Annotated in this window: 29 protein-coding genes; 8 read left to right on the forward strand and 21 right to left on the reverse strand. The window is 69.5% G+C overall.

The genetic code is table 11. The features are described 5' to 3' along the window. Positions 1 to 37: 37 nt before the first annotated feature. Entirely contained in the window at positions 38 to 1,306 is a 1,269-nt protein-coding gene (locus ACFWNN_RS08015) for a putative glycoside hydrolase (RefSeq protein WP_382439139.1), read from the reverse strand. 351 nt (positions 1,307 to 1,657) lie between these two features. Next, entirely contained in the window at positions 1,658 to 9,181 is a 7,524-nt protein-coding gene (locus ACFWNN_RS08020; protein WP_382439140.1) for an SdrD B-like domain-containing protein, read from the reverse strand. A gap of 616 nt (positions 9,182 to 9,797) precedes the next feature. Here ACFWNN_RS08020 and ACFWNN_RS08025 point away from each other — a divergent pair. Then, a complete protein-coding gene (locus ACFWNN_RS08025) occupies positions 9,798 to 10,592 on the forward strand; it encodes an SDR family NAD(P)-dependent oxidoreductase (RefSeq protein ID WP_382439141.1) in 795 nt (264 codons plus the stop codon). Positions 10,593 to 10,637: 45 nt separating this feature from the next. On the opposite strand, the gene ACFWNN_RS08030 is transcribed toward ACFWNN_RS08025, so the two are convergent. Then, entirely contained in the window at positions 10,638 to 11,414 is a 777-nt protein-coding gene (locus ACFWNN_RS08030) for a DUF6531 domain-containing protein (protein ID WP_382439142.1), read from the reverse strand. Positions 11,415 to 11,663: 249 nt separating this feature from the next. Beyond that, positions 11,664 to 12,473 carry an NADPH-dependent F420 reductase gene (locus tag ACFWNN_RS08035; RefSeq protein ID WP_382439143.1) on the reverse strand — a complete coding sequence of 270 codons (810 nt, stop codon included), beginning with the start codon at positions 12,471 to 12,473 and terminating at the stop codon, positions 11,664 to 11,666. Between the two features lie 487 nt (positions 12,474 to 12,960). On the opposite strand from ACFWNN_RS08035, the gene ACFWNN_RS08040 reads away from it, so the two are divergent. Next, positions 12,961 to 13,383 carry a DUF2000 domain-containing protein gene (locus ACFWNN_RS08040; protein ID WP_382439144.1) on the forward strand — a complete coding sequence of 141 codons (423 nt, stop codon included), beginning with the start codon at positions 12,961 to 12,963 and terminating at the stop codon, positions 13,381 to 13,383. Positions 13,384 to 13,443: 60 nt separating this feature from the next. On the opposite strand, the gene ACFWNN_RS08045 is transcribed toward ACFWNN_RS08040, so the two are convergent. Together ACFWNN_RS08045 and ACFWNN_RS08050 are read right to left on the reverse strand one after the other, a co-directional pair. Next, the gene (locus ACFWNN_RS08045; RefSeq protein ID WP_382439145.1) at positions 13,444 to 15,324 is read right to left on the reverse strand and encodes a glycoside hydrolase family 30 beta sandwich domain-containing protein; all 1,881 of its coding nucleotides are present in this window, start codon (positions 15,322 to 15,324) and stop codon (positions 13,444 to 13,446) included. 107 nt (positions 15,325 to 15,431) lie between these two features. Next, on the reverse strand, positions 15,432 to 16,604 hold the full coding sequence (locus ACFWNN_RS08050; RefSeq protein ID WP_382439146.1) for an amidohydrolase family protein: 1,173 nt from the start codon (positions 16,602 to 16,604) through the stop codon (positions 15,432 to 15,434). 120 nt (positions 16,605 to 16,724) lie between these two features. Here ACFWNN_RS08050 and ACFWNN_RS08055 point away from each other — a divergent pair, with 120 nt between their 5' ends. Then, complete coding sequence (locus tag ACFWNN_RS08055) at positions 16,725 to 17,249, forward strand: SET domain-containing protein-lysine N-methyltransferase (protein WP_382439147.1); 525 nt, start codon at positions 16,725 to 16,727, stop codon at positions 17,247 to 17,249. Here the strand turns inward: ACFWNN_RS08055 and ACFWNN_RS08060 are convergent. The 7 genes from ACFWNN_RS08060 to ACFWNN_RS08090 form a co-directional block, all read right to left on the reverse strand. Continuing rightward, positions 17,204 to 18,538: a tetratricopeptide repeat protein gene (locus ACFWNN_RS08060; RefSeq protein WP_382439148.1), complete on the reverse strand. Its 1,335-nt coding sequence runs from the start codon at positions 18,536 to 18,538 to the stop codon at positions 17,204 to 17,206. The two genes, ACFWNN_RS08055 and ACFWNN_RS08060, sit on opposite strands and share 46 nt — an antisense overlap. A 314-nt stretch (positions 18,539 to 18,852) precedes the next feature. Then, the gene (locus ACFWNN_RS08065) at positions 18,853 to 20,547 is read right to left on the reverse strand and encodes an amidohydrolase (protein ID WP_382439149.1); all 1,695 of its coding nucleotides are present in this window, start codon (positions 20,545 to 20,547) and stop codon (positions 18,853 to 18,855) included. Between the two features lie 37 nt (positions 20,548 to 20,584). Further along, a complete protein-coding gene (locus ACFWNN_RS08070; protein WP_382439150.1) occupies positions 20,585 to 22,057 on the reverse strand; it encodes a trypsin-like serine protease in 1,473 nt (490 codons plus the stop codon). A gap of 285 nt (positions 22,058 to 22,342) precedes the next feature. Continuing rightward, the gene (locus ACFWNN_RS08075; protein WP_382439151.1) at positions 22,343 to 22,789 is read right to left on the reverse strand and encodes a VOC family protein; all 447 of its coding nucleotides are present in this window, start codon (positions 22,787 to 22,789) and stop codon (positions 22,343 to 22,345) included. A gap of 77 nt (positions 22,790 to 22,866) precedes the next feature. Then, positions 22,867 to 23,307: an SRPBCC domain-containing protein gene (locus ACFWNN_RS08080; RefSeq protein WP_382439152.1), complete on the reverse strand. Its 441-nt coding sequence runs from the start codon at positions 23,305 to 23,307 to the stop codon at positions 22,867 to 22,869. Between the two features lie 5 nt (positions 23,308 to 23,312). Next, entirely contained in the window at positions 23,313 to 24,248 is a 936-nt protein-coding gene (locus ACFWNN_RS08085) for an NADP-dependent oxidoreductase (RefSeq protein WP_382439153.1), read from the reverse strand. Positions 24,249 to 24,410: 162 nt separating this feature from the next. Then, entirely contained in the window at positions 24,411 to 27,179 is a 2,769-nt protein-coding gene (locus ACFWNN_RS08090; RefSeq protein WP_382439154.1) for an AAA family ATPase, read from the reverse strand. 214 nt (positions 27,180 to 27,393) lie between these two features. Between ACFWNN_RS08090 and ACFWNN_RS08095 the strand changes: the two genes are divergently transcribed. Then, positions 27,394 to 28,197 (forward strand): helix-turn-helix domain-containing protein, encoded by an 804-nt coding sequence (locus ACFWNN_RS08095; RefSeq protein WP_382439155.1) that lies wholly within the window; start codon positions 27,394 to 27,396, stop codon positions 28,195 to 28,197. 56 nt (positions 28,198 to 28,253) lie between these two features. Here the strand turns inward: ACFWNN_RS08095 and ACFWNN_RS08100 are convergent, their stop codons facing one another. Beyond that, positions 28,254 to 29,213, reverse strand: coding sequence for an aldo/keto reductase (locus tag ACFWNN_RS08100; protein WP_382439156.1), 960 nt, complete (start codon positions 29,211 to 29,213; stop codon positions 28,254 to 28,256). A 40-nt stretch (positions 29,214 to 29,253) separates the two neighbouring features. Further along, entirely contained in the window at positions 29,254 to 30,756 is a 1,503-nt protein-coding gene (locus ACFWNN_RS08105; protein WP_382439157.1) for an aldehyde dehydrogenase, read from the reverse strand. 256 nt (positions 30,757 to 31,012) lie between these two features. Between ACFWNN_RS08105 and ACFWNN_RS08110 the strand changes: the two genes are divergently transcribed. Beyond that, positions 31,013 to 31,699, forward strand: coding sequence for a response regulator transcription factor (locus ACFWNN_RS08110; RefSeq protein WP_382439158.1), 687 nt, complete (start codon positions 31,013 to 31,015; stop codon positions 31,697 to 31,699). Here ACFWNN_RS08110 and ACFWNN_RS08115 read toward each other — a convergent pair. Then, positions 31,672 to 32,379, reverse strand: coding sequence for an SAM-dependent methyltransferase (locus tag ACFWNN_RS08115; RefSeq protein WP_382439159.1), 708 nt, complete (start codon positions 32,377 to 32,379; stop codon positions 31,672 to 31,674). The two genes, ACFWNN_RS08110 and ACFWNN_RS08115, sit on opposite strands and share 28 nt — an antisense overlap. 95 nt (positions 32,380 to 32,474) lie before the next feature. After that, positions 32,475 to 33,128, reverse strand: coding sequence for a LuxR C-terminal-related transcriptional regulator (locus ACFWNN_RS08120; protein WP_382439160.1), 654 nt, complete (start codon positions 33,126 to 33,128; stop codon positions 32,475 to 32,477). A gap of 266 nt (positions 33,129 to 33,394) precedes the next feature. On the opposite strand from ACFWNN_RS08120, the gene ACFWNN_RS08125 reads away from it, so the two are divergent. Beyond that, on the forward strand, positions 33,395 to 36,421 hold the full coding sequence (locus tag ACFWNN_RS08125) for a BTAD domain-containing putative transcriptional regulator (protein ID WP_382439161.1): 3,027 nt from the start codon (positions 33,395 to 33,397) through the stop codon (positions 36,419 to 36,421). A 40-nt stretch (positions 36,422 to 36,461) separates the two neighbouring features. Here ACFWNN_RS08125 and ACFWNN_RS08130 read toward each other — a convergent pair whose 3' ends face one another. From ACFWNN_RS08130 to ACFWNN_RS08140, 3 genes are all read right to left on the reverse strand, one after another. Continuing rightward, on the reverse strand, positions 36,462 to 36,695 hold the full coding sequence (locus ACFWNN_RS08130; RefSeq protein ID WP_382439162.1) for a hypothetical protein: 234 nt from the start codon (positions 36,693 to 36,695) through the stop codon (positions 36,462 to 36,464). A 1-nt stretch (position 36,696) separates the two neighbouring features. Beyond that, on the reverse strand, positions 36,697 to 37,203 hold the full coding sequence (locus tag ACFWNN_RS08135; RefSeq protein ID WP_382439163.1) for a DUF6924 domain-containing protein: 507 nt from the start codon (positions 37,201 to 37,203) through the stop codon (positions 36,697 to 36,699). Between the two features lie 176 nt (positions 37,204 to 37,379). After that, positions 37,380 to 37,691, reverse strand: a complete 312-nt coding sequence (locus ACFWNN_RS08140; protein ID WP_382439164.1) for a hypothetical protein — start codon at positions 37,689 to 37,691, stop codon at positions 37,380 to 37,382. A gap of 487 nt (positions 37,692 to 38,178) precedes the next feature. Here ACFWNN_RS08140 and ACFWNN_RS08145 point away from each other — a divergent pair, with 487 nt between their 5' ends. Then, entirely contained in the window at positions 38,179 to 39,102 is a 924-nt protein-coding gene (locus ACFWNN_RS08145; protein ID WP_382439165.1) for an XdhC family protein, read from the forward strand. Between the two features lie 2 nt (positions 39,103 to 39,104). Here ACFWNN_RS08145 and ACFWNN_RS08150 read toward each other — a convergent pair whose 3' ends face one another. Beyond that, entirely contained in the window at positions 39,105 to 39,659 is a 555-nt protein-coding gene (locus ACFWNN_RS08150; protein ID WP_382439166.1) for a TetR/AcrR family transcriptional regulator, read from the reverse strand. A gap of 101 nt (positions 39,660 to 39,760) precedes the next feature. Between ACFWNN_RS08150 and ACFWNN_RS08155 the strand changes: the two genes are divergently transcribed. Continuing rightward, on the forward strand, positions 39,761 to 40,774 hold the full coding sequence (locus ACFWNN_RS08155) for an aldo/keto reductase (RefSeq protein ID WP_382439167.1): 1,014 nt from the start codon (positions 39,761 to 39,763) through the stop codon (positions 40,772 to 40,774). Positions 40,775 to 40,876: the final 102 nt, after the last annotated feature.

Genomic DNA, 40,876 nt, shown 5'->3' on the forward strand with positions numbered 1-40,876 from the left:
GCGCCAGAGGTGCTCCGGGCCCACGCTTTCACTCGCGTCAGCAGTTCGCCCTCAGCACGGATCCCGTCGTGCCGGGCAGGCTCACCGACGTGACCTGCTTGCCGTCGTGGTCGAGGTAAGTGCGCAGCAGGTCGACCTTGACCTTGGGGCTGCCGGTCGGGTTGGCGTTGACCAGGACCACTCCGCAGGTGAAGTCGCGCCGGTACACCTTGTCGGCGACCGCGCGGTAGGCGCCGGCGGGGTGGCCGAGGTTCCAGTCGTACTCGCGGTGCCACGGCGTGGGGCCCGCGTAGGCGTCGGTCTTGGCGATCTCCGCGATCGCGGCGTGGCCGCTGGTGGTCATGAACAGGCTGGCCAGCGCGTACCGGAAGGCCTTCGTGTCACCGGGGCCGAAGTGCGGCTGCACCCAGGTCATCTTCCCGTTCGCCTCGTTGGTGGCGATCTCGCCGACCTGCCGCCGCCAGCCCTGCGGGTAGTCCTCCAGCAGCCGGTTGCCGGCGAACGTCAGCCACCACTCGTCGAACGCCCCGTCCAGGTGCGCGCCGTACGCCTCCCAGCCGCCGTCGTGCAGGCGCGCGTTGGTCAGGTTGCCCACCGAGAGCAGGCCCGCGGCGGCGAATCCGCTCCGGACCTCGGCGAGCATGCCTTTGTAGGCGTTCTGGAACGACGCGTTGTCCGGGTACTTGGCCGGGCACTTGCCGGGATGGTGCGCGTCGCAGGTGTAGAGGACGTTGTCGATGAACACGCCGTCGAATCCGGTCGACTTGGCGCCCTTCACGACCCCGGAGACCCAGGCTTTGCGGTAATCCTGATTTCCGATGTCCATCTGCCAATGCCCCTGGTAGCCCGCGTAGACCAGCTCCTTGCCGTCCGTCCCGCGCAGGAACCAGTCGGCGCGGTTGTTTCGCACGAAGCAATAGCCGAGTCCGGCCGGCAACTGATCGTCGTCCCTGTTCTGCTTGCACGCGTACGACCGCGTGGAGGACATGTCCTTGTAGACGTAGACCTTGATCGCCGGGTTCTGAGCCTTGAGCTTCCGCAGCAGATCGCCCTCCCAGGCGTTCAGCACGACGTGAGCGCGTCGTTTCGCCTCGATCGCGATCGTCTCGTCGGACACCGGAGTGCTGTTCAGGTGCAGCCAGAAGGACTGCACGCGCCCCACCGGCGCGGTGGCCCGCGGCGCGGCATCCGCTCCTCCGGACCCCGCCACGGGCACGACCACCGCGGCGACGAATGCGGCGACGGCCAGCAGGGAAGTCCTTCTCGTTCCAGTTGTTCGCCGCGGCCCGCCTGTTCGTTCAAGCATGACCCCTCCCAGGTTCGAAAAAGTTTGTTCGCACCGAGCGGGGACCTGCGTTTTTTCTTACCAGCGACCAGTTGTGCCTGCAATCAACTCTGCGCAAACCACCTTTTGCGGTGGGGCGGACGGCCCCAAACGACACCACGCGTGTCCGCCGTCTACCAGCCGGGCGACACCAGACTCACCAGCCGGAAGGATTAGGCAATCACGGAAAGTGGCCTACCTATTCCCATGGATCTGGAATCAATTTATTGAAGTGTCCACAAGCTTCGATTCCGCATGCACACGCAGTTATAAAAATACGAAGAAGGGCCGCTCCGCCGGCTGCGGAACGGCCCTTCTTCGTCACCTAGCGGTTCACTCCTCCCGGCGCCTCGTCACGAGCATCAGGAACGCACCCGCCAGCAGCAGTGCCAGACCACCGGCCAGCGGACCCCACAGCGACGCACCGGTCCACGCCAGCGGAGGGTTCGGCTTCTGCGGCTGCGGTGCCGGGTTCTGCGGCTGCGGGCCCGGCGGGGCGGGCTTCGGCGCCAGGCCGGCGTCGAGGGACAGGTCCACCCGCTGGTCGGCTCCCAGCTTCACCACGCGGGTGCAGCCGGTCGCCGGGTCGGCGTCGGAGTCGACCGCGTTGCCACCGGCGCCCTGCTTGGTGAGCGGGCGTCCCGCGACGAGGCCGGTCTTCGGGTCCGCGTTGAAGCAGACCTTGTACTCACCGTCCTCCAGACCGTCGAACAGGTACTTGCCGTTCTTGTCCGTCTTGGTCTGCGCGACCGGCTTGCCGTTGCCGTCCTGCAGGAACACCGGCAGGTCGGGCACGCCGGGTTCGCCGGCGTCCTGGATCCCGTTGCCGTTGTTGTCGAACCACACGAAGTCACCCAGGCGGTTCGTCGGCTTCACGATGCCGAGGTCCACGTCGAGGTTCGTCCGCTTGCCCACGCCGACGGTCGCTGGTCCGCTGCACCCGGTCGCGGGGTCCGCGTCCGAGTCCTTGGCGCGGTCGGAACCCTGTCCGGGCTTGCCCGGCAGGTAGCCGGCGAACTCACCCGGCAGCGCGTTGACGTCGAAGCACACCTTGTAGGTGCCGTCCGGGACGCCCTCGAAGAGGTACTTCCCGTCCTTGTCGGTCTTGACCGGCTGACCCACCGGGTTGCCCTTGTCGTCGACCAGCTTCACCGTCACTCCGGGCACACCGGGCTCGCCCGGGTCCTGGATCCCGTTGCGGTTGACGTCGTTCCACACGAGGTCACCGATCTTGTTCGGCGGGGCCACGAGGCCCGCGTCGACGGTGAGGTTCTCGCGCTTGCCGACGCCGACCTGCACCGGCGGAGCGCAGTCCACCGCGGGGTCGGAGTCCTTCGCCGGGTCGCCTGCCTGGGTCTTGGTGAGGGTGTAGTCCTTCACCGCGTCCGGCAGGTTCTTGACGTCGAAGCACACCGTGTACGTGCCGTCGGGCATGCCCTCGAACAGGTACTTGCCGTTCGCATCCGTGGTCGTGGTCTTGCCGTCGCTCAGCTTGACCGTCACGCCTGGGATGCCCGGCTCGCCCTCGTCCTGGAGTCCGTTCCCGTTCTTGTCGTTCCAGACGAGGTCACCGATCCGGTTGACCGGCGGTGCGATGCCCATGTCCACCGAGGTGTCCACGCGCTTGTCGATGTTCAGCGTCACCGGGTTCGCGCACCCGGTCGCGACGTCCGCGTCGGAGTCCTTCGCGTCGTCACCGCCCTTGTTCGGCGTCGCCACCTGGTAGTCCGCGTACTGCGCGGGCAGGTTCTCGACGTCGAAGCACACCGTGTAGGTGCCGTCGGGCAGGTTGCCGAACTCGTACTTGCCGTTCGAGTCCGTCGTCGTGGTCGCGCCGGTGTTCAGCGTGACCTTGACGCCCGGGACACCCGGCTCGCCCGCGTCCTGCACACCGTTGCGGTTCACGTCGACCCACACGAAGTCGCCGAGCTTGTTCGGCGGTGCCACGAGACCCGCGTCCACGTCGAGGTTCTCGCGCTTGCCGGGCCCGACCTCGACCGCCGGCGCGCAGCCCGTGGCCGGGTCCGCGTCGGAGTTCTTGGTGGGATCGGCACCATCGGTCTTCGTGAGCGTGTAGTCGCGCACGGCCGACGGCAGGGTCGAGAGATCGAAGCAGACGGTGTACTTGCCGTCGGGCACGCCCTCGAACAGGTACTTGCCGTTCTCGTCGGTCTTCGTCGTCTTGCCATCGGACAGCTTGACCGTCACGCCGGCCACCGCGGGTTCACCGGCGTCCTGCAGGCCGTTCTTGTTCGTGTCGACCCAGACGTAGTCACCGATGCGGTTGACCGGGGGCGCGATGCCCAGGTCGACCGTCAGGTCCTCCGGCTTGTCGACGTTCACGGTCACCGGTGCGGCACACCCGGTCGCCGGGTCGGCGTCCGAGTCCTTCGCGTCGTCACCCTTGTTGGGTGCGACGGCCTGGAAGTCCGCGTACTGACCCGGCAGCTTGTCCACGTCGAAGCAGACCGTGTACGAACCGTCGGGCAGGCCCGTGAACTCGTACTTGCCGTTCGCGTCGGTGGTCGTGGTCGCGCCCGTGTTCAGCTTGACCGTCACACCGGCGACGCCCGGTTCGCCCTCGTCCTGCAGGCCGTTCTTGTTGCTGTCGACCCACACGAAGTCGCCGACCTTGTTCGGCGGCCGCAGACCCGCGTCCACCGTCGGGTCCGTCCGCTTGCCCGGTCCCACCGAAACGGGAGCGGAGCAACCGTCAGCACCGATGTTGGAGTCCTTTGTGGAGTCTCCACCGGCGGTCTGACGCGTGGGCAGGTAACCCTTGTAGTCCGCCGGCAGGTCGGCCACGTCGAAGCAGACCGTGTACGTGCCGTCCGGCAGACCGGTGAACTCGTACTTGCCGTTCGCGTCGGTGGTCGTGGTCCTGCCGTCGTTCAGCTTGACCGTGACGCCCGGGATGCCGGGCTCGCCCTCGTCCTGGACACCGTTGCGGTTGGTGTCCGCCCAGACGAAGTCACCGAGCTTGTTCGGCGGAGAGACCAGACCGGCGTCGACCGTCAGGTTCTCCCGCTTGCCGGGCCCGACCTCGACCTCCGCCGCGCAGCCCGTGGCCGGGTCCGCGTCGGAATCCCTGGCGTCATCGCCGGAGTTCGCCGAGGTGAGCTTGAAGTCGCTCGGCAGGCTCGGGACGTCGAAGCAGACCGTGTACTTGCCGTCGGGCACGCCCTCGAACAGGTACTTGCCGTTCGCATCGGTCTTCGTCGTCTTGCCGTCGGACAGCTTGACGGTGACGCCCGGCACGCCAGGTTCGCCCTCGTCCTGCAGGCCGTTCTTGTTCAGGTCGTTCCAGACGAAGTCACCGATCCGGTTGACCGGAGGCGCGATGCCCAGGTCGATCGTCAGATCCTCCGGCTTGTCGACGCCCAACGTCGTCGGCGCCGCACACCCCGTCGCCGGGTCCGCGTCCGAGTCCTTCGCGTCGTCACCCTTGTTGGGTGCGACGGCCTGGAAATCGGCGTACTGACCGGGCAGCTTGTCCACGTCGAAGCAGACCGTGTACGTGCCGTCCGGCAGACCGGTGAACTCGTACTTGCCGTTGGCGTCCGTGGTCGTGGTCGCGCCGGTGTTCAGCTTGACCGTGACGTTCGGGACACCAGGCTCGTTCGCGTCCTGCAGGCCGTTCTTGTTGGTGTCGACCCACACGAAGTCGCCGAGCTTGTTCGGCGGCCGCAGACCCGCGTCGATCGTGAAGTCCGTCCGCTTGTTCGGCCCCAGCGAAGTAGGAGCCGAGCACCCGTCCGCACCGATGTTCGAGTCCTTTGTGGAGTCCGAACCCGCGGTCTGACGCGTGGGCAGGTAGCCCTTGTAGTCCGCGGGAAGGTTCGCCACGTCGAAGCAGACCGTGTACGTGCCGTCCGGCAGATCCGTGAACTCGTACTTGCCGTTGGCGTCCGTCGTGGTGGTGCGGTCGCCGACCTTCACCGTCACGCCCGGGATGCCGGGCTCGCCCACGTCCTGGACACCGTTGCGGTTGGTGTCCGCCCAGACGAAGTCACCCAGCTTGTTCGGCGGCGACACGAGACCCAGGTCGATCGTCAGGTTCTCGCGCTTGCCGGCGCCCACCTCGACCTCCGGCGCGCAGCCCGTGGCCGGGTTCGCGTCGGAGTCCTTGGCGTCGTCGCCCGCGTTCTCCTTGGTGGCCAGGAAGTCCGACGGCAGCGTCGCCAGGTCGAAGCAGACCGTGTACTTGCCGTCGGGCACGCCCTCGAACAGGTACTTGCCGTTCGCGTCGGTCTTCGTCGTCTTGCCGTCGCTCAGCTTGACCGTGACACCGGGAACGCCGGGCTCACCTTCGTCCTGCAGGCCGTTCTTGTTGAGGTCGTTCCAGACGAAGTCACCGATCCGGTTGACCGGGGGCGCGATGCCCAGGTCGATGGTCAGGTCCTCCGGCTTGTCGACGTTCAACGTCGTCGGCGCCGCGCAGCCCGTCGCCGGGTCCGCGTCGGAGTCCTTCGCGTCGTCGTTGCCCGCGTTCGCGCCCACGGCCTGGAAGTCGGCGTACTGACCCGGCAGGTTCGCCACGTCGAAGCACACCGTGTACGTGCCGTCCGGCAGCTTGTCGAACACGTACTTGCCGTTGGCGTCGGTCGTCGTGGTCACGCCGGTGTTCAGCTTGACCGTGACGTTCGGGACACCGGGCTCGTTCGCGTCCTGCAGGCCGTTCTTGTTGCTGTCGACCCACACGAAGTCGCCGAGCTTGTTCGGCGGCCGCAGACCCGCGTCGATCGTCAGGTCCTCGCGCTGGTTCGGCCCCAGGGTCGTCGGAGCCGAGCAACCGTCGGCACCGATGTTCGAGTCCTTGGTGACGTCACCGGCCGCGGCCTGGCGGGTCGGGAGCCAGCCCTGGTACTGCGCGGGCAGGTTCGCGACATCGAAGCAGACCGTGTAGGTGCCGTTGGGCAGGTCGGTGAACTCGTACTTGCCGTTCGCATCCGTCGTGGTGGTGCGGTCGCCGACCTTCACCGTCACACCCGCGATCGCGGGCTCACCGGAGTCCTGGACGCCGTTGCGGTTGGTGTCGGCCCAGACGTAGTCGCCGAGCTTGTTCGGCGGCTCCACGATGCCCATGTCCAGGTCGAGGTTCTCCCGCTTGCCCGCGCCGACCTCGACCGACAGCGTGCAGCCCGTGAGCGGGTCCGCGTCGGAGTCCTTCGCGTTGTCGCCGGCCAGCGCCTTGGTGGGGCGGTAGTCCGAGGGCAACGTGGAGAGGTCGAAGCAGACGGAGTACTTGCCGTCGGGCATGCCCTCGAACACGTACTTGCCGTTCGCGTCCGTCTTCGTGGTCGCGCCGGTGTTCAGCTTGACCGTGACGTTCGGGACGCCGGGTTCGTTCGCGTCCTGCAGGCCGTTCTTGTTGGTGTCGATCCAGACGAAGTCGCCGATCCGGTTGACCGGCGGCACGATGCCCAGATCGATCGTGAGGTCGACGGGCTTGTCGACGTTCAACGTCGTCGGCGCCGCGCAGCCCGTCGCCGGGTCCGCGTCCGAGTCCTTCGCGTCGTCACCGGCGTTGGCGGTGGTGGCCACGAAGTCCGCGTACTGACCGGGCAGCGTGCTCAGGTCGAAGCAGACCGTGTAGCTGCCGTCCGGCAGGCCGGTGAACTCGTACTTGCCGTTCGCGTCCGTCTTCGTGGTCTGGCCGTTGTTCAGCTTGACCGTCACGCCCGCCACCGCGGGTTCGCCGTCGTCCTGCAGGCCGTTCTTGTTGGTGTCGGCCCAGACGTAGTCGCCGAGGCTGTTCGGCGGCCGCAGACCCGCGTCGATCGTGAGGTCCTCGCGCTTGTTCGGTCCCAGGGTCGTGGGAGCCGAGCAGCCGTCCGCACCGATGTTGGAGTCCTTTGTGGAATCCCCACCGGCGGTCTGACGCGTGGGCAGGTAGCCCTTGTACTGCGCGGGCAGGTTCGCCACGTCGAAACACACCGTGTACGCGCCGTCGGGCAGCTTGTCGAACAGGTACTTGCCGTTCGCGTCGGTCGTCGTGGTCTGGCCGTTGTTCAGCTTGACCGTGACGCCCGCGACGGGCGGCTCACCGGCGTCCTGGACGCCGTTGCGGTTGAGGTCGATCCAGACGTAGTCGCCGAGCTTGTTGCTCGGCGGGACCACACCGGCGTCGAGCGTCAGGTCCTGGCGCTTGCCCGGCCCCACGGTCGTCGTCGCGGTGCAGCCGGACGTGCCGTCCGCGTCGGAGTCCTTCGCGTCGTCACCGCCCGCGTCCTTCGGGCTGAACGCGTACCCGGCGGGCAGCGTGAAGCAGACCGAGTACGTGCCGTCGTCGAGGCCTTCGAAGAGGTACTTGCCGTTCGCGTCGGTCGTGGTGGTCTTGCCGTCGCTCAGCTTGACCTGCACGCCCGCCAGACCGGGCTCGTTCGCGTCCTGGACGCCGTTGCCGTTGGTGTCGGACCAGACGAAGTCACCGATGGAGTTCGTCGGCTTCGGCACGAGGCCGGCGTCGATCGTGAGGTTGGCCCGCGCGCCGGGGCCGAGCGTGACCGGTCCGGTGACGCCGTTCGCCTGCGCGTCGGAGTCGGTGGCGGTGGCGCCCGTCAGCGGCGTGGTGAAGACCTTGCCCGCCGGCGCGGTGAACCGCACCCGGTACGTGCCGTCCACCAGGCCGGTGAACAAGTACTTGCCCTGCGCGTCGGTCGTGGTGACGTCCAGATCGCCGTCACCGTCGCCGTCGACCGGGTTGCCGTTGCCGTCGAGGAGCTCGACCTTGACGCCCGCGACCGGCGGCTCACCCGCGTTCTGCTGGCCGTTGGCGTTCGTGTCGTCCCAGACGTAGTCGCCGAGCTGGTTCCGCTCCGGCAGCCGCAGCGAGAGGATGTAGTGGTCCGACGACTCGAGGTCGGTGCGCTTGTTCGGCATGAGCGCGACCTCGGTGTTGAACGTGTTGGCGCCGTTGACGCCGTCCGCGAGGCCGTCGTTGCGGTTCTGCCGGTAGAGCGACCCGGTGCCGTAGGGGTTGGCCGGGTAGCTCGACAGCGGGCGCACGTCGGTGTCGGTGCGGAACGTGACGCTGGTGAACGTGCCCTTCAGGACCACCGAGCCACAACCGGCCGTCTCGACCGTGGGCGTCTGGCGGTTCGTGCCGGGGTACCGCACCGGCTTCTCGTTGCAGGTCGCGTAGGCGTTCGGGCTCGCCACCGTGATCAGCTTGGGCGCGATCGTGAAGTTCGTCCGGCCGGGTGACGGGTCGGCGAGGGTGACGTCGTTCGAGAGCAGCTGCAGGTAGGTGTTGACGAACGACCCGCGCGCCCACTCGGTGGAGCCGATCGACTCGTACGCCTCCGCGAAACCACCCAGGCCGCTGATGTCCATCACCACGTCGGTGACGGGCTTGGAGAACGTCAGCGTGAACTGGCCGGTGCTGCCGCACAGCCCCTGGAAGTTCTGGTGGCCGGCGGTCCCGGGGTTGCCGTTGCAGTTCGAGGCGTTGCTCAGCAGGCCGAGACCCGGCAACGTCGACGCGTTGGCCGGCGAGCCGATGAACATCGCCGGAGCCGCGTTCTTCGTGCCGTGGTTGGTGCTGTTGGCGATGTAGTTCGTACCCGCCACCTGCCCGGAACCGGGGGTGTAGTCAGCCGTGACGGTGACCGCTCCCGTGCTCAACGGGATGGACGTCGTGGCCTTTCGGGTCGCTGTGGCACGGAAGCTCTCGTTGGTCGCGGCCGTCCCCGCGGAACCCGGATTGGCGAGTGTCCAAGCGTTGTTGAACACGTACTCCGGTTCGGCGGCGGAGGCGGTGACGGGGGCGGCCAGGGGCACGGCCACGGCCCCGGCGAAGGCCAGGACCGACGTCACCACCAACGAGACTCCAGCCTGCAAAGGCTTGCGAGCCATCTTCATCCTCTCTTGCGACTTGCCTGCTTAACCGCAAGGACTCCACTGGGAAGCAACAGAAATGGAGAGTAGCGACGCTCGAACATTCACGCGGACCTCAAGCGCAACCCGAACGGATGAAAGTTCCCATTGTTCGCGCCAGGTGCGAAAAATATTCAAATGCCCTCATGACCTGCGCCGACCGCACGCGGAGCGCAACTACCACATGCCTCCCGCACGCGCATTCGGAAGACGTGAAGACAATTCGCACAGCACGGCGACGGGCGCCGGCACGGCGCGCGTTCCAGAGCCGAGCCACCCGGCGGACACCAAAGCAGAGGCCAAGGCTGAACACGCCGCCAAACCGAGTTCGCGCTCACGACCGACATCGGTGCTCGCCGTCGATCGCCGAGCACGGCTGCTGATCGATACGCGCTTCCTAGGCGGGACGCCGCGTTTGAGAGAGCCCTGCGACACAAGCGCCGCACCCACGTTCACCGGCGATCAGCGACTGATGCCCGCAGGACATCAATGGATGCCTGTTTCATCATTGCTCGCACCTGTCCGCACAGCTGAAATTGACACGGACAAGCACTTCGAGCCTTTCGGCTCCACTCTTTCGAAGTTAGGAACTTCTGTGCCTCTCACCACGTCCAGCCACCCCGTGGACCTGTCCGGAAAGAACGCGATCGTCACCGGAGCGAGCAGGGGAATCGGAGCCGCGGTGTCCGTCGCGCTCGCCCAGGCCGGCGCGCGAGTCGTTCTGGTCGGCCGTGTGAAGGAAACCCTGGAGGAAGTGGCCCGCGGGTTGCCGAACGACCCCGTGGTCGTAGTCGCGGACCTCGGGGACCCGGAGGCGCCCCGGGCGATCTTCGAGCAGGCCAAGGACGTGGTGGGCACGATCGACGTCCTGGTGAACAACGCCGGCGGCGGCGATGCGGCGGGTCCCGCGAACACGCTGACCGCGGGCCAGGCCGACGCCCTCTGGGCACTGAACCTCCGCGGTCCCGTCCTGCTCGGCGGGCTCGTCGCGGCGGACATGGCGGCCAACGGTGGCGGCAGCGTGGTGAGCATCTCCTCCGGGCTGAGCCTGCAGGGGATGGCGGGGGTCAGCCTCTACAGCGCGGTCAAGGGTGGCCTGGAGGCCGCGAACCGCTCGCTCGCGGTGGAGTGGGGCGCGGCCGGCGTCCGGTTCAACGTCGTGAGCCCCGGCATCACCCGCACGACTCTCGGTTCGTGGATCGCGGACGACGAGCAGGTGCAGCGCAAGTACCTGGAGAAGGTGCCGCTGGACAGGATCGGCGAGCCCGAGGACGTCGCGGCCGCGGTGCTCTTCCTCAGCTCCCCGGCGAGCGCTTACGTCACCGGCCAGGCGCTGGCCGTCGACGGCGGCTGGGGCACCACCGCCCCGTCACCGTTCCCCGCTGCGTGAGCACACCTCGGCGGCGGTGAGGTGTCGAGCCTCACCGCCGCCGGTTCACCGATCCCGCTGCACCGCCGCCGGTCTCCCGGACGCGTCGTACTCGATCCTCGTCGTGCTCCCCAGGCCGTCCATGCGCACGCAGCGGTCCCGGTCGTCGTAGCCGAACTCGCACCACCTGCCGTCGCCGTCCTCCCAGCGCACGATCCGGTTGTCGAGGTCGTACCGGAACCTCGTGGTGCCGCCCGCCGCGGCGGTGACCTCGACCAGGTTCCCTCCCTCGTAGCGGAAGCCGGCGACCCGGACGTCCCCGCGCGTCAGTGCGGTGATCCGGCCGCCCTCGGTGCTCACCTGGACGTACTCGCCGCAGGGGTGCTCGATCCCGGTGAACACGCCGCGGTCGTCGTAGTCGAACCTGATCTGGTTGCCGAGGCGGTCGAGCACCGATCCGATCGGCAGGACCGTGCCGCCCGCCACCGGCGGGAACCGCAGGATCCGCTCGGCTCGCCAGACGAGGTATTCGCCCTCCACGCCCTCGCTCAACGGCCACGGCGGCCCCTCCTCCGGCAGCACCTCCCAGCCGTCGGGGTACGGGTAGGTGAGCAGCAGGCCGTCCTCGGTGACGAGCCGGATCCCCGTCTCCCCGAGTTCCAGCCGCTGGTCCGCCGTGGACGCCCAGGACGGGCCGAACCAGCGGCCCGCCCAGGACCCCGTCACGTGCGCGCGCCTGAACTCGATCGGCAGCACGGCCTCGATCGTGAAGTCGTGCTGCGACAGCACCAGGCGACCACCGGAGATGTCGATCGGGATGAATGCCGAAACCGGGTGGATCATCGCGCTCTCCCTCGAATTCATTCCGCAACCGACGGCGGCTCGCCAGCATTGCATCGGCTTCGGCGAGGTCAACGCAGTGCGACGACAGAGGGACTTTTGGGGACAATGATCCGACTCGAAGAGGCCGACCCGTTGAGACGTGCTTTCACAACGCGATCGAGCACGCTGTGGTTCATGCTGCGGAGCTCACGGATCAGTCGGGGGCCCGACCGTGAACAATCCTTTCGCCAGCCCCGCGCGAACTGCCTTTCAGGCCCTTCGCGCACTTTCCAGAGCCGCACGGATCTCGCTCGAACCGGCCTGCTTCCCGGGGTCCCGCCACCAGGGAAGGCGAAGATTCGGAATCGTCAGGTACGGCAGGATGTAGGCGGGGCTGCCGTCCTGAATCCTCCAGCTCTCCGCCATCTCCCCGACGTCGACGGCGTCGAAGCCGAGACGGTCGAGCAGGGTGCTGACGGACTTCTTGGCCAGGTCGTCGTCGCCGGCGACGGGGAGGGCGCTGCGGTCAGGTGCGGTGGAAGCGCGGGAGAGCGAGAGGAGGTGTTCGAAGAAGATGGTGTTGAACGTCTTCACCGTCCGCGCGCCCGGCAGGTACTGCCCGAACAGCTCTCCGTCGGTCAGCCCGCCCGCCAGCAGAGAGGCGAACGCACCATCGCGGGGCGGGTAGTAGTTGTTCGTGTCGATGACGACTTTTCCGGCGAGCGCGTCCACGGGCAGGTGCGGCACAGCGCGGAAGGGCACGGCGACGACCGTCCAGTCACCGGCCGCGGCCGCTTCCGCCGGCGTGGCGGCACGCGCCAGCGGCCCCAGGCGACTGACCAGGCCTCGCAGCGTCTCAGGCCCGCGCGAGTTGCTGAGCACCACCTCGATCCCAGCCTCGACCGCGAGGCGCGCGACCGCACCTCCGATGTTGCCACTGCCGATGACACCGAGCGTCTGATTCATTTCCGTTTCCACATCGATCTGCACATCTCCGAAACCGAAGACCGATTTCAGCGTGCCCAGGCAGCGGCAGGGCGGCAATGACCGTCTCGACATCGGCCGATGCCCGACGAGCATGAATGAAGCGGGACCGCGGTCAGTCCGGCACGACCGCTGACACGTCGAGAGGCTGGTCGAGATCCGCCCAGAGGTCCTCGGCTGCCCTGACCGGCGACCGTCCCAACAGGATGGCCGGCGAGCGTTTTCGCTGGAGGCACTGCATCTTGGGGAGCAGATCCGTGCATGCGAGTGCGCGCCCTCGCCGCGCACCTGGCTCACCGGCCGGGCGGATCAATAGCGTCCGCGCATGCACACCACACCCACACCGGAATCGACGTCCAACGACGGCTCGTTCCAGCATCGACCGACCGGCAACGCCGAGAACGCGGAAGACTTCGTGGCGGAACTCGCGCCGATGCCCCTCGGCGTCCTCCCGATACCGATGGGCTCGGCACTGCCACACCAGCCCGCGAGCCGACCAGCGCGCTCAGAAGTTGCGTGAGACCACGAAATCCGCGCAACTCTTCGCAGCGCGTGCACCTGCACATGAACCACCATTGCGGGAATGTCGAGTCGAACCACCGTCGTCCGTCCCGTTCTCGTGCTCAACCCCGAGCTGCCCGCCTGGCTGCTCGCCAACACCGCGGCCGTGCTGGGAGCGAGCATCGGTTCCCGCGAACGCGTCCACATCGGACCGGACACCAGCGACGCCTCCGGCACGACCTGGCAGGGCATCGCCGAGATCGGCGTGCCCGTGCTGGCCGCCTCTCCGAAGGAACTCGCCGAACTGCGCGACCTCGCGCAGCAGGCAGGGCTCACCGCTCTGGCCTTCACCGAGGACGCCCAGGGCTCGCGGACCTACGAGCAGTACACCGCCGCCATCGTCACGAAGACCACGCACGAGATGGTGGTCCACGGCCTCGCGCTGCTCGGGGACAGCCGCCGGATCCGCAAGCTCACCAAGGACCTGCTCCCCCTCGGCTCCTGAACCGCCCGCCTTCTCCCCCGCGGGGCCGACAACACCGTTGCCGGCCCCGCGGCGATCACGTCACCCCGCCACGTTCACGGCCGCGATCAGCGAGCCGTACGTGCCCCTCCCCGACGACCCGGTTCGGCCGGTGACCGTTTCCACCAGGGTGTGCGGCCCCCGCTGCAGACCGGTGAAGCTCGCGATCAGCGTCGGGTTGCGCGACGGGTCGGCCGACAGGTCGATCGTCTTCGCCGGTCCCCCGTCCACCGAGATCGTCACGAACCCGTTGAGGTCGTGCGGGAACGCGTAGAGCGAGATGCCCGTGCCCTCGAACTTCAGAGTCGCGGTCGCACCCGCCTGCGCGGAGTAGGCGTTGCCGTCACCCTGTCCCCACGCGCCCGCCGGCTGCAGGTCCCACTGGTTCAGGCCGGTCCCGTTCACGTTGTACATCGTGGTGATCGGCGTGTTCCGGGGCCGCTCGAACACCCGTTCCCCGCCGGAGTTGAACGTCGCGGTGGCGCCCGCCGCGAGCGTGTAGCCGAAGCTGCCGCGCTTGTTCCACGAGGTCGTGAAGGACTTCGGCTGGTTGCCGGTGTTGGTCACGACCAGGACGGAGTTGCCGCCGGGATTGCGGTAGCCGGTGGCGTGCAGGCCGAGATCGGGGCGCGTGGTGGTGCGCACGTGCCGGGCCTCGGGGTCGACGAACTTCGAGAACTGGCCGAGTTGGAAGAAGCTGAGGGTCGGCGTGTAGCTGCCGTCCGGGTTGATCGTCAGCAGTCCGTCGCAGTCGGTGCACCCGGCCCCCATCTTGGGGCCACCGGCCGGGTTGAGTGCGAGGTTCCACAGGTCGATGCCGCTCACGCCGCTGTTGGTGGAGCGGATGGCGAGTTCCGCGGTGTTCATCGGGGCGATGCCCCGCGGTTTCGGCGAGCACTCCGACATGTACGACCGCTGGGGGAACTCGCCGGTGATCCTGGCGAAGTCCTCGATGTTGCCGCCGTAGCAGTGACCCGCGTAGCCGTAGGTGAACGCGCGGGCGCGGGCGTCACCGTAGAAGGTCCTCGCGTAGTCGACGTTCGGGTTGTCGTCGACGGCGATGATCTTGGTGTCGAGTCCCGCCTTCTTCAGGGCCGGGCCGAGGTGCCCGCCGACGAACTCCGCGGACTGGGTCGCGGACATGCGCATGCCCGGATATCCGCCCGGCGTCACGGAGGGCTCGTTCTGCGGGGTCACTCCCCACACCGGAACGCCCGCACGCCGGTACTCCTTGAGGAACTTCACGAAGTACTGGGCGAGCGTCGGGTAGTGCGCCTTGAGCAGCGTTCCCGGCTCGGTGCCGAGCGGAACCATGGAGTCGTTGGTCTTCATCCACGCGGGTGGGCTCCACGGACTCGTGTAGAGCTTCATCCCCGCGTTGAGCCGGTACGCCTCCTTGATCACCGGAATCGTGTACTCCCGGTCGTGGTTGATCGAGAACCTGCGCAGCTCCGGATCGGGCTCACCGTTGTTGTCGTCGTAGGACCAGGCGCGCGGCCGGGACAGGGGCGTGGCGCTGTAGTCCGACGCGCCCATCGGCGCGCGCATGAACGACAGCCCGATGCCCGAGTCGCGGCTGAAGAGGTCGCGCATCGCCCGCGCCCGTGCCGAACCCCTGAGCGAGTCGATCAGCCGCGTCGAACTGTCCGTGAAGGACGCTCCGAACCCGTCCATGACCTGGAGTGGAACGGAATCGTCCAGAGTGATGTCCGCGTTCGGGTCCGGCGCCGCGAGGCCGACGCCCGGCTGACGACCGAGCGCCTCGGACAGGTCGGCCGTCGTCAGCGTCACGTGCACGGTCCGCCCGGTGTCCGCGTCGGGGATCGGACGGGTGTCCGGCACACCCGGCGCGGACACGCTCGGCGCGGACGCCATCAGCACCATCGTCGCCGCGCAGCAGCACATCAGCGCCGATCGGCTCAATCCTCGTCTTTTCATGGGCGACGAATACTCCGGGCCTTCCAGCCACTTCAATAGCTCGCGCGCCTCATGGCCAGAAGGACCCAGATCGCGCCCTTGCGCGCCGGTGGTCAGCGAACCCGGACGCCTGCCCGGAACACGGCGGTGACCTCGCGCAGGTCGGCCAGGGTCTCGAGCGGATTCCCGGTGACGACGAGGACGTCGGCGTCGTAGCCGGTGGCGAGTCGTCCCTTGAGCGTGCCGACGCCGCAGGCGTGGGCCGCCACGCTGGTCGCCGAGCGCAGCGCGTCCACAGTGGACATCCCGAACTCGGGGAGGTCCTCGACCCCGTGCGGCAGCACGTCGTGCGGCTTCGCCGAGTCGATGCCGGCGTCGGTGCCGACCACCAAGGGCACGCCGAGCCGGTGCAGGCGCCGGCGGATGCCCCTCAGGACGAGGCTGGGGTTGCGGGCCTTGGTCACCGGCGAGTCCGGGTGGAAGCCCATGGTCGCGCTGATGGTCACGTCCGAGGCGGCGAGCAGTTCCACCACGGCGTCATTACCTTCGATGCCGCTTGGCGTGGCGAAGGTGGCGTGCTCGATCGTGTCGAACCCCGCCGCAGCGGCATCGGCGATCGCTGCCGTGCCGTGCGCGTGTGCTGCCGCGGTCATGCCGAGGCGATGTGCCTCCTCGGCGAGGAACTCCAGCTCCGCGCGGGCGTACTGGGACAGGTGCGGCACGCTGCCGGGGGTGATGCTGCCTCCGCTCGCCATCACCTTCAGCACGTCGCAGCCCCGTTCTGCCCGCTCCCTCACGGCGGCCCGCAGCGCTTCCCGGCCCTCCGCCTCGCCGCCGAGGAAGTGGCAGTGTCCGCCGGTGGTGGTCACCGGCGGCCCGGCCACCACCAGGTGCGGGCCGATCTCCCGGCCGCCGCCGTACTCGTCGCGCAACCTCAATCCGGTGTACGCGCGGTCGCCCAGATCGCGCACCGTCGTGATCCCCGCCCTCAACGCGCGCTGCGCCGCCTCACGTGCGGTGTCGAGCAAGGCGTCGTCGTCCGCGGCCGTCAGAACGCCGACCGCGTCGTCAGTGGCACCCATGCAGAGGTGCACGTGCGCATCGACCAGCCCGGGCATCACGAACGCGTCCGGGCCGAAGTCGACCACCTCCGCGTCGGTGGGTGCCGCCACCTCCGCGTGTTCCACGGCCTCGATCAGGCCGTTCTCCAGCAGCACCCATCCGGGCCCGTGGCTCCGCACACCGTCGAAGACCAGGCCACCGTGCAGCACGACGCGTTTGTTCACAACTGTTCTCCTTCGTTGGGTCCACGCTGTGAACCAGGCTGGGGACCTCACGGATGTACCCAGCGGCGAGCGACGTGGAAAGTCGCACCGCAAGTCGCTTGTAGACGGTCAGGTGCGTACATGGTTTCTCTGCCAACTGCTTTCACGGCGGCCCAGAAGTGGGCGTCCGCGGTACCGACCGCGTTCCTGCGGTTCGACGCCGAAACCGCCGCCACCGCGATGACCGAACACGTGACATCCGGGCCGTCGACCACCGCCGGCGCCGGCAACGGTCTGTTCGCCCGCAAGGACATCAGCGCACACGACGTCATCGCAACGGTGAAGGGCCGCCGACGTTCACTGCTGTCCTGCTTCTTCTTCGTGAAGGACTTCTCGCACGTCTTCACGCTGTCGGCGGGCCACCTCCTGGTGCCCGATCCCGACGACGTCGTGCAGTTCGCCAACCACCACTTCGACGAGTCAGGTCGGAACGCCGATCTCGACCGCGACCCGCGCACCGCGACGATCACACTGGTCGCGCTCCGCGACATCCGCCGGGGCGAGGAGATCTTCGTCCGGTACCACGACCGGCACCTGAAGTCGCAGAGCTGGGTTGGACATCAGTTCCCGGAGGCCGGGACGTCCTGCCCCAGCGCGCCGTCGTAGCGCTGGTAGGCGTGCAACCTGTCGGCGGTTCCGTCGTCGGCGACCCGCAACTCCGCCAGGCGGCCCTGAACCCAGTCCGACAACCCCGTCCTGTCGGAGTCGTCGGTGCCGTGGAGGTTCGCGAGCCTGGAGGCGGACGAGATCGCGAGCGGGTCGGCGGCCAGCGATCGCATGAGCGCGATCCGGGCGGCCCTGCCGTCCCCCATCGCCTCCGCACACTGGCCGATCATGAACTCCGCGACCGGGACGACGTGCGGCCCGAGCAACGCGGCCCAGCGGTAGGAGTCGACGGCGGCCCGGTAGGCGCCCATCGCCACCTGGACCTCGCCCAGTTCCAGCCTCGGGTGCGGGTCGGCGGGCGTGAGCCGGACGAGCGCCTCCGCGTAGTCCAGCGCCTCGTCGAGCCTGCCCAGCAGCAGCTTCTCCTTCGTCCTGGTCTCGTACAGCGATGAACGCAGAAGGTGCCATTCAGCGCGTTCGCTCTCGGTCCGGCTCGCGAGCGACTCGCAGTGGTGCTCCGCCAGGTCGAGCGACGCCGTCATGGCCTTGTGGTCGCCGAGGAGCTGCGGAACGAACGCCTCGAGCCGGTAGTAGCGGCTCATCAGCTTGTGGAACTCGTGGCCCTGCACGCTCGACCACACGATCTGGTCGCTGTGCAGGCTCAGGTAGTAGTTCAGCGCGCTCGCGTTGCCGCCCTGGTGCTTCGCGTAGAACTGGGCGAGCAGGTACGTCGCCTCGATCCGGGCCCAGCACCCCGCGGGCGCGGCCTTCACCACGTGTTCGAGCTCGGTGAGGCTCAGCGGTCCCTTGCCGTCGCGGTAGAGGCTCAACCCGGCCTGCGCGCGGATGAACCACACCGCGGCCTCGTTCGCCGACATGATCTCCGGGTAGCTGCGGGGTTCCGGCACCTGCGCCACGATCGCGCTGTGCATGCTCAGCCGGTGCAGCAACCAGAGCACCCTGCTCTGCGCGGCGTGGCCGAGTCCGTCGAACCCCACGAGCTGGTCGCACATCATCTGCCACGCCGGGGTGCGCAGATCCAGGTCCAGGTCGTGCGGATCGTCCACGAGGTACCGCGAAAGACCCGTGTGCCTGATGATCGCGTGCCGGGCGGACGGCAGGATCGTGGTGTGCAGCCGTGCGTGGTCGTCGCGGTCCAGCATCGAGTCGCGCGCCAGCATCAGGCCCTTCGTGTGCGGGTTTCCCGAAGCCCGCCAGTTTCCGAGGTCGAAGTACGGGCGGTAGAGCCATCCCGCGAACGTCTCCTCGATCGCGTTTCCTCTGTCCACTGTGTCCTCTTGTCCATTCGGGTGGGCCGCCCGGCCGGATGGCGAATCCACCGGCCGGGCGACCCGCTGCAAGGTGTCAGGCCCGGAACGGCGGCTGCTGGATCGGCCGCGCGGGGTTCAGGGTGCGAAATCGCTCGATCTTGTTTTCAGGCATGGCTTTCTCCCACTTGAATGCGTGTTTTCCGCTTGATTCGAAGATAGCTTTCACCTCAGCGGCCCGGAGGCAGCCGAAGTGCCGTGATCCCTGCCTTTTCGGGCGTTGGAAACACAGTTCGCGTCTCGGCAGGGCTCAGGTCGGGAACGAGCGCGTCGCGCTAACTCACCGGTGGCAACGCCGGACCGGTCGTACCGAGTTGTTCCTGGGCCACGATCTGCGGCACGGGCCAGGTGATCCCCGCGGGCGGGAACGTCTGACCGGTGCGCGCCAGGAAGTCGGCGGGCGGCTGGTAGAGCGGCTGCTGCACGCCGTCGGGGATCATGCTCTTCCAGCCCGCCGGCGCGGTGCGGGCGACGAACTCCTCCTTCACCCGCGCCAGCACCTGCGGCTGGGTGAGCAGATCGATCGACGTGGCCGCCAGGTACCGCGCCGCCGACAACGCCGCCTGGTGACCGATGTTCGTCGACGCGACCGCGGACACCGCCCAGTTGTGGTGCGGCACGCCGACCGGGAACGTCGCCACCAGCGCGGTCACCTTCGGCGCCTGCCAGCTCACGTCGGCCGCGTCGGTCGAGGGGCCTCCCAGGAACACCGGTGCCGGCGCGGTCAGCGGCACGATCGTGGTCGACATGCCCACCTCCGGCCGTCCGAGCGCACGCTGCAACGCCTTCGCGAGGTCGTGGTCCGCGGCGGTGAACACCGGAGGGCCGATCTTGACCATGTTGTCGTGAACGACCTCGGCGGCGGCCTTGTTGCCCAGCGCGTTCCACACGCCGGAGTGGAACTTGTGCACCAGACGGGTCTGACTGGCCTGCGCCGCCGCCTTCGCGCACTCGACGATCTTGTCGTAGAGCACCTGGGCGCGGGCCGGACTGCCTTCGCGGATGAAGAACCAGATGGAGCACATGTCCGGGGTGACGTTGGGAGCACCGCCACCGTTGATGATCGAGTAGTGGAACCGGCCGGACTGCGCCACGTTCTTCTCGCGCAGGTACTCGCTCATCGTGGCCATGAGCAACGCCCCGTCCAGGCCGCTCTTGTTGCCCAGCGGGCTGCCTCCGTGGCCGGCGGCCCCCAGGAACGTGAACGTTGCGGACATCAGCGCGGACGTGGTGCCCCAGTCGGTCAGCGTCGCGGTGAGGGGGTGCCAGTCCAGGTAGGCGTCAAGTCCTCTGTAGACGCCGGCCTTGGCGCCGTACGCCTTGCCCACCAACTGCTCTTCGCCGCTGGAGCCGAACACCTTGAGGGTGCCGGGCAGGTTGTTCTGCCTGATCGCCTTGCTCACCGCGATCGCCGCGCCGATGCTGCCCGCACCGAGCACGTTGTGCGCGTCGCCGTGACCGGGACCGTACGTGGGGCCGTAGGCGTCGTGGTTGTAGACGAGAGGATCGTGCTTGGCCACCCCCGCCTTCTGGGACAGGCCGGGCAACGCGTCGTACTCGGCGTTGAACCCGAGCACCGGCTTGCCCGAGCCGAACGTCGCGGTGAAGGCCGCCGGGAAGCCGCCCGTGCCCCACTCGATCGTGAAACCGTGCCGCTTCAGCAGCTCCGCGCTGTCCCACGCGGAGTTCCACTCCCGCAACGACAGTTCGGCGTGCTGCCAGATCCGGTCCGAAAGCCCGGTGACCTCGCCGCCGTGGTCGCGCAGCCAGTTCAACGCGGTCGTCTTGCCGTCGCTGTCCGTCGCGATCCCCGTCGGAGCGACGTACCTCGCCGGGTCGACGCCGATCGACTCGTCGTATCCCAGGGTGGCGCCGAGCACGGGATCCGCCGCGTACATGGCGGCCGCGCTCGCGGCACCGGCGGCACCGAACGCCTGGAGCACCTTGCGGCGGTTGACCTGATAGTTCACGAGAACCTCTTCGATCTGGTCGGTCGAGCAGGGCGGATCAGCCCCGCGGAGTCGTGATCACGGTGAAGACCGAACCGCCGCTCGCCTGGCGCGCGCTGAGGTCTTCGAGAATCGTCGAGAGCGGGGCGTAGTTGTTGAGCTCGCCCGGCTGGCACGCCCCCGTTCGGGCCTGCTGGCTGCCCTCGAGGATGCCGAGCGCGGCCTTGTCGAGCTGGCTGAACAGCGGGCCACCGCTGTCACCGGCGCGGGCGCAGACGTCGGTGTTGATGCCGACGTCGGTCGAGACCACCCGGCCGCAGCGGGTTCCGGGGAGGTAACCGGCGCCCGCGCCGCTGTCCACCGAGTCGGGGAAGTCGGCCTTGCTGGAACCCGAACCCGACGCGCACACGATCGAGCCGGTCTTGACCGCGGCCAGCGGCGTGACCTTGGTGATCTCCTGGTTCCGCGACTGCTCCTGCGGGCCGCACGGGGTGTCGGCGTTGCTGTCCAGACCGCCGTTGAAGCAGCGCGAGAGCACCAGGTTGCGCTGCGACTGGCTTTCCAGCCACCGGCCCGCGGTGGCGACGTCGACGTACTGCACGGCGGCGTAGTCGAAGGGGTAGGAGTTCTTCTCGATGCCGTGCTGGTTCAGGACCGGCTGACCGGCGTGCCGGGTGGGCGCGTTGTTGGTCTTGGTGGCCATGCAGTGACCGGCGGTGAGCACCCAGGGCACACCGGGGAACGCACCACCGGTCGAGCGCAGGTTGAACCCGCTGGTGCAGCCGCCGACGGTGCCGTCGTCACGCTTCAGGTCGAGCCGCAGCCCGCCCCGCATCGGACCGTCGTACGCGCACTGGAGCGGAAGACAGGGACCTTGGGCACCGGCGAACTGAACCGGCTTCGGCAGCACCTTCGTCGACACCATCCCGGGCTCGGCCGGAACGAACGAGCGCGTCGACGGCTGACTTGGCCTGAGCCACGAGCGCTCCCACACCACGACGCGGTTCTCGGTCTCGCTGACGGCCGGCAGGTACACCGAATCCGGCCCCTCGCCGACCTGCTCGCCGATCAGGTCCCTGATCTTCCACAAGGCCGCCAGTGCGTTCGGAACGGTGCGCACCTCGATGTGGGCGCGGTCGGCCGCCGCGTCGACGTGCCGCAGCGCGGCAGCCGAGTTCGTCATCGTCACGACGAGCTTTCCCCCGGCCTCCTGGTCGAGCCACATACCGCCGTACTCGTCCGGTGCCTCGCGTTTCAACGTGGCTTCCAGCTCGTTCGCCGTGTTCTGCAGCTCCAGCCGGCGCACCGCCTCCCGCTCGTCGACCCGGTAGGTCCGGGTGAGGTAGTCGATCGACTCCCGCACGGCGGCGGTGTCGAGCGCGGGACCGGTCCGGGGACCGGCACTGGTGTTCAGGCCGGCGAGCGAGGGTGACACCGCCTCGGTGGGCATCGCCGTCAGCACCGCGGCGGTCAGCACGCCGACGATCGGCAGCGAGAGGACGAGCATTCCCAGTTTTCGTTGGGACCGCACAGGATTTCCTCCTCGATGATGGGGTGAATCACTCGCAACACGTCGTGAGGAAGGCGCGGGTTCAAGACTTTCGCGGGACTTCCCCCGGCGCACCCGATCAGCTCCCCATTTGTCATCCGCGGATCGCGTTGCCCGGCAACGTGCTCTCCAGACGAGCACGGCAAAGTCCACAGTGGACTATCGGGAAGGTGCCCATGCAGAAAGGCACGGCCGCGCCCGGACCGCGGAGAGTGGTCTCCGTGGTCCGGACGCGGCCGTGCCGTTGCCTTGCCCGGCTTGCGCGTTCTAGTCTTCGACGACCTGGATGAGCGTGCCGTCGGGGTCGTAGAACATGAAGGTCTGGTGTCCCGGCATCGCGGACATGATGTAGTCGGTCTGAGTCCTGCAACCGGCGTCCTTGACCCGCTGGAAGAACTCCTCGATGCCCGTGACCGCCAGCGCCAGCACCCTCAGACCCGACGCGCCGAAGCCCAGGTACTCGTCAGGAGTCCTGACGGTGCGCGGGTGCGACGCCTGCTGGAGTTCCAGCACGGTGCCGGACTCGTCGGCCACGAGCACGACCCGCGTCGCCGCGTTCTCGGTGCCGACGATGTCGTCGAGCGTGGCGGCGTCGAACAACTCCCCCGGCAGGGTCGTGTCGAGCACGATGTCCTTGAACCCCAGCAGGTCCTGGTAGAACGGCAGCGACCGGTCGAGGTCGCTGACCGTCACGCAGACGTGGTGGATGCGCACTGTTCTCCTCTGTCCGAGATGGGGGACCGACGACGTCCCGGGACGACCACACCGAAGCCCGTGCACGGGTTCGGCCTTCAACCCGACCCGACGCGCGCCTTCAGCGCCTCGCCGTAGCCTGCGTAGTCCTTCTCCAACCGGGCCCGGCCCGGTTCGACGGCGTTGACCGCGGCCGAACCGGAGAACTCCTCGGAGTCCGTGAACCGCGTCCCGCCGTCGTGCGGCTCGACGGCGAAGGAATGCCGTCCGACCAGCACGCCGGGAATCCCGGCCTCCCAGACCAGCAGACGGGATTCCTCGAAGTGCAGGACGGTGAACTCGTACTCGCCGTCGTTGCCGTTCCCCGTCCTGACCTCGGCACGCAACCGAGTTCCGGTGGCGACGGACTCCGGCACGTCGACGAATCGCAGTGCGGGGTGCCAGGACGCGTATCCGGCGAAATCCGTCAGTTCCCGCCAGACCCGGTCCGGGGAGGCGGGGATGTCGGTGACGGCGGTGATCACTGGGTTTTCGGACACGTTTCTCACACCTCTTCGCGAATCTGCAGAACGATCTTTCCGCGCGCATGGCCGCCCGCGAGCAACTGCTGGGCGTGCGCGGCCTCGTCGAGCGGGAAGACGTGGTCGACGTGCACGGTGACCGCGCCCTGCTCGACGAGTTCCACCAGTTCCGCGAAGCCACCCCGTTCGGGGTTCATGCCGACGTCGATGGTTCCGGGGTGGTCGGCGACGGCGCCCGTGAGAGTCGCGACCCGTGCGTCGGCCCGAGCCACCTCGCGCGTCGTGGCCAGCGAACCGCGGCCCGCGGCGTCGAGGACGGCGTCGACGCCGTCCGGGGCGAGCTCGCGCACCTGCTCGGTGAGCTCGGCGCCGTACCGCACGGCCGTGGCGCCCAGGGACTCGATGAAGGTCTGGCTGGCTTCCGAACCCGTCCCGATCACCTGTGCGCCGCGCGCCACCGCGATCTGAACGGCGAGGTGGCCGACCCCACCCGCGGCACCGTGCACCAGCACGACGTCGCCCGCGGTCACCTTCAGGGCCTGCACGATCGCCTGGTAGGCGGTCAGCCCCGCGACCGGCAGCCCGGCGGCCTGCGCCCAGGTGAGGTTCGCCGGCTTGCGGAGGAGCTGGCGCGGTTCGGCCGTGATCTTCTCCGCGTAGGTGCCGTAGTGCTGGGCCTTGTTGCGCACGAACCCGATCACCTCGTCGCCGGGCACGAATCCCGTCGTCGTGGCGCCGCTCCACTCGACGACACCGGCGAGATCCCAGCCCGGGGTCACCGGGAAGTGCGAATCCACGAGTGCGTCCGCGAGCCCGCTCTGGAAACCCAGGTCCGCCGGGTTCAGGCCCGCGGCCTCGATGCGCACGAGAACGAGGTCGTGGAACTTCTTCGGATCCGGAACGTCGGTGATCTCGAGAACCTCGGGTCCACCGAAACTCCGGTACTGGACAGCCTTCATCGCTCCAACTTCTCTTTCCACCTGATTCGAACTCGAAGTCCCTCGCGGATTTCACCGCCGGGGAGGAACACCACCAAGTTGACCAGCGGGCCACAGCCGCGGCAATGACTGTCTGGTGAACCGCTGATGCTCTGGAGGCATCAATTCAGGCGGGCGGCGAGGTCAGCGAGAAGGCTGCGGTTCCGGGGACGGACCGATGGCCGCCAACGCCTCACCGAGCTGGGCGCGTGACGGGATGGCGAGCTTGGCGAAGATCTTGCCGAGGTGGTACTCGACTGTGCGCCTGCTGATGTAGAGCTGGGCGGCGATGTCCGGATTGGACAGTCCGGCGCCTGCCAGCACGGCGATCTGGTGCTCCTGCTCGGTGAGCGTGCCCGAGCGGTTCTGCGTCCGGTCGCCGGCGGCGCGGAGCTCCCGCGTCGCACGCTCGGCGAACCCGGCGGCCTCGATGCCGGCGAAGTGGTCGCGGGCCGCCTGGAGCTGCTCGCGCGCGTCTCTGCGGCGGTGGTTCCTGCGCAGCCATTCTCCGTAGAGCAGCTGGGTCCGGGCGAGCGGAAACCTCATCCCGGCGTCGCCGAGGTGGTCGACGGCCTCGCGGTAGAGCGTCTCGGCCGCGTCGCCTTCGAGGGTCAGTGCCCGCGCGGACTTCTCGATCCCCAGCGCCCAGTCGGTGCCGCTCGCCCGCGTGCTCTCACTGAGCCGGGCGAGCGCTGCCGGCACGGAACTCCGCCGCCCGCACCGGATCGCCGCCTCCACCAGTTCGGCGCACGTCCAGACCGAGTACACGGGTTCGTCGAGGAACTCGGCGGCGGGCCGCGCCCTGGCGAGGGCGTCTTCGTAGCGGCCGAATCCGTTGTACAGCACGGCGGCCGCCCAGTGGACGAAGATCGGCTCCACGATCCGGCCCTGGCGGGCGAGATCCCCGTCGCTGCGCCGGAACAGCTCGTCGCACGCCGACTCGTTGCCACGCAACGCGTTCAACGCGATCTGGACGTCGTACGCGAACCGGTCCCCCGCACCCCTCGGCACCGCGAGAGCATCCTCGATCACGTCCGACGCGGCCCGCACGTCACCGCGCACCATGCTGAGCACCGCCCGCTGGCTCAGCGCTGTCGACAGGGTGGTGAGCGCTCCGACGGTTCTGCTCACCCGCACGTGCCGCGCGGACACCCGGTCCCAGCCGTCGGCGTCCCACCTCATCTGCGCGGCCGGCGTGGCCATGGTCAGCCAGCACAGTTCGGTGTCCGACACCGCGCCCGCCTCCGTGATGCCGACGAGCGCGCGGTCGATCAACGACGCTCCGGCGGCGTGATCCTCGGTGACCGAGAGGGCGAAGCCGTCCGTCAACAGGTCCGCGGCCTGCGGCTCGGCCGGTGCGGGAGCCGTCCGGACGGCCAGCGCGACCTCGCGCAGACCTCCCTCGGCCGCGAGGCTCCCCGCGTGGGTGGCCACCGAGAACGCCTGCCTGTAGGTGTCGCGCGCGAGCACCGGATCGAACGACCGAAGCCGTTGTGCCGCACTCACCAACCTGTCCGCCACGTGCTGGTCGCGCCGGGCGAGGAAGGCGATGCGCGCCCGCACCAGGTCGATCCTCGCGGCGATTTCCTCGTTCACCGGCTCGGCCTCGGCCAGCGCCACCAGCCTCGACGCCTGCTCGACGCCTCCCACGACCGTCGCGGCGCACGCGGCGGACAACGCCCGGTGCGCTCGCCGGCCGGGGTCGGGCGTCAGCACGGCCGAGCGGGCGAGGAACGCCGCGGCCGCCGCCATCCCGCCGCGGATCTGGGCCCGTTGCGCCGAGTCCTCCAGCGCGGCCGCGATCTCCTCGTTCGGGAAGGACGCGGCCTGAGCGAGGTGCCAGGCCCAGCGGTCGGGTTCACGGGCGCGGTCGACCGCCGAGGCGAGCGCTCGATGTGCCGCGCGCCGTTCGGCCACCGAGGCCCCCTGGTACACCGCGGACCGCGCGAGCGGGTGGCAGAACGCCACCGTCGTGCCGATGCGGAGCAATCCCGCGCTCTCCGCCGCTTCCACCACGTCGTCGGCGATGCCGGCGACACCAGCGGCCCTGGACAGCAGCGCCGGATCGCCGACCGTCTCGGCCGCGGCGAGCAGGAGCAGGCGTTGCACCGCCTCGGACAGCAGCAGCCGGCGCGCCGGCGCGGCCAGCTTCTCGGTCCGCTGCAGGAAGCTCTGCCTGATCCGGTTCTCCATCGCCTGCGGTACGCCGAATCCGCCGGCGAACTCCAGCGAGGACGCGTTCCGCCCGAACTCGCGCAGTGCGAGGGGGTTGCCGGCCGCCTCGGCGACGACGCGGCCGCGCACCCGCTCGTCCAGCCGGCCCGGCAGCACCGACGCCAGCAGCGCGCGTGCGTCCTCATCGGACAGCGGCGGGAGCGGGAGCTCCGGCAGGTCCTCCAGATCGCCGTGCCGGCCCTCGTCCCGGGTTCCCACGACCACCGCGATCCGTTCACCGCTGAGCCGGCGCGTCACGAAACCCAGTGCCTGCACGGTCTCCCGGTCGAGCCACTGGGCGTCGTCCACGACGCACAGCACCGGTGTCCGGGACGCGGCGTCCGTCACCAGGGCGGACAGGGCCATGCCGATCAGCAGGTGCCGGGGCCGATCGCCCTTCTCGAAGCCGAAGGCGACGTTCAACGCCGTCCGCTGGGGCTCGGGCAGGCGGCCGAGCCCACCCAGCAGACCCCGGCACAGCTGGTGCAGTCCGGCGAACGGCATCCCCGTCTCGGACTCGACGCCCTCGGCGCGCACCACCTGGAAGCCGGTCGCGGCGTCGGCCACGAAGTTCAGCAGGGCCGTCTTCCCGCTGCCGATCTCACCCGCGACGACCAGGGCGCGACTGGTGCCGGCCCGGGCGAGGTCGAGCAGCTCGGCGAGCGCCGCGCACTGGTCGTGCCGCCCCTGCAGTTTCACGCCGCATTCCCTTCTCCACGCACTGAGACAGAACGAACTCCCAAGGCCACGAGCCGACCGGGCGACACCCCAGCAAACAGCCGAGGACCGGCGGAATCCAGACAAGGCCCGATTCAGGGCATCAAAGGGCACACTTCCCACGAAGTGAACACAACTGTTGAGACAGAGCAGGGGCGACGTGCGCGAACGGGGCCCAGCCCGAAATACTGGCCAGGTGGACAGCGAGATCGGCAAGTTCCTCACCGCACGCCGCGCGCGCGTCGCGCCGGAGGACCGAGGTCTGGCCGCCGGCACCCGGCGCCGTGTTCCCGGCCTGCGGCGGGAGGAGGTGGCGCTGCTCGCCGGCGTCAGCGTCGACTACTACGTCCGGCTCGAGCAGGGACGCGCGGAGGCCCCTTCGGACCAGGTGCTGCAGGCGATCGCGGAGGCGTTGGGTCTCGACGCGACGGCACGGGCGCACCTGAAGCTGCTGGCCCGGCCCCGTCGTGACGCCTCGGCCGCGGCACAGGAGGCGAGCCCGGGAAAGCGGGCCCTGCTCGACGCGATGCGCGAGGTGCCCGCGGTCATCGCGGGTCCGTGGCAGGAGATCCTCTACACCAACCGGCTCGGCACCGCCCTGCTGCCGGCCGAGTACCCGGGCCCGGGCCGCAACGCCGCCCGGCACGTCTTCCTGTCCCCCGCCGCACGTGCCTACTACGCCGACTGGGAGACCGTGGCCTCCGACACCGTTTCGGTGCTGCGCCAGGAGAGCGGCCTCGATCCGCTCAACCCCGGGCTCGTCGGCCTCGTCGCCGAGCTCGAGGCGGCCAGCCCCGAGTTCGCCCGGCTGTGGGCGTTGCACGACGTGCAGGTGAAGAGCGACGGGATCATCCGGATCAACCACCCGGTGGCCGGGCCGCTGCGGTTGAACTACGAGTTCCTCAGCTCCGGCACGGGCGCCGAACGGATCGTCACCTACCTGCCGGCCGACGCCGCCACGGCGGAGGCGTTGACGCGGCTGTCGCCTGAGCCCTCCTGACCTGCGGACGGCTCCGCGCCGCACCGGGGTTCCGGCGCGGCGCGGAAGCGGCCGGCTCACTCCCAGACGGGGACGTCACCGGCGAACCGGGCGCCGAACCCGCCGTCGGGAAGGATGCCGTCGATGTCGTCGAGGTCCTCGTCGGTGAGCACGAGCGCGGCGGCGGCGACGTTCTCCTCGACCCGCGCCGCGCTGCGCGTGCCGGGGATCGGCACGATGTGCGCCCCCTGCGCGAGGTGCCAGGCCAGGGCCAACTGGGCGACGGTCGCGTCCTTGCTCCGGGCGAGTTCGGCGAGCCGGCGCGTGGCCTCGACGTTCTTCTCGAAGTTGCCCGGCTGCCAGCGCGGGTCCGTGGACCGGATGTCCGTCGCGTCGTACTCGCTGCCCGGCCGGGCGTTGCCGGTCAGGAACCCGCGCCCGAGCGGCGAGTAGGGCACGAACCCGATGCCGAGCTCCTCCAGCACCGGGAAGACCTGCTCGACGTCCCTCTCGAACAACGAGTACTCGGTCTGCAGCACGGACACGGGCAGCACCGCGTGCGCACGCCGGATCGTGTTCGGACCGGTCTCGCACAACCCGAAGTACTTCACCTTGCCCGCGTCGACGAACTCCTTCACCGTGCCGGCGACGTCCTCGATCGGCACGCCGGGGTCGACCCGGTGCTGGTAGAGCAGGTCGATCGAGTCGACGCCCAGGTACCGCAGGCTGTTGTGCACGACCTCGCGGATGTGCTCGGGCCGGCTGTCGGTGCCGTAGTCGTGGGTGAAGCCGAACTTCGTCGCGATCACCACGTCGTCGCGGACGGACCTGAGCGCCTGGCCGACGACCTTCTCGTTGTCACCCCACCCGTACATCTCCGCGGTGTCGAAGAACGTGACGCCGAGGTCGTAGGCCCGCTGGATCGCCGCGGCACCGCCCTTCTCGTCACTCGCCCCGTAGGCGAGGTTGATTCCCATTGCGCCGTAACCGATCGAGGAGACGGTCAAACCCTGCTTGCCGAGCGTGCGCTGCTGCATCGAAGTGTCCTTCGCTTCAGTTCCGGATGTGTGTGCTGGATCAGGCGCCGAGCTCGGGAAAGCCGTCCGGGCGCGCGGTGAGGATGATGGACTTGGTGTCCAGGAAGGCGTTGAGGCCGACACGTCCACCCTCGCGGCCGATGCCGGACTGCTTGACGCCGCCGAACGACATGGTGAAGTCGCCGCGATAGGCGTTGTGCCCCACCGTTCCCGCCTGCAGGCGGCGGGCGACGTCCAGGCCGCGGGCGTGGTCGTTGGTGAACACCGACGAGTTCAGCCCGTAGATGCTGTCGTTGGCGAGCTCGACCGCGTGGTCCTCGTCGTCGGCGGGCACCACCGCGAGCACGGGACCGAAGATCTCCTCCTGCGCGATGGTCGAGGAGTTGTCGACGTTGCCGAACACCGTGGGCTCGAAGTAGAAACCGCGGTCGAGCCCGGCGGGCAGCCCACCGCCGGTCGCGAGGGTCGCGCCGTCCTCGACGCCCCTGGCCACGTACTGCGCGACCTTGTCCCGCTGCTTGGCCATCGCGAGCGGGCCCATCTGGGTCTCCTGGTCGAACGGGTCGCCCACCCGGACCGCGCCGAAGTGGTGCGCCAGCGCCTCGACGAACTCGTCGTGCCGGGACCGCGTCACGATGATCCGGGACAGGGAGGCGCAGAACTGCCCGGTGATGTTGGTCTGGTGCAGCGCGAGTTCCTTCGCGGCGGACTCGAGGTCGTAGTCGTCGAGGACGACTGCCGCGGACTTGCCGCCGAGCTCGAGAGTCATGTGCGCCAGGCGTTCGCCGAGGATGGACCCGATGCGGCGGCCAGCGGCGGTGGATCCCGTGAACGCGATCTTGTCGACTCTCGGGTCGCGCACCAGTTGCTCCGAGACGGACCGGTCGGCCGCGGTGACGACGTTGAGGACCCCGGCGGGCAGGCCCGCCGCCATGGCCGCCTCCGCCAGCAGATAGCCGTCTCCCGGGGCTTCGCGGGCCGACTTCACCACGACCGTGCACCCGGCGAGCAACGCGGGTGCGACCTTCCACACCATCAGCCCGAGCGGCGCGTTCCACGGCACGATCGCGCCGACCACGCCCACCGGTTCGTGCGCGATGATGCCGTACTCGCCGCCCCACGCCGGCCGGACGGGTTCGTCGAACTCGAACGTCGACGCCATGTCGGCGTAGAAGTCGAACGCGAACCCCGCACCGGCCGCCATCGCGGTCGCCGTGCTCTGGACGACCCCGGACTCGCGGGGCCAGATCTGGCCCACGTCGGACTCGCGGTCACGCAGCTCCTGCGCGATGCGCCGCAGGTACTCGGCCCGCTGGGCGGGACGCAGCCGTGGCCAGGGCCCGCGGTCGAACGCCTGCCGAGCCGCACCGATCGCCCGTGCCATGTCGGCTTCCTGCGCGACGGCGACGTCCACCCAGGACAGTTCGGTGGAGGCGTCGATGATCTCCACCGTCGCTGACGACGAGGGCGTTGCCCATTCGCCGTCGATGTAGAGACGGTCCGCGTTCTTCAGAGCTGACGGAAGGCCGTCGATCCGCGCCATGGGAGACTCCCGGGTTCCGGTTCCGCACCTGCGGCGGAAGGTGGTGGTGGCAGGCCCTGATCGGCTTGCTCACTCAGCTTTTCCCGGTTCGGGGATCCGCTACAGGTCCCGGACTTCCCGGTACGGGCCAACCTGGGTCTGCCAGTACCAGGTTCGGCCGCCAGGCGCCGCCTCCCGGCTCGTCCATGCGCTGTCAACACGACGTTGACAGCGCGCTGCTGTACTGCCCCGCGACAGAGCGGAGGTCTCAGATCCCATGCAGGTACCCGAAATCGTCGACGTCCAGCCGCGCAGAGCCAGAAGGGCGGCGGACAGCTTCATCCCCGTCGGATGGATCACGAACGCGCCCGAGGCGGCGGACGCCGTGCTGTGCGCACTGGAGGGGTCCCCGGACCTGGTGATCGTCGCCGCGACGGAACGGCACCGCAGCGACGTGGTGCTCGCCGTGGCGGACGTGGTGGACGACGTCTTCGTCAGCGCGCTCCTCGCCGTCTGCGAGGAGTCCTCGAACCCCCGGCAGCGCATCGTGCTGGTGAGCGGGCCGCTGCAGCGGCGGCACCTCTCCCGGGTGATCCAGGCCGGCGTCGTCTGCGTGCTCAGCCACCACGAGGCCACCCCCGCCCGCATCGCCGGTGCCATCTACACCTGCCACAACGGCCACGCCCAGTTGCCGGCGCAGCTCATCCGCTCACTGCTCGACGACATCCGCCACGCGCAGCAGGACCTGCTCGCCTTCCAGAACCTCGCGCCCGGTGGGCTCACCACGCGCGAGGTCGAGGTGCTGCGCCACATCTCGCACGGCGACGACACCGCCGAGGTGGCCGCGAAGCTGAGCTACTCGGAGCGGACGATCAAGAAGATCCTCCAGACCATGCTGACGCGCCTGCAACTGCAGAACCGCGCGCACGCCGTCTCCTACGCGATCCGGGCCGGAGCCATCTGAGCCGGCCCCAACGGCTCCCGCTTGACCGCGATGCCCGCCACCACCCCCGCCGCCGCCGCCGTGCCGCGCACCGGCTTGCCCCACTCGTGCGGAAGCGCGACGACTCCCGGTTTCAGCAACGGCAGTCCGTCGAACATGGCGGTGATCTCACGCGGTTCGCGCGGGTACGTCGGACCGCCGATGAGCTCCGCCGCCTCGCCGCCCTCGAAGCGTCGCGTCAGGTGCGACGCCGCGAACACGCTGTCCAGCGCCAGTTCTTCGCTGTAGCGCGGCAGCAGGCGGTCGACGACGGGGACGAGGTGCAGCAGCCCCACCGCCACCACGCCGACGGGGTGGCGCAGGTCGAGCATGCCGGTCATCCGGGCCATGCCGATCACCCCCGGCACGTCCGTCACGTCGTGGCACAACAGGTAGCGGTGTTCGGTGTCAGCGATCACGCGCTTCGCCCGTTCGACCACCCCGGGGTCGTGGTCGACGTGGACCACCCGGACCGCGCGCCCGGCGAGCCCGCCCATCTCGTGCGGGCTGCCCGCGCCGGGCAGCCCGCAGCCGAGGTCCAGGAACTGCCTGATGCCGCGGTCGAGCATGAAATCGACCGCCTGCGTGAGAAACGCGCGTTCCAGGTTCAGCACTCGCCGTGCCGCCGAGGCGGCGTTCTCGCCGATACCCGCGGCCATCATCCCGCGACCTCCCGAAGAATGCGCTGTGCCAGAGGAGCGATGTCAATGAAACGGAGACCGATGAAGACGCCTGATGGCCCGGTCCGCAGGATTTCTCAAATGGCGCCGACGCGCATGGCATAAGAGACCGCGTGCGCGCGGTTGCGCAACTGGAGCCGGGTCAGCACGTCCTGAATGATCTTCTTGATGGTGCGCTCGGAATAGTTCAGCTCCTCGGCGATGCGCATCGTGTCGTATCCGTCGGCGAGCCGACGGATCACCTCCACCTCGCGTTCGGCGAGCCCGCTGAACAGGACGCCCTGAGGCATCAGCACGCCGCTCTGCGCCGCGCGCACCTCGTCCACCAGCCACCGCGCGAGCTGGTCGGGCACCACCGCCCTGCCCTCGGTGCTGGCCAGCACCGCGCGCACCACCTGGAGCGCCGTGACGTCCCCGTAGCGCAGCACGCTCACCACCCCGGCCCCGAAGAGCCGCGGCAGGAACCGCTCCCGCAGCAGGCCCGCGACCAGCACGATCCGCTGACCGGTGTACTCCCAGCCCGCCATCTCCTCCGCCACGGCATCGGTCACCTGGTCGGCGAGGACCACGACGATGTCCGCGTCCCGGCGCTCTGCCGGCGTCAGCACGTCCGGGTCGTGGCCGGCGAGTGTCCTCAGCACCTCGCGGGCCCAGCCGACGTCACCGGACAACACCGTCACGGCCACTCGAACAGGGCCGGCCGCCCCGTCCGGCACCACCTGGGAACCCATCACCGCACCTCCGCCGCCGAACACATTGCGCACCGAAGAGAAACACGCCTCTGTCAACGTGCGGTCGACGCGTTGTCAACGAGTCAGCGGAAGCCGCTTGGGCAATCCCGGGAGGTCGCGAGCGGTGAAACAGGAGGCGTGTTCGAATCGAGACGGACGATCTGCGCGGCCGGGCCGGTCAGGCGGTGCACAAAGGGCAACCAACACAGCCCGAAATGCTCTTCGCGCGAGAGGTCCGCAAGCGTGCCGTCCCGTACCATGCGGCCATGATCTCGTTCAACCTGTCCAAGGCGAGCGAGAGACCTCCCCTTGCCGAGCGAGGTCTGGCTCTGGCGGTGCTCGGTCCGGTGCGGGCGTGGCGCGACGGGGTGGAGCTGGATCTCGGGTCACCACAGCAGCGACTGACCCTCGCCGTGCTGGCGCTCGCCCGCGGCAGGGTGGTGCAGGTACCCGAGATCATCCAGGCGCTGTGGGGAGAGCGCGAACCGCAGGCCGCGCGCGGCACGGTGCGGACCTACATCAGCCGGTTGCGCCGGGTGTTCGACACGGACCCGGCGACGCCGAACCCGCTGCTCTCGGTCGGCAACGCCTACCAGCTCAAGGTCGACGACGAGGCTTTCGACCTCGGGCGCTTCCTCGCGGCCCGGCAGGCGGCCGTCGAGGTGAGGACGCACGAGGACCCGCGCGGCGCGGCGACGTTGCTGCGCGACGCCATCGACGAGTGGCGCGACGACGCCCTCGCGGGCCTGCAGGGCGAGTGGGCCGAGACCGAACGGCAGCGGCTGCAGCGCCTGGGCGTCCAGACCGTCGAGACGCTCGCCGAGTTGGAACTCGAACTGGGCCACAGCGCGGAGGTCGTGGAACGGCTGACCGCGATCACCGAGGCCGAACCGCTGCGGGAACGCGCCCACGAGTTGCTGATGCTCGCCCTCTACCGCGACAACCGCGCGGCCGAGGCGTTGACCGCGTTCGAGCGGCTGCGCCTCACCCTGCGCGACGAGCTCGGCGTGGACCCCGGCCCCTCGCTGCGGACGCTGCACGAACGCATCCTCAACGCCGACGTCGCGTTGCTGCCGAGGTCCGCGGACGCGGTCCCGCAGGTTCCGGCGATCAGGCCCGCGCAGCTGCCGGCCGCCCTGCCCCTGTTCGTCGGCAGGAAGGCCGAGCTCGACGACCTGACCGAACGGCTCGCCACCGCACCGGCTCCGGGTGTCGCGGTCGTGCACGGCACCGCGGGGGTCGGCAAGACGACCTTCGCGGTGTACTGGGCCAACCAGGCCGCACCGTCCTATCCGGACGGTCAGCTGCACGTGAACCTCCGCGGCTTCGAGGCCGGCTCCGCCAGGAAACCGGAGGAGGTGCTCGGCGAACTGCTCGACGCCCTCGGTGTGCCGAAGACGAACCGGCCCACCAGCGTGGACGCCCTGACGGCCCTCTACCGCAGCGCGCTGGTCGACCGGCGGGTGCTCGTCCTGCTCGACAACGCACGGGCGAGCTCCCAGGTGCTGCCGTTGCTGCCCGGCGGAAAGGGCTGTCTCGCCCTCGTCACCAGTCGCGTCGAACTGACCGGGCTGGTCGCCGCCACCGGCGCGCACGCGATCAAGCTGGATCTGATGGACGACGAGGAGACCAGGGAGCTGATGAAGGCCCGGCTCGGCGCGAGCCGGGTCACGGCGGAACCCGAGGCCGTCCGGGAGATCGCGGACATCTGCGACCGGCTCCCCCTCGCGCTGGCGGTGGTCTGCGCGCGCATCGCCGGCAATCCCCGGCTCTCGCTCGGCGACGCCCTGCGCCAGCTCACGCAGCATGCCGAGAACAGGCTGGACGTGCTGAGCGCCTCCGACCCCGGCACGGACCTCCGCTCGTTGCTGTCGTGGTCCTACCTCGCCCTGACCCCCAGGGCGGCGCGGCTGTTCCGGTGCCTGTCGCTGTTGCCGGGCCCCGCGTTCACCGCGCAGGCGGCGGCCAGTCTCATCGGGCAGCCCCTGAGGGAGACCATCTCGGCGGTGCAGGAGCTGGCAGCGGCGTTCGTGCTCACGCCGTACGGATGCGGGTACAGCTGGCACGACGTCATCCGTGAGTACTCCGCGGAACTGCTGGCGGAGACCGAATCCGCCGAGGAGATCCACGCCGCGCACCGCAGGCTCCTCGACCACTGCCTGTTGCTCGTCCGAGCCGCCACGAGGGGGATGGACCCGCACACCGAGGACGGGCCGTCCCCGCTGGAGATCACGGCCGGCGCGCTGCCGGTCGGGGAACTCGACGAGCAGACCGCCGTGGCGACGTTCAACGGCATCCACCAGAACGTGCTGGCCCTCGTCGCCCGCGCCGCCGAGATCGGGTTCGAGCAACACGCCTGGCACCTCACCTGGTACCTGCGCCGCTACCTCGACTGGGCGGGCCGCATCGACGACCTGGCCTCCAGCAACAGGATCGCGCTGCAGGCGGCTCAGCGAACCGGCGACCAGCGCGGCATGGGCTACGCGCACCGAGGGCTCGCCCGCGTGGCCTGGTGGAGCAACGACATCGCCACGTGCCTCGCCCACCTCGACGACGCGGCAGCGGTGTTCGCGGCCGTCGGCGACCTCCTCGCGGAGGCTTACGTGCACCGCCAGGCGGTCGGTGTGCTGGCCGCCGTCAAGCGGAACGACGAGGCGCTGGAACGGATCGAGCTCGCACGGAAGCTCTACTCGGCGGCGAACCGGATGGACCTCGAACGCGGCGTGCTCAGCACAGCCGCCAAATGCCTGTTCCAGCAGGGCCGCTACGCGGAGGCGATCGAGGCCGCCCACGTCGCCCGGGAGCGCAACCAGCGCCTGGGCACCTTCGAGGACCTGTCCACCGCCCTGATCGTGCTCGCCTACGCCAACGCGCACCTCGGCAACTACCGGACGGCCATCGGGTTCATGGAGCAGAACCTGGCGATCCAGCACGGCGGCGACGAGTTCTCCGGCCCCAACTACGCGGCGAGCAGGCGGGGTCAGCTGACCATCGAGTCGATCCAGTTCGGGCGGATGCTCTTCGCCGCGGGAGAACACGAGCGGGCGGGACTGGTGCAGCGGCAGGCGTTGCGGCGGTTGCGCGGCGAGCTGGCCGAGATCTGGTCGCTGACCTGTCCGTCCGATGTGGACCAGCAGGAGCTGCTGGCGGACGTCGACGCGTTGCTGGCGGCGGACCGGCTGGACCGCGACTGGCACGCCACCTGCGAGGCGATCCTGCACAGGGCGGATCGCCTGAACAACTCGGTCGGCTCCCTGCACTGGGTGCAGGACGAGCTTCCCCCGCCGGCGTGATCGGCGGGGGCGCGGCCGCAGCAGGGCGGCCGCGACCGACTCACAGGTAGCTCGCCGGCCCGAACTCCAGGCTCCGCAGGACCAGGCTCGCGTGGAACGCCATGGCCTCGCGGTCGTCGTGTTCCACCGCCGTCGCCAACTCCTCGCAGGCCACCATCGAGGTCAGGAGGTCCACGACCTCCTCCGCGCCGGCGTGGTCGTGCCGCCGCGTCAACTCCCGATGACAGTCGAGCAGCAGGGTCTCCTCGGCCAGCCGCGGTTTCGAGACCGCCATGTCAACCGTCCTTTCGGGAGAGTTGCCCGGGACCACGGCGCGCCGGACTCACCGGGGACTGGTCGCGGACGCGGTACACGCCGTCGTCATCGACCCTGCGCGCCAGCAGGTCCCAGTCCGCGAGGCCGAGCGTCAAAGTGTTCTCGACGGACCGGACGGCGCCGGGAACGGCCCGGAACGACCGGCCGGCGGGCCTGCCCAGCCAGTGGTTCGCGGCGTCGGGCACGATCCCGAGGTCCACGACCAGGACCGCGTGCTCCCGCGAGCGGATCGTGACCTCGTCGACGACCAGCAGCAGCGCGTGGCTGAGCCGGTCCGGTCCGAGCGCCAGCAACTCGGCGACCGTCCGGCCCGCGAGCGCCGGATCGTCCACAAAGGTCACCCTGGCCTCGTCCCCCGCGGGTGGCACCCGGCCGATCCTGGCCTTCACGTGCGCCCAGACACCGTGGTCGGAGAAATCGGTGCGGATCACCGGCACCCAGGGCGTGCTCGGCAGCCTTGACGTCATGCCTCATGGTCACAACGAACTCCGGCCGCGCGGGGCCGTTCTCCTCGGGTCAGCACTTCGGCTCACGGTTCCGGACACGTTCGTACCCCCGGCGGGGAGATCTCCCGGCAGCCCGAAGGGGGAACCGGCCCCGCCTCGAACCGGTTCCCCCCTCGGATCATCCACGCACCAGGGCGTCAGCCGGCCAGATCAGCCCGCCAGGAGACGACACCCGGGATGCTGTGGAAGCCCGCCGCACCCTCCGGACCGGTGCAGTCGGAAGTGCGGTAGGTGAACACCCGCGACACCTCGACCGCCACCACGACGTCGGCCCCGGCGGGAACGAGGTGGCAGGCGCCGTCGAGCGGGAACTTCTTGACGAACGTCCACGGCTGCCCTTTGTAGAACTGGATTCCGTCGTTGCTCGCGGAAGCCGGAACCGACAGAACGCCCAGGCCGGCGACGAGCGAGAAGGCCACCGCGGTGAGCCGGGTCAAGGTCCTGTACATCTCACACCCCTCAACGAAGAGACGTCGAACACCGCGACGGACGCTATTCACGCGGAAGCTCGCGGAGCAACGCCGATTCCGGTGTCAGCGCACCTGGTCACGAACTCCGGCACTCGGAGACAACACTCCGTTTCACCACAGGAGAATTCGTCGATGCCTGGGCCTCGGTGGCGCCAGACACCGACGAATTCCTGTTCGGCGTTGTTGCCGACCGATCTGCCCGCACGGTCTGCTCACGCCGGGTTGCCGGCTCCCTGTTCCGGCAACGCGCCGATGGTGGCAGGAGGCCGGGCGGACCGGCATCCGTGAGATCACCGGCGTCCACGACGGCTCACCGGTTCTCGCACCGGATGCGCCATCAGGCCACCCGGCGGCCGGTAGCTTTCCGAACAGGACGTTCGAGATGAAGAGCCGTTCGCGGAACGGATTCGGCGCGACGACAATCGCTCCACATCGGACGGACGCGCTCAGGTTTCCAGGAGGTTCAATGCGTGATCTGGCACCGACTTTGCTGTCCTGGGACCGGTTCGCGGTCGCGTCCGTCGTCGCCGTGCGGGGCAGTGCGCCCCGCCCGGTCGGCGCGGCGATGGCCGTGGGACCGTCCGGCGAGGTGATCGGCAGCGTGTCCGGCGGCTGCGTGGAGGCCGAGGTCCACGACCTGGCCTGCCGGGTACTCGCCTCAGGCGTGCCGGCGCTCGCCTCGTTCGGCTACTCCGACGACACGGCGTTCGCCGTCGGCCTCACCTGCGGCGGCTCGCTCGACGTGCTCGTGCAACGCGACACCCCGCCGTTGCGCGCCGCCCTCACCGCCTCCGGCGAGGGAGTACCGCTCTCTGTGCGCTTCGAGGCCGACGGCCGGACGTTCACCGAATCCTGGCTGCCGCCACCCCGCCTGCTGGTGTTCGGCGCCATCGACCACGCCGCCGCCGTCGCCGAGATCGGCCGCTTCCTCGGCTACCACGTGACCGTGTGCGACGCACGCCCCGTGTTCGCCACCCCGGCCCGCTTCCCCGCGGCCCACTCAGTCGTCGTCGACTGGCCCCACCGCTACCTGGCCACCACGCACACCGACGCGTCCACCGCCGTCGTCGTGCTCACCCACGACCCCAAGTTCGACATCCCCGTTCTCGCGGAAGCCCTGTCGCGGGACGTCGCCTTCGTCGGCGCCCTCGGCTCCCGCCGCACCCACGCCGAGCGGCTGGACAAGCTCCGCGCCGAAGGCGTGCCGGAGACGTCGCTGGCCCGGCTCCACTCCCCCGTCGGCCTCGACCTCGGCGGACGCAGCCCCGCCGAGACCGCGGTGTCGATCGCCGCCGAACTCGTCGCCGTACGGCACGGCGGCACCGGCCTGCCGCTGACGATCCTCACCACGCCGATCCACCGCAGCGCCCTGACCGGGCAGCACTGCTGACGTCAGCCGTTGCCGATGAGGTCCAGTGCCCCGGCGAGCAGGTCGACGAGCTCGTCGGTGTTCCGCAGCGCCTGGTTGCGCAGCACGTTCCGCTGCATCTGCACGCCGGTGCAGACGGCGATCAGCAGGGCGGCTCGGCCGACCGCGTCGGCACCGGGCAGCGCGCCGGCGAGGTCGCGCTGGTAGTGGCGTTCGAGATGGCCGCGCATGATCTCCACGGCCCGTTCGTTGCCCGCCGAGCGAATGGTGAGCAGCAGTCCCTTGGCCTGGTCCAGCGGCGCGTCGTCGAGCAACGCCTTGGCGACCACGCGGTTCTGGCCCGGCACCATCATCAGCGGGTGCCGGTAGGTCTCCTCGACCGCGCGCGCGAACAACGCCTCCTTCGACCCGAAGTACCGCGTGATCAGCCGGGGGTCCACGCCCGCGTCCCGGCCGATGTCCCGCGTGCTGGCGCCGTCGTAGCCGTTGCCGGCGAACGCGGTGATGGCGGCATCGAGGATGTCCCGCTGCGTCGCCTCCGCGTCCCGTACCCGCCGGACGGAGTCTTCCCTGGTCACGCGTCCAGTGTAGCCCCAGGGCGTGACATGTCCTCAGTTGAGGACTACGCTTGTCCTCAGGTGAGGACATAGCTCCTCGGCTTCGGAAGGACAGCAGAGACATGACCATCCCGACCCGGTTCCTCGGACTCGACCGCCTGGAGGCCGGCGCCGTCGGCTACGGCGCCATGAGCTTCGCCAACCCCTACGGCCAGAGCGGCGACTACTCGCCCGACGACGTGGCGAAGCAGATCATCGACCGCGCCGGGGACCTGGGCGTCACGATGATCGACACCGCCGACGGCTACGGCGACAGCGAGGAGATCATCGGAAGGGCGATCGCCGGGCGCCGCGACGAGTTCGTGATCGCCACCAAGTTCGGCATCGTCTCCGCCCCCTTCGGCGGGGCCGAGGCACGCATCGACGGCAGCCCCGCCTACGCGCGGCAGCAACTGGAGCGGTCACTGCGACGCCTCGGAGTCGATCACGTCGACCTGTACTACCAGCACCGCGTCGACCCGACGGTGCCGATCGAGGACACCATCGGCGCCATGGCCGAGTTCGTCGCCGAGGGCAAGGTCCGGCACCTGGGCCTGTCGGAGGCGGCGCCGGACACCATCCGCCGGGCCGCGGCGGTGCACCCGATCACCGCGCTGCAGACCGAGTGGTCGTTGTGGGAACGCGGGATCGAGGACGAGATCCTCCCGCTGACCCGGGAGCTCGGCATCGGGATCGTGCCCTACAGCCCGCTGGGCCGCGGTGCGCTCACCGGCGCCATCACCTCCCGCGAGGACCTGAAGGACACCGACCACCGGCGCGGCCTGCCCTGGTACTCCGCGGAGAACATCGACCGGAACCTGTCCACAGTGGACGTGGTGCGCGGCATCGCCGCCGAGGTGGACGCCACCCCCGGCCAGGTCGCTCTCGCCTGGCTGATGGCCAAGGCGCCCGACGTCGTCCCGATCCCCGGCACGCGCCGGCCGGGCTTCTTCGAGGAGAACAGCCTCGCCGCCACCGTGACGCTGACCGACGCCCACATCGCCGCGATGGAAGGCATCTCGGTCATCGGTGACCGCGAACACGGCTCGGCGGTGGCGGCTCGGAACTGGTTCAACGGCACGACCCCGACCCGCTGACGACCGCGCCGTCGTCGCCTCACGGTTCACCCGAACAGGTGGCGACGACGGCGCGGGCCCGTCACGCCGGATTCGCGGCGTGCCCCGTCAGGTGGGGCTGGG

It is taken from the genome of Lentzea sp. NPDC058450 (genome assembly GCF_042721395.1).
Lineage (GTDB): Bacteria > Actinomycetota > Actinomycetes > Mycobacteriales > Pseudonocardiaceae > Lentzea.

Coding starts and splice junctions, on each gene's coding strand:
- ACFWNN_RS08040 (WP_382439144.1), top strand. CDS start 12,961: ATGTCGAGTCGAACCACCGTCGTCCGTCCCGTTCTCGTGCTCAACCCC.
- ACFWNN_RS08100 (WP_382439156.1), bottom strand. CDS start 29,213: ATGCAGCAGCGCACGCTCGGCAAGCAGGGTTTGACCGTCTCCTCGATC.
- ACFWNN_RS08130 (WP_382439162.1), bottom strand. CDS start 36,695: ATGGCGGTCTCGAAACCGCGGCTGGCCGAGGAGACCCTGCTGCTCGAC.
- ACFWNN_RS08055 (WP_382439147.1), top strand. CDS start 16,725: ATGGTTTCTCTGCCAACTGCTTTCACGGCGGCCCAGAAGTGGGCGTCC.
- ACFWNN_RS08140 (WP_382439164.1), bottom strand. CDS start 37,691: ATGTACAGGACCTTGACCCGGCTCACCGCGGTGGCCTTCTCGCTCGTC.
- ACFWNN_RS08105 (WP_382439157.1), bottom strand. CDS start 30,756: ATGGCGCGGATCGACGGCCTTCCGTCAGCTCTGAAGAACGCGGACCGT.
- ACFWNN_RS08020 (WP_382439140.1), bottom strand. CDS start 9,181: ATGGCTCGCAAGCCTTTGCAGGCTGGAGTCTCGTTGGTGGTGACGTCG.
- ACFWNN_RS08115 (WP_382439159.1), bottom strand. CDS start 32,379: ATGATGGCCGCGGGTATCGGCGAGAACGCCGCCTCGGCGGCACGGCGA.
- ACFWNN_RS08110 (WP_382439158.1), top strand. CDS start 31,013: ATGCAGGTACCCGAAATCGTCGACGTCCAGCCGCGCAGAGCCAGAAGG.
- ACFWNN_RS08035 (WP_382439143.1), bottom strand. CDS start 12,473: ATGCTCGTCGGGCATCGGCCGATGTCGAGACGGTCATTGCCGCCCTGC.
- ACFWNN_RS08155 (WP_382439167.1), top strand. CDS start 39,761: ATGACCATCCCGACCCGGTTCCTCGGACTCGACCGCCTGGAGGCCGGC.
- ACFWNN_RS08030 (WP_382439142.1), bottom strand. CDS start 11,414: ATGATCCACCCGGTTTCGGCATTCATCCCGATCGACATCTCCGGTGGT.
- ACFWNN_RS08145 (WP_382439165.1), top strand. CDS start 38,179: ATGCGTGATCTGGCACCGACTTTGCTGTCCTGGGACCGGTTCGCGGTC.
- ACFWNN_RS08015 (WP_382439139.1), bottom strand. CDS start 1,306: ATGCTTGAACGAACAGGCGGGCCGCGGCGAACAACTGGAACGAGAAGG.
- ACFWNN_RS08125 (WP_382439161.1), top strand. CDS start 33,395: ATGATCTCGTTCAACCTGTCCAAGGCGAGCGAGAGACCTCCCCTTGCC.
- ACFWNN_RS08120 (WP_382439160.1), bottom strand. CDS start 33,128: ATGGGTTCCCAGGTGGTGCCGGACGGGGCGGCCGGCCCTGTTCGAGTG.
- ACFWNN_RS08135 (WP_382439163.1), bottom strand. CDS start 37,203: ATGACGTCAAGGCTGCCGAGCACGCCCTGGGTGCCGGTGATCCGCACC.
- ACFWNN_RS08085 (WP_382439153.1), bottom strand. CDS start 24,248: ATGAAGGCTGTCCAGTACCGGAGTTTCGGTGGACCCGAGGTTCTCGAG.